Here is a 57671-nt window from a genome sequence, read left to right as displayed (position 1 = left end):
AAGCAGCGATTGTTGAGCAGGTAACAGATGCGCGCCTGCTCGGCGATCTGGGCATCGTAGAAGTGAAGGTTGAGGATGATCTTGGAACGGGCGATGTAGGCATCGCGATCCTCGCTGTACATTCCGTGGAGCGTGCGTATCCGGCAGTGTCGCCCCAAGGCCTCGAGGATCTGATTGCGCCGCCGGTTGCGCGATCCGTAGAAGAGCACGTCGATGTCGGGCGTGGTTCGCTTCATCGTGCGAAGCTTGTCGTGGAAGCCGATCGGAAGATGTTCGACGTGGTCCAACCCACGGCGCTTGAGAAAGCGAACATTCTCTTCCGAATAGTCCCAGATCGCCTCGGCATTGCGAAGGATGGCCTCCCGGTGCGGGTTGAACCACCCTTCATTATCCGAAAGTTGTTCCAACTGGTAGATAACGCAGCGCCGCCCCAGTAGCGACTCGGGATCGGCAAGCAGGTGGTACCCGAGCAAGATGTTGACGGCGTTCTCTTCCAGGTGATTCACGCTCACCTTGCAGGGATTGCCGAGCGATTCGAAGGAGTGGTACAGCAACTTGGCGATGTCGAGGAACGCCATCGCGGTGCTCTGTCCAGCCGGCTTACACAGGCAGATGTTGTAGCTCTCCTCCGACAGCGCGAAGAGATCGCTCTCCGCGCCGAGCAGCATCCCGCTGTCGGGATAGTGGGGATGTTGCCACGCCAATGGAGCGATCGGTGTGCGATACCCGGCGGAGGTTCTCCTCGGGGCCAAGCCTTCCGGGATCGAGTAAGGCCTTATGGCTCCGACCGATTGGTTGACTACCGCCCCGTCGGGGTTGAGACGGAGATCGGGTTGCACTTTCCCCAGCCACTTCTCGTGCAGCCGCTTGATGTTGTCGCTGACCTTCCGAAATCGCTCGGGGCCGCTCTTGGAGGTATGGTGAATGACGACACTCGACGGTTCGTAGACGATCTTCCAACCCGCCGCTCTCAAGCTGAAGCAAAGATCGACGTCTTCGTAACCGTTCCAATATCCCTCGTCGAGCCCCCCGACCGCCTCGAATGCCGAACGTCGTAGCAGCATGCATGCGGCCGTGACCGCTTGATACTCGCGACGCTCGTCGGCTTCGGGAACATCCGCCGGGGAACCGTCGAAGACATTCGCGGCCAGCAGCGGATCGTTGCCTGTCGCCTCGGCGATCGCAACTCCGGCATGTTGAATCCGGCCATCGGGATAGAGCAGTTTGTTGCCGACGGCGGCGACCTTGGGGTCGGCATCGAGAATGGCCACTAGCGGCGCGAGCCAATCGCGACGCAGTTCGGTGTCGTTGTTGAGAAGCAAGACGTACTCACCACAGGCTCGTCCGACTCCCTGGTTACACGCCTTGGCGAAGCCGAGGTTCTCCTCGTTTCGAACGACATGCAGCATCGGAAGTCTCGTCGCCGCCTGCTCGAGCACTGCCGGCGTCTCGTCGGTCGAACCATTGTCGACGACGATGATCTCGAGCGCCACCCCTTCTGGATCGGCCTCGAGCGACGCCAAACAGGAACGGGTGAATTCGACTTGATTGAAGACGGGGATCACCACCGACGTCTTCCCAGAAGCGGTCCCAGGCGCTGTCGGCACGGGAAGATCGCGAATCTCGAGACCATGCGCGACGGCCAGCAGGTCAACGCGCTCGGCGGAAATTGGCGAGGTGCGCGAATACGCGAGCGTGTCCGGAGTCAGCAACACATCCGCCCCATCGAGCAACGCCGCGACCGCATTTTCGAAAGGGGTCGACTTGTGAGCGAAGACGCGAAGCAGTTGCCGCCGATGGAACAACATCGCGCTGGCACGCTCCTCGTAGGCCAAGTGACGAGCTGTCTTCCATTTCGTGAACGACTTCCCGTCGAGGAGCCCTTCGGCTCGCTTCCCAAAGGATACTTCGGCGGGATCGTCGGCAGCCTGCCCCTGTTCGTCGATGACTCGATGTCCACACTTGACGAAGGCAACCCGAGGATAGCGTTCGCAAAGCGGAACGAGTCGCTCGAGGTGGCGCATGTCGAGCACGTCACCGCTTCGGAGAAGCTTGATGAAGGTCCCACTCGTTTCGTTAAGCAGCGATCCCCAACTCACCGATGCCTCGGCGGCCACCAACCGGATCCGCGCATCCTCCCGCCCGTGGTGTTCGACCACTGCCCGAGCATGAGAGTCGGTTCGAACGCAAGCGACCAGCACTTCGAGGTTCGGATAGGTCTGCGTCAAGACACTCGTCAACGTCTGATCCAGGTGACGCGACGCGGTCGCGTCGAGAAGGACCGTCACCAGCGGCTCCCCCGCACGCTCGGCCAACGGTTCCGCGGGAGGCAGCGCTGGAAGCGGCACCCGCTCCTGGCTCTTCGACGTCGCCCCGCCCCGGCGCTCGTGCTCGTCGACGCCACGGGAACGTTCTTCGGCAACCTCGCTCGCCAACCGAGGAACGACCTTAGTCGCCAAGAGGTCGCGGTAGAGGGCCTCGAGTTCCATCGCTTCGCCATCGATGGTCTTGATCGGCGTGATCCCCTCGCGGAGAGACTCGATCAAGCCCGGTTCGCCGACAAGACGCTGGAGCTGTACCGCGAAGTCGTCGACGTCGTTTCCTCGAAAGAGAAGCCCGTTGCGACCGTGTTCGATGATCTCCGGAATTCCGGCGACGTCCGAGGCGAGCACCGGCACACCCGCGCCGAGGATCTCGCGAATCACGAAGGGATAGTTCTCGCCACGCGAAGGGACGACCGCGATGTCGATCGTCGAGAGGACCTCCGTCATCGCTTCCGGTTCGAATCCGCCATGGAAGGTGACGTCATCCTCCGGCCGGATCATCTCGCGAATCGAACGTTCGTAGCTTGGATCCGCGCCCGGTCCGTGGAGATGAAGTTCCGCCTTTCCCCGCTCGAGCCGCTGGAAGGCTCGAACCATCAAGTCCGTCCCCTTGCGATAGTCGAGATGCCCGAAGTATCCGAGCCGAACGGGTAGCGACAGCCGCTCCCGTCTTCGCGCGGGGGCGGGAAGATTGGCTCCTTGGGGCAGATGCACGATCCGTGGATTGATGTAGCCGTGCCGCTCGAAGAAGTCCTTGAGAAACTTCGAGGGGCAGATCATCAGGTCGACTTCGCGCAATGCGAGGCGCAGGGCGTGTGAGCGATGAGCGATGTACTGAACCAAGCTCGGGTAGCGCGATTCGTACTCCGAGCCGAGTCGCGAGGACAGACAACGAGCGCACTTGTCGACTGTCTCCGGGCCGGAACAGACCTTCCCGCTCGGGTCGACAAGATGGATCTGTTCACAGGCGAACCAGAAGTCGTTGGCGGTCAACGCCACCGGGATCCCCTGCCCGTGCAGGGCTTCGATCAGCGAAATGCCGAATCCCATCGGATGTTGAAAGTGAACGACATCGGGGGCGTAGCGTTCGACGATCGACTTGGTGATCGCGGAGAGGGCCTCGTTGCGCGTGGTCGCTCGCCCTTCGGCGCGAATGGCGACTTGAAAGAAGGGAACGCCCTCGAACTGGCTCTCGCGAACGACGCCTTGATTCGCCGAGGCGTTGACGGGCACCATGACGCGCACCTCGTGCCCACGCTCGATGAGCGATTGTGCCAAGCGGTGCGTGTAGCGCTCGGTGCCGCCACCCGACTCCGGAAGGAAGCGGTGGACGACAAGGAGGATTCTGAGCGGCTTCGCCGCCACTTCGATCTCCACCGTGGGTCTCGACGGTGGGTCACCCGAAGCCAACGACGCGACGAAGTCCGCCGTCCGCGCCGTCGCCCTGCCATCGTGGTGGGCGTTCAAGTCGCTGAGCGAAGCGTTCTGCTTGGCGACGACTCGATCGGCCGCGTCCGGTTCCCGCACCAACAACCGGAGCGACGCGGTCAGTTCCGCTTCATCGCTTGCCACGAGGATGCCGTCGTCGGTGGTGTAGAGGTCGGGATGACCATCAAGCCAGGGAAGCAGGACCACGGGGCGTTCGAGGATCATCGCCTCGGGAATGGCCGTCGAGGGAGCGGGAAAAAGTACGGCGTCGGCGGCGCGAATCGTCTCGACTTTGTCGTCGGTCGACCAACGAGCGAGCGAGACTCCCTGGTCACCCAGCCAACGCCGGTAGCCCTCCTCGAGTTCTCGCTGTTCATTCGCGGAGAGTTGGCTGCGGCTGGCTTCGTGCGGATGCGCACGAACGACGAGTTGCACCTCGTCGCCAAGTGGGCGAAGGGCTTCGATCACCATTCGTTGATTCTCGGCCAACCGCCTCGCCACGGCTGGAAAAAAGGCGGTCGTCGTTCCGGGGTAGGTCGCGAAGTAGACGATCATCGGACGCGTTGGATCGAGCCCAAGCCGGCGCCGAGCCTCTTCTCGACTAATCCTCGCCTCCTCGCGATAGAAGCTATCCCAGTGCGGCGCCCCGGTCACCACGATGCGGTCGGCACGATTGCCCTCACCGATCAAACTCCGCCGCGCTCGCTCTCCGAAGACCGCGACGTAGTCCGCGTAGAGGGTTGTCATTTCGCCGGCGATGTGCGCGACACTTTGCGGATTGATCCCATGCGCCAGTTGCAGCGTCGCGATCCCGCGCTGACGGGCGAGTTCCACGAGTACGCGTTGCCAAGGCGCGTTGTCGCAACCCATGACGATCAGTCGCAATGAGCTCGAGGCGAGAAGCGCCTCGAACGTCTCGGTTGTCGCGATTGCCCTCCCGTAGGCGTTGACCGCCTCTTGGAAGAAGGGATTGGCGACTTGACCGACCACGTCTCCTCGGGGCGACGCGAATCCAGCCATCGCTTGAGGATCCTGGGTCACAACCCGAAGCCGCTCGACCAGTCGACCAACGGCCTCGTTTGCGCAAGTCGTGAGATCAGCGGGCGCGAAGACATCCCACGTCCGAAACGGCAGTCCGGCCTTCGTCGCGGCCTCGATCATGACCGGCGTGTTGAGGATGATTCCATGACCACGCCGTGACACCTCGGCGACGAGGGGAAAGTGGTCGGGGTTGGCCACATCGAAAAAGAGGATCTCGCCGTTCATCTACTCTTCTCTCCCCTCGCCGTCGGCGGACGCGAGCGCTCTGGTGACGATGGGCACGAGAAAACGCTCCGCGGCACGCCCGACATTGACACCGCGATAGGTCATGAGATCGGCCATGCTCTCCGCGCGGTACCAAGTCTCGGTGATGCGTGAGGCCTCGTTGGTAAGCTCGACCATCTCGTCAAACGATGGGCAGGGAACGTGGCGTTCAAGGGCGTCGGCGAACAGGTCGGGGTTGATGAAGACACTAGCGCCGCACTTGGGGCAGCGATGCCTGCCCATCGCCATCCCCGCGACCGTCGGCTGATGGCTGGCATACTTCTGATCACATCCCTTGCACCGAAGGACGACCTCGGCTCCCTTGGCGGTGATCCGGACATCAACGACACTGTCGGCCTTGCCACACGCGAGAGTGCCCGAAGAGACCGGGCTCGCTGGCTCTTGATCCGACGTCGATCCGGCGACCTCCTCCAGACTCACCGGACCGTCGGGCGTGTAAGCCGGAGAGCGCCGACACTGAGCAATCAGGGAGGCGTGGGGACGCATCGCCGGATGGGCGTCACAGGCGTCGAGAAGACGACGCGCCTCGCGTTTCTCCCCGAGGTACGCGAAGGCGGCCACCATCTGCAGGGTGTAACGAACCGGCCCCAGGGTATCGCCCATCCGAAGTGACTGCTCCAAGCAGCGTTCGAAGAGGTTTTCGAACTGTGCCTTGCCCCACGACTCGGGGCGATCAGGAAACTCGCGTTCGATCTTCTCCTCGGCGAGAGGTGCCCGATACCGAAAGACGAAGGTTCCGTCGACGAAGGAGAGCAACTCGAAATGGTCGCGAAACGTCTCGCAAAAGGCCGGGATCCAGAAACAGGTGTACCAACCGTAGTCCTGGAACAGGACGTGGGAACCGAGACGCAACTTTCCGATAAACGCTCGCATCAGAAACTTGGTCGCATACCAGCTCTTGCAGCCGTCGACCATAAGAAGGCCGATCGGCCCCAGCGAGTCCATCGCGCGAACCAGGGAGTCGGGAACCGATGCCTCCGGTCGATCGGGAAGCGACGCTTTCACAATCTCGAGGAAGGAACCGTAGTCGCTGGCGGCGTGGGTCGCGTGGAAGAGCTCGTGAAAGGAGCCGCGGTCGAGACTCGGCAACAGATCCCGTCCCGCCCCGTAGCGGCGGACCAACGGTTCGGTCGTTCGCTTGAGCTCCGCCGTGTTGTAGTAGCCCTCGAAACGGTCGATCGTCAGCAGTCGCCGCTTGCTGGCGTGAGGGTTGAGTAGCATCCCAAGGCCGAGGGCTCGCGTTGTGCCGCCAAGAAACGGTCCCACCTCGACCACATCCCCCTCTCCGTCCCAGAGCCGAGCCAGCCACTGAAACATCAACGCCCGTTCGCCGGGAGTCGTCTCGCTCGGAATCTCCCGAAGCGACTCGGCGACGTCGGGAGGCAATGGCAGTCGCATCAGCGCTCGCCCAAGAAACGCGGGGTCGATCGCGGTCAGCGTCGTCAAGTCGAGTTCGGAGGCGATCTCCGGATCGCCACCAGGTACAGGATGCCTAACAGTGAACGTGTTCTCGCTCATACCAACTCACGCCTTGTGGTCGTGGTCTTCTGACCATGTCTTGTTCGAGGTTCCGCCCGAGTCGCCGCCCGGTTCTTTTCGACGGGCCACCACCCAAAGGTGCGACGACAGACGGTGTTGGGCGAGAAAGTCCTGGAAGGGCCGGCCCAACTCGTCCCAGCGATCGAGGAGGACCGTTTGAAGAAAGGGCTGCCGATCCAGCGAGTGATGTTCCGCCATCACCGCGCCGCGTACCAATTCCGCGTCGAGGCGCCCCGGCGTCTCGACCACCTCCGTCGTGAACCCTTCGCGCGCGAGCAGAAGGGGAAGCGACTCGGGATGAAAGTAGTTCAGATGCTCGTGATCGAACGTCGAGGACTGTTCTCGCAGGGCGGAGACGTCGAAGCCCCGAACGTTCGGGCAGCTCAGGACCAGCATCCCGCTCGGCTTGAGCATACGCCGGACGTGGCCAAGGAAGTCACTCGGGGAAAAGAGATGCTCGATCACCTCGAAGGCCGCGACGACGTCCGCGACTCGCGATCGCTCCGTCTTCTCGACGGGTTGCTCCCAGACCTCGAACCCCCGCTCGCGACAGGTCTGGGCGAGATCGGGAGTCGGTTCGAGGGCGATGATCCGCTCGAAGTGTCCCGTGTGCCGGACCTCCTCGCAGAAGGTCCCGAAGGCGGCCCCCACCTCCAAGAGCGTCCCCCCCGCGAAGCCGAATTGGCGGCAATAGTCGACAAGACGCTCGACGCGCGGCTTGAAAATGCGTTCGCGCCGCGCCGACTCGCTGGCGGGAAAGATGTGCTTATTCCAGTAGGCGTAGTTCTTCGATTGGGCATAGAAGCGTTCGAGCAGGGCTAGCGACGGGCGCGGGCTGGTGTAGACGGTGCCACAATCCTGACACTCGACGTACGCGAAGCCATCCTTCGACCCGTAGTCACCCGCCGCGTCTTCCCCGCAAGCGGGGCAGTCGACGTCGACCCATTCGTCGCGGCGTTCGAGAAGATACTCGCGGTCGGCGATCACGCAACTCCGCTTGGCCTCCATCATGGCCGCGGGGCGAATCTCCTCGACGCGAAGCGCTGATGCGCAAGTCTCACTCATGGCGCACAAACCTCTCCCGGAGGCTCGGGTCATCGAGGTGCACGGGGCCGTAGTCACTTGGCTCGCCCCAAATATTGTGCTTGAACCAGCGATCGTTCTCGATCCACCAGACGCGCGGATTGCGGAAGCGATCGGCGATGCGATCGAACTCCTCCTCGGTCATGCCGACGTAGTCGAGCCAGCGTTCCAAATCGTGCCGTGGTTTGATGTGATCGAGCCGTCCGACCAGTTCGACTCCCTGGTCGCGAGTCAGGTAGCCGTCGCGAATGTCCTTGGCGGCATGATCCGAGGCGCGACCGTAGCCGAACTTGATGAACTTCATGTAGTCGTGGATGCCGTTCTCGTGCATGTCGTCGAGATTCGACATTCTGCGGTAGGTCCGTTCGAAGGGCTGACGCGCGAACTCGAATCCGTACTTTTCCTGCATGAGCTTGGCGTGCTCATTCGGTTTCCAGGGAAAGAAGTTCCCGATGTAGATCCCGCGAACGCCGACGCGATCGAGATCCTCGTCGGAGGGATACTGGAGCCAGGAGAGGTCGCCGGGCGTCAGTCCCTCGTCGCCGGCGATCATGTCGGCGGGACTGTAGCCGCGCATGTCGTGCTCGAAGACGGTCCGCTTATTGTACTCGACGTAGTCATCGGGCGAGAACATCCCCGAGACCGACCACGTGATCTCGCCCCAAACGACCAAGGGCACGCCGAAGCGGACCGCCATCTGGACGGGGATGGTCTTGATGCCGGCATGGCCATGCCAGTTCATGTCGCCCATCTTCTTGAAGCAGAGGCGATTGAGCTTCTTGAGCGTCTCGATACTTGGGCCGAACGTCACGTGATCGACCCCGAATACCTCGCGCATCCGGTCGAGATTCGCCTGTCCCTCGGGCAGGTAGTTGTTGCCGTGGTAGGTGACGAGCAGAGGATTGAGGCCGTAGACGTTCTTGATCAGGTGCGTCTGCCAATAGCTGTCCTTGCCACCACTGACGGCGATGATGCAATCCCAGTTCGAACCGCTCTTGTTTCGGTACTGATCGATTAACTCCTCGAATCGCGAGCGTCGCCCCGCCCAGAATTCGGCGGTCATCAGAGGCTTCAACTCCTCCCACAGTCGGCAGGCGCTACAGATCCCCTCGTCGTCGAAAAGTACGTTCACGGCGCACTCCGGGTAGATGCAGCGTTGGCAGTAGCGCATCGGCTGGATCGCTCGACGTGAACTTCCCAAGTGGTCAATGACTTGCAAGGCTCGGCTCCCGAACGTTGAGTCCCGCCTCGAAAAGGCTTCGTTTCGCTTTGAGCACGCTGTTCTCGGAGTAGTTGAAGATGTTGGCGGCACTGACGGCGTCGGCTTCTCCCTCGATCAAGCCGTCGGCGAGATGTCCCCACTGTCCGACCCCACCGAGAGCGATCACCGGAACCTGAACCGCGCGAGCGATACTCCGTACCAGCGGCACGTCGTAGCCCTGGCCGGTCCCGTCGCGATCGATCGACTGGATGAGAATCTCGCCGGCCCCCCGCTCTTGGCACTCCTTGGCCCACTGATCGGGAGACCGTCCCGTGGGGCGTTTTCCACGCTCGGCGAAGACCTCCCACGTCTGATCGACTGTTTGCTTGGCATCAATACAAACGACGACGCACTGTGCTCCAAACTCCTTCGCGCAGCGATCGATGAACTCCGGCTCGTGCAAGGCTTGGGTGTTGATGACGACTTTATCGGCTCCGTTGGCGACGCGTTCGGCGCAGTCCTCCACGGTTCGCAGTCCGCCTCCAAAGGCCATCGGCATGAAACAGCGCCGGGAGATCTCCCGCAAGATCGACAACAGATCGGAAGTCCGCCCCTGAGCCAAGTCGTCGCGGCCGAGGTCGTAGTCACGACGGCCGCTGATATCGAGGTAGATCAGTTCATCCGAGGCCCAATCGCTAAGTCGTTCGACGATCGTCGCCGGATTCCCCAGGAGTTGGTAGCGACCGAAGCGTTTGCTTTGCACCACGACTCCCTCGCGCAAGAGCACCACGGGAATGAGTCGGTTCTTGAGCATCTCGATGAATCCCGCGACTGGCGCTCTGTCAAACTTCCCATTTCGAGTTGCCGGTTGTGTGCCTCGTTCTCACTGGCCGACAAGCAGCCAGTGGCACCCGAACATCAGGTCTCAACGGTACCCAAGGCTCTTTCTGAACGCGCCGATCCGGCTTCCGCCGCGAACGCCAACTCACGCTTCCATCTGGGCGTGCGCCTCGACCCGGCGGTAGAGGTACTCGCGATAGTCCCCCCCGTGACCGTGGAACTGATCGAAGTGCTTCGACACGAGCGACAAGAGACTCTCGTCGAGCGGGTACGCCGATGCCGGGATGCGTTCGTGCCCCCGGTTGACCACTCCCCAGCGGTCGACATTGTTGTGCCAAAAATAGACGTCGGTGATGTGCCCGATCCGGTCGCAGTACTCGGCGAGCGTTCCCCTGGGCATCTCCGACAGACTGAAACTATTGACGACCAACGCCGCGCTTCGTTCGGGAACGCTCGCCAGTGCGAAGTTGGGAAGCAACAGCGACGCCAACCCGGAGCGTTCGCCCCAGGGAATTTCCCCCTCACCGTAGAGGAAGTGTCGACGATCGGGCAAGCAGCACAGCAAGTAGTACGCCGCCAGCACGAGCGTCTCGGGGAGATCGAAGTCGACGTACGTGACATCCGCTCGATCGCGGAGCAGGTAGTACGCCATCCCGCCGTACCCCGCTCCAATCTCGAGGACCCAAGGCCGCTCGGCGTCACTCACGAGGCGCTGGGCCTGCGTCGACAGGGCGTGGAAACGAGTCGCTTTGGGAGCGACCATCACGCCGTCGATCACGTAGCCCCAAGGGTTGCCGACGTCGGGAATTCGCAGCGACTCTGGTGAAGCATCGACGAGATCATTCCAGATGAGGTAGTTGCGGACGACACCGGCCTGGAAGCGGCTCGTCGCCGGCTCCTCGCGAGCGACCAATTGCTCGAAGCGAGCGTATTCTTTCACCAATGGCCCGAGTTCATTGCGCCAAAAGCCGCGAAGCAAGGCGAGACTCGCGTCGATATCCCCTTGGCGAAGCGGCTCGTAGAGACGTTCACGCTCCTCGTAGAAGGATGCCCACTCGCCGCCGATTCGGTACGGGCCGGAAGCGTGCCGCTGCCCCTCCTTGGCATGTTGATACATCCGCGCCACCCGCTCGACGATCCCGCGATGAAGCGCGTCGGGCAACTGGTCCGTGCGATCGGCAAGCCCTTTCTCCAACGAGGACTCGGACAGATGCGGTTCAGGATCGAATGCGTTCTTGATCATCAACGGGACCTGATCACCAGCGAGCCATCCGCGACGCTCGGTCGCCCTTGCCGCGTCGGCTCGTCACCTCGGGTTACCTCGAAGGACGCAAAGTTCTCCAGTAGCTTCAATCCATCGCGTTGGCTCTTCTCGGGGTGGAACTGGACGCCGAAGATATTGCCGCGCCGCACCGCAGCCGCGAAGGGACCACCGTGCAAGCAAGTCGCGACTGTCGACGTCGGATCGCTGGGCTCGATCACGTAGCTGTGCACGAAGTAGAACGCCGGCGCCGACATCCCCTCGAACAGGGGACAACTCGGATCGTAATCGACCTCGTTCCAACCGATATGCGGAACCCGAAGCCCCACCTCCTCGGCTCGCAATCGCTTGACTTCACCAGCGACGTACCCCAGCCCCGGATAGGTTTCGAACTCGTGGCCAAGGTCGGCTAGCAACTGCATGCCGACACAGATCCCCAGAAAGGGCTTTTTCCGTTCGACCACGTGATCGCCGAGAGCGTCGACCAATGCCAGCCGTTCGAGTTTCCGCATCGCCGACGCGAACGCCCCGACTCCGGGCAGGATCAGTCGATCGGCGTTCTCCAAGTCCTCGGGCGTCCGCGCCAACGTCACATCGAGCCGCAGATGTTCGAGCGCGTTGAGAACCGAGGTCGTGTTCCCCGCGCCATAATCGATCAGCCCGATCCTCTCCATCACACCACCCTTTGCCGAGCGAGAAGCGGCTCGGCGCGAATCGTCTGAGTCCGTTGCCAATGGCATTCGAGGATCTCCTGGGCGATCCGCGCGGCGCCCCGACGATCCATCAAACCGTCGCAGGCGCGGTGCATCGCGACCAGTTCCTCACGGTGCTGCTCGAGGTGAAGAAGATTGGCAGTCGCGACATCGATCGCCGCGTTCAGGGGGAAACCGGCCGTCAAGCACGTTCCTCGCTCGACCAGTTCCCGCACCAGGAAGACGTGTTCGGGCTTCTCAAAGATGTTGATCGATGGCAGCCCCGCGAAGACGGCTTCGTAGGTCACCGTGCCGCCGGCCAGAATCGCCAGGGCGCAACTGCTCATCACGCGCCACATCGAATCGCTGGTCTTCGCGAGAATGATCTCATGCTGCGTGTCGCGTTTGACGCAATCGACGAGGGCCTCGTAGGAGTGTCCGTAGCCCTCTCCCAGGAGCACCCAAAAGAGCATCCGCCTCGGAAGCGACTTGATGGAGCGGAGTACTTCGAGCGTCTTGTTGCCCGCGTCCGATCCTCCCATCGAGATCGCCACCGCCATCGGCTGCTGATTGATGTTCTGCTCGTACTGCGCGGCGGAAATCTTGACGCACTGTTCGCGCACGACGGCGTACTCGAGCCCGCTGCGCACCTCGCCATCGAACCGCTCGAGATCCCAGTCGGATCCCTGGCATCGCGTTCGGTGGAAGAACAAATCGGTCGACGTCAGATGATCGAAAATCGGGGAGACCGACACCGTCATGCAACGTCGACTCACCCGCTGGTAGAGTTTCTTCGAAAGCTCGATGAGATCGAAAACGACAATGTCGGGATCGTACGCGTCGATGGCCGCGATGACGCCCGGCTCATCATCGACGATCTGGTAGGTCAACCCGCGACCGGCCAGGAGGGCGTCGACATACTCGTCCCCGATGACCACCACCCGCACCGAGGTCCGACGCGCCATCTCGAAGGCGATGGTTCGCGAACGAATCACGTGACCGAGACCGACATCGGTCGAGCCACGACAGATGAACAGAACCCGAGAGAGGGGTTGGTCGTGCATCATGGGAGTTACACTTTCGATTCAACGGGTGAATCGCGCGCTGCCGAATCGTCACCGGTCGCGTCCCTGCGGAACCATTTCACCCTAGCTGATCCAGCCGCATCACGCTCCCGAAGCTGTTTCGCTCCGCCCAAAGCACCAGAGAACAACTCTTAACGCAATTTCTGGACACCTAACGATAGCTCACGGAATGCAGACCATTCGTCACCCGTCCGGGAGAACCCAGAAAATTTCAACAAGAGCGTATTAACGTCGTGCGGCGAAGAGCGTCAACCGACGACTTGGGCGTGCCCCCGGATATCGACGCGACTGGCCGTGATTCACTTGTAACGTTGGAAGAACCTGTCACCCAGTAGGTCATAAGGCGCGCACGAACGCGAGAAAATGATTCTCGCGTGAAGAAGGGATGAAGTTTCGGCGATCGGCCTGTTCCTTGCCGGATCACCCGAGCGACCGCATCCGAATCGCTCCGCCGGGGTGCCGCATCGAGGCGGCAACGTCAAACTCGAGAGACGAGTCCCAACACCCGGTTGGCGTCACGTCGCTTCCGTCCAGTCGAGCGTGTCGTAGTCGAACGGGGCGAACCGAGCGATCGCGTGCGCCAGGGGACGACCGATCAACAGGCTCACATCGTTCGGCCGGAGCGTACCCTCCGGGCGAACGATCAGCACATCCTCTTCGCGAATCACCTCGCCCGGCTGCATGTCGCGGGCGGCATAGAGTCCCCGTCGAGCCCGCTGCTTGACATTCCGCTCCGACTCGCCGAGCTTGACGTTGGGTCGGCTCAGCGCATCCTCGGCGGCGCGCACATCGGCGACGAACCGCTCGAGCATTTCCGGCTCCATCGCGTAGGCGTGATCGAAGCCCTCCGCCCCGCGGTCGAGCGTGTAGTGCTTCTCGATCCACGTTGCTCCGAGACAGATTGCCATCGCCGCGGCCAGGCTGCTTTCGGTATGGTCCGAAAGGCCGACCGGGAAGCCAAAGGCAGTCTGAAGCGTCGTCAAGAAAGAGAGGTTCATCCGCTCGAGCGGACAGGGATAGACGGATACGCAGTGCAGCAGCACGATGTCGGTGTTCCCCGTCGCGACGATCTGATCGACCGCCTTGTCGATCTCGCCGAGTGTCGCCATTCCCGTCGAAACGATCATCTTGCGACCCGTTTCCCCCACGCGCCGCAAGAGCGGTCCGTTGTTGAGGTCACAAGATGCGAGCTTGATGTAAGGCGGATCCATCGACTCGAGCAACTCGAGCCCCCGCTTGTCGAAGATCGAGGCCGACAGCGACAGGTCTTTCTCTTGACAGTACTGGTGAACCTCCCGGAACCCCTCCTCGTCGAGCATGCCGTCGAGTCGCTTCTGAAAGACCTCGTTGGGTTGGTAACCCTGTTCGGTCAGAAACTCGGGCAGATAGAGCCCCTCCGGGAAGAGAAACTGAAACTTGACCGAGTCAGCGCCCGCTCGCAGGGCGACGTCGACGAGTTCCCGGGCCCGTTGGACGTCGCCTCCATGGTTCGTGCCCGCTTCGGCGATGACGTGAATTCCGCTATCGAGGGACAAGGCTACTCTCCGCGATCGTGACGTTTCTGGCGATCATCTCGCTCAGTCGTTGACTTGCGCCAGCTCTTCGACTTGAGCCCGAAATTGCTTGAGGACGTCGAGATTCAGTTTCTGCAGCGAATCCCAATGGGCGCGAACTCCCGCGCGGATCTCGGGGAGTTCTTCGAGTCGGCGGTAGCGATCCGCCACCTGGGCCACGACGTCATCGTCGCCCGTCATCTCGATGTTCCAATCCCCAAGCCCCACCGTCTCCATGAGACTCTGGCAACGCTCGTCGTAGCTGATGTTGATCGACGGCGTCCCGAACGACATGCATGGTAGCGTCGCGTGCAAGCGGTAGCTCACGCTCAGCGTACAGGTTCTCAAAAGCGAAAGATAGTAGTAGACGTCCCCCGTGTAGAGGTACTCGATGTCGCTGAAGGTGGTCGCGAACGGAATATCGCGATGATCGTGACAGAGCAACCGGATCGGCCCGAGCCCAAGGTCGCGAAGAAACGCGATCAAGCGCGTGATGTCATCGCGAACGCTCGCTTGCCGACGGAGGGGAATGTTCATCAGCTCGGGATTGCGCACCGAGAGCAAGACGCCCGACCGGTCCCCTTCGGTCAACCGCGGCAGCCGATCGGCCACTTGATCGATGAAGATCGTCGGACACGCGCCGAGTTGACACTTCTCGATGCCGAGCCCTTGGAGATGATCGTACGTCGCTTGGTCCCGGGCCAGCGAGAAACTCGCCTTGCGGTTGAGTGCCTCGATCGTGCGATCGGGCATCACGTCGGTCCGCGTCACCAGCTTCCAGTTGCGATCGTGGATCCGCCCGCGCGAGAGGCTAAAGAGGAGCATCGGCGGTTCGAGCATCGGCAACGCGTCGCCATCGACGGTGAGTTGGCCGTTCTCGTAGAGGTTGCCGCCGCCCACGATCACGCCGTGGCCGTATTGGTTAATCTCGTGGATCGTCTTGGAAGAGAGCCCCGCCTTGACGTGACTCTCGAACCGGGAAATCGCCGGCAGGGAAATGACGTTGACCACCCGGCCGAAGGCTTGGTGCAACAGGTGACGCAGCGCCAAGTGAATCACTTCGTTGCCGACGTTGAACCCCTTCGGATGGATGCAAAACAACGTGATCAACGAGTCTCTCCTGTTGGAGCCAACCAAGCGACAGCCTCTTTGTAGGTCAGCACGTCGAGTGAACGCGCCGTCCTCCGCAGCATCTTTTCGATACGAAGCCAATCCTCTTGCGTATCGATCGTCAACCGTGTTTCGTGCAGGTCGGGACGACACGGCTCGAGCGTCGCCGTTCGCAGCGTCTCCCCATGGCGATACAGATATCGCGTCACGTGCTCAAGATCCTCGCGATCGCTCATCAAGTCATAGCGGTCGGCAAAGGCGTCGCGGCGAATGACCTCGACACTCACGCCGTAGGGATAGGTTCGTGGAACGAGATTGGTGATGAAATCGTACTCTTCTCCCTTGGCCAGGCGACAGCCGATGGTCAACAGTTGCGGATCGACGAACGGACTATCGCCGTTGACACGGGCGAACCATTCGAGCTGAAACGCCTCGGCACAGCGCAACATCCGGCCAGCAACATCGTCCAGCGACCCTCGAAAACACGCGATCCGCTCCGAGGAGGCGTAGCTCGCGATGGGGTCGTCGACCGGGCGATCGGTCGTCGCCAAGATAACCCGCCCGTTGAATGGTTCGACGCGCATGCATCGAGAAACGATGTGACCGACCAGCGGTCGTCCGGCCATCGACCGCAGCGCCTTCTCGGGTAGCCGAGTCGAATCCATTCGGCAAGGAATGATCGCGCCAATGCGCACCGAACTCTCCTCCTTTGGGCGGGCGAACCGTTCGAGGTACAGACTCTCTCGAAATGGGAAAGGGTCACAACGATCGGTCCCCGCATCCCCCATTCCCGCCGACTGTCGTTCCATTCACCATCTTGGTGGCGGGCCGCGCCTTTCAGTATAGCGGCAATTCACCGCCGAGCGATTCGCCCAGTGGATTCGATTGCCCATCGGGCAGTTCTTGGGAGTGGAGATTGACTTGCATGGCCCTCGACGGGTACGAATAAGAGAAGGGCCTGGTCCCCTGCATCCGCGTCATCCTACCCAAAGGGAAACACGTCATGAATCACGACCCACGCCAAGCGCCGGTCGCCCACGATCACGTCTCACGCCGAACGTTTCTGCAGTGGTCCGCCGTGGCTTCCGCGAGTAGCCTTCTCCCTTCCCTTGCCGGCGCGGAGCCGTCGACCAATTCCTCCAACGTCACCGCCGAAGGTTGGGTCAAGGAGTTGCACGACTCCCTCTCCAGCGATCAACAGAAGGCGATTTGCTTTCCCTTCGATCACTCGCTCCGCAAGAAGGTGGCCAACAATTGGGCCATCGTCAAGACGGAGGTCGCCGACCTGAAGCCGGCCCAGCGGGAGATCGTCGATCACATCCTCCGCGGGATTTGTAGCGAGGAAGGCTACGAGAAGTTCCAAAAGCAGATGGAGGAGGATTCGGGTGGTCTCGACTACTACCACCCCGCCATCTTCGGCAAACCCGGCGCCAGCAAGTTCGAGTTCGTCCTGACCGGTCGCCACAACACGATGCGCGCCGATGGCAACTCGGTCGAGGGCGCCGCCTTCGGTGGGCCGATCTTCTACGGTCACGACGCCGACGGCTTCCACGAGAAGCCTCATCATCCCGGCAACGTCTTCTGGTACCAGGCCGAGCGTGCCAACGAGGTCTTCGGAGCGCTCGACCCCAAGCAACGCGACAAAGCCCTGCTCGGCCGTGCCCCGCGCGAGAACGATATCGCGTTTCGCAACGCGAACTATCCGGGCCTCGCGGTGAGCGAGATGTCGAGCGATCAGAAGGATTTGGTCAAGCAAGTGATGGCGGACCTGCTCAGTCCCTACCGCAAGCAGGACGCCGATGAGGTGATGGAGTTGATCACCGCCAATGGTGGCCTCGACAAGATCCATCTCGCCTACTACAGCCAAGACTCCCAGGGGAACAACGGCGACATCGGCGATGATGGTGTTTGGGACATCTGGCGGCTGGAGGGGCCGGGATTCGTGTGGCACTACCGCGGCAAGCCCCACGTTCACGTCTACGTCAACATCGCCGACGTCGACAAGATCGTCGCCGCCACTTAGGTCGGACCGAGTCCGCCCGCTGGACAAGCCTTTGTGCTCCCCCTTGTCCAAGGGTTAGACTCTCTGGTGCTCCCCCTTGTCCAAGGGGGAGATAGAGGGGGTCTCCCCAAAAGGGCTCTTGCCCCGCAGCCATCCTCCCCTTTGCCGACTTCCCTGGAGACTTCTACCCCGCGTAGGGTTCTTCGGTTCGCGGTTCGACCAGCGACAAGCGACCGCCCTCTCGAAGTTCACCCGCCTTATAGAGCGTGTGAGCCAGCATCTGCGGAGCCGCTTCGAGCGTCACCGCCGAACCGGCCTCCAACTGCCGCCGCAGGAGCGTCACCATCACCGCGACGCTCTGGGCATCCATCTCCTCCACGCCACTCATGTCGAGCCAGACGTCCCCGAGCGTCTCATCGAGGTAGTGGTCCCAAAAGTGCGCCAGACAGTCGCACCGTGAGGAGTCGATTTCCCCTTCCATGCGGACGATGAAGCGGTCGCCATCGAGCTCCGGACGAAGTTTCATCGGATTCACGCCGATTCCTTGGCGGCATCGGGCACGATCTCGAAGGATCCCGAGAGTTCCGGCGGGATGCGGCGCGGCATTCCCGACGCTAAATCGATGTACGCGTAGTTGGTTGACGCCTCGGCCAACAGTGTGCCGTCGTGCTCCCGAATGATCTCGTAGCGGCGCAGCGACGTCGCCCGGTTCATGTTCGCAACCCAAGTCCGGATCGTCACTCGGTCGTCGACCAGCGCCGAACGGCGATAGGTGATCTGATGCTCGCGCACGACCCAAACCTGCCCTCGTTCCAAGTAGCGTTCGGTCGTCCAACCCTGTGCCGCCGAATGGCGCACCGCGGCGGTGACGGCCCATCCCAGGTAGTGGACATTGCTGGCGTGACCGAGTTCGTCGATCTCCTCCGGAGTGACGATGTGGGTGTCTTCGAAGATTCGCGGCATGAGGAGGACTCCTTCCGTGGAGGATCGCCTAGTCGTGTTCGGGCGTCGCGGCGGGTTCACTACTCGCCGGTTCAAAGAGTGGCGAGCGCCATAGCCGGGCCCAGTGAGCCCCGTAGCGGGCGACCGCCCAAAGGGTCTCGATCGCGTAGACCGAGGAACGCCAAAAGTTGATGCTCGAGGCCTCGTTGAAGTAGCGCACCGGCACCGGAACATCGCCGAGGCGAAATCCGAGCGCCACGCTCTGAACGAGGAACTGACTATCGAACACAAAGTCGTCGGAATTGCGCGAAAAGGGGACTTTTTGGAGCACTTCGCGCCGATAGGCGCGGAAACCGGAGTGAAAATCGCCCAGATTCTGCCCAAGTGAGACATTTTCGATCGTCGTGAGGGCTCGGTTGGCCAGGTACTTGATCAGAGGCATGCCGCCGTCGAGCGCCTCGCGTCGCGTCCGGATCCGCGAGCCGAGCACGACATCGCAGATCCCCAACCGAATGAACCCGAGGGCCAAAGGAACCACGCGACTATCGTACTGGTAGTCCGGATGGATCATGACGACGAAGTCCGCCCCTTCGTCGAGCGCCTTGAGGTAGCAGGTCTTTTGATTGGCGCCATAACCTCGATTCTGTTCGTGGCGAACTACCTGAAGTCCCATCGACTCCGCGAGGTCCGCCGTCCCGTCCCGGCTGGCATCATCGACCAGGATCACATCGTCGACCACCCCCGGCGGGATGTCGGCGAGCGTCCGCTCGAGGGTCCTTGAGGCGTTGTACGCCGGCAATACCGCGACAACGCGCCCTCCGGCGTTGGCATCTTCTGGTGAACGGAGGATCGACGACACATGAAAGGACATGAAATGCGAGTCGCTTCGACGAAGATTGACTGGCTGACGACGTAACGCCGAGGCGGTTCGCCCCACCCGGCCTAGTTGAAACTTCGGGCGCCGACCGGAACGCGGGTCTTGAGCATCCGATCGGGACGGACCGGGCGCGGGGCCTCGAGGAGCAGCGTCTTCGGTTCGACCTCGTGCTCGAGGACGAAGGTTCCGGTATAGACCGCGTCCTCACCATTATGGATCTGACGGGCGTACCACGTGGGGGCTTCGAACGCGACGCTCCATAGCCCCATCTCCTTGGTCCCTTCGGGAAAGACGAGCTTCACCTTCGCGCTGTTTCGCGTTTTTCCCAGCACCGTGCGGGGCTTGAAGTCGCGAACCGTCACGCGGATGCCGTCGGGGATCTTGCCAACGAGGCCAGTTTCTCCCCACTGGAGCCGGTAGACGAGCGGCCGGTCGGTGTCGTCGGTCTCAGTCCAGCGAACCTCGATCTCGGCCTCTTCCACATCCTCGGGCCAATCTTCGATGCTCATCTCCCAAACAGGAATATGGTAGCCGGGCACGTTGGCCGGCAGGCCCTGAAACGCGAAGACCTCCTTCTTTCCCAATGGTCGCACGATAGCGGTGATGCCCTCGGGGGTCCAGCCCGGTTGACGCGGATGGAAGAGGGCGAAACGAACCGTCAACCCGCCATCACGTGGCCGAGACCGAATCACCGACAGGCTGATTCCACTCTCGGCGCTGTCGACGCGGGCGACCGCTTGATCGGTCCCGTTGTCGGCGTAGTCGATCGCGCCGGCCCGATAGATGAAGCGATGCGCCTGCCCCGCGAAGATCCGGATCTCCGGACGGGTCGCGACCGCTTGCCCCTCGGGATTGGCGACGTTGACGGCATAGAGAGCCGGCGGCACGGGGACCGGCTTGGAGACGACTTGCAGCGGAGCGGCCTCCGCGGGGTAGCGCTGGTCGCCACGACTGGCCCACCACCGCATGACCCCCACCAACCCCGTCACATTCTTAAGGAGTTCATCGGAGCGCTCCGCGCGGCTGACTTGGCCACCACCAGCCGAAGCGATCTCCTTGAGCTGGGTGAACTCGGCGTCCTTCACCTGAAAACCGATCGCGTTGATCCGGATCCCCTGCCCCTCGTAGGCTCGGGCGAGCTCCTTGACGCCGGGCGGTTGCCCCACCATCGCCCAGTTGTCGGCTCCGTCGGAGATGACAATGATCTCCTTGCGCCCGCCGCGCACCCGTTCGAAGTCTTTCCGGGCGTCGATCAACGCCCGAAAGAGAGGCGTCGAGCCGGTCGGCTTCAAATCGGTCAGGATATCGTCGAATTTCTTCTGATCGAAGGGACCGATCGGCAGCACGTTGCGGGTGTCGTTCTTCGCGGCTTGCTCCTGGGCGGCGTCGTCCGGATCGTTCCAGACAACGTCACTTCCGAAGAGCCGGACGCCGACTTCGATCGAGTTGTTGGGCGTTCGTTCGGCGAACTGGCGCAACACGTTCTTCATGATCCGCATGCGATTGCCCGCCTCCATGCTGCCGGAGCAATCGAGCACGAAGAGGACTTTCAGGTCGAGGCGCTCTCCCCGCGCCAGCCGGACGTCGACTTGTCCCGGCTTGCCGAGCGCGTCGTTGACATAGACGACCGTCGGACCTTCCTCGTCATTCGAAAGAAGCACCGGCACACCGAGTGCGTGGCGATGCCCACGGAAGAAGTACCGTGTCGACAACTCCGTCGAGTCGTTGCGGCCTCCCTTGCGGCGAAGGCGAAAGGCGTACGGGTAGGAACTCGATTCGACCGGCAGCGCTCGCAAGTCGATCAACTCCTTGTCGGTCGAGTAGCGTAGCGCCGCGACCCCGGTCGGGTAGGCCTCGGGTGTTTGGACCCGGAGACGGACCTGCTGCTCATCGGTCCCCCGAAACCGAACCTTCGCCGGATCCGACTCGATCGTCGCGCCATCGGCGACGGAAACAAGCTGCGCCAGCCGACGGCCGGTCGATTCGAACTCCCGCGACGGCGCGAAGAGCTGTGCCAGCTCGAGGTAGCCGGTCGCCGAACGTTCGAAGTAAGGCTCGTTGTCCCCCGGGAATCCCGCCCAGAAGTCCTCAGCGAAGCGATTCGCCTGCCACGCGAAGAACTGCGCGAGGTTGAGTCGTCTCAGTTCCCGCACGTAGGAGTAGCCACCCTTCCGGGAGAGAAATCCATCGAGGATGCGACGCGCGGTGCTCGCCTGAACCAAGGCCGCGTAGTCGTCGAGCGCGACCGGATTGGTGACGGCGACGTCATAGAGTTGCCGCCAAGCGGCGGCGATCTTCGAGCCGACCTGGCTCGCCGAGCCCTCCGCGACGCCCAACTCCTTCCCGCTGCCCATTGAATAGAGCAATTCCGCAAGTCCACCCAGGAGCGTCGCTCGGCGCCGCATCGCTTCCTCATCGACGTCGAGACTTCCCGTCTGACGCGTTCCGCGCCCACTGGAAGTCTCCTCGCGACCGAGCTGCATCACCGGCTGGCGAATACGGCGCACTAGGTTCGCGCGTAGCCGGGCCGACTCCCCCGGATCACTGGTGATCGCCGCGAAGGGAACGGTCAGGATGTCGTTGATGCGGCGCCACTCGACTTGGGTGCGGGGCGGGCCGGTGCTCTCGCCCAGATCGCGCGTCTCCGCCGCGAGAATCTCCAGGAGGCGACCGCGCCGTTGCGAAAGTTGCTTGGCTCCCGAACCGATCGCTCGAATTTTGCGCGTGATCTCGTCAAAGTCGCGATCGGTCGAGGTAGGCGTTTGCAGCAAGAGGTTGTCCAGCTCGATCGTCTCCCGGAGCGCCGGTTCGACCAAGTCGACCACCTCGCTGGTGAGGATTTGCTCGGCGCGGCGCCAAGGACGCATCGATCCAAACGCGACAACCGAGGGCAATTCGGCAAGGAGTCGCTCGCGCAGTGCATAGGCTTCGGAGAGACTTGCCGAATCCTCGAGACCGTCGGCGTAGAGTTGCTCGGCGGAACTCGGCGACGGGCGTCCCGCCATCGGACCGACGGGAACCGCCAGGGCGTCGCTCGCGAAAAAGTCGTCTTCCCGCCGACGCCGCTCGGTGTCGGCGAGCGTCACCTTGGCGCGAATCCACCGAAAGAGATCGGGCGCCCATTGGCCTTCCGGTACCGAAGCCTCCTCCGCGAGCAGCCGTAGCGCGACGAGCGAACGAGCGGTACGCGAAAGCGCCGGATCGTTGATGCGCGGGACTTGCGCCAGCATTCTGATGAAGAGCGCCTCGACGGGAGGCGTCCGTTCCACGAAGCGGCCGCCGGCAAGAACCTTCGCGGCACGATCAAGAGGCGTGCCGTCGACCACTCCTTCGATCACCTCGCGGAAACGTTCCCAGGTCGGGACACTCTCCTTCTCACCCTTCTTGAGCTTCGGCGTCTCACTCTTGGCTTTCGACTTCTCCTTGTCCTTCGCGTCGGCGGTCGCCTCGTCCACCTCGGGTTCGGTCTTGGGCTCCGCCGCCTTGTCCCGCAAGGAAGAGAGTGCCTCGCGACCGGTCCCCGTCGAAGGCGACGTGACCGCCGTTTGGGCGATGAACTGATCCATGCGGATCGAGTAGCCACGGCCCCGAATGGCGTAGTCCTCGCGAGCCCGCAAGAGATCCTCCCGACGGTACGTCGCGTTGCGCAACTCCTTCTCGGCGTTCTCGCGATCGTCGGCGCGCAGGAAGCTCTCGGCACGCATCATCGTCTCTTGGAGGTAACGCCAAAGTCGCGGAGCGTAGTGAGCGGGAGGTGGATTCTCCCGTCCCGCGGCGTAGACCTCCCGCCACTGCTGCTCAAGACGCTGGACCAACTCCGGAGAACCGGCGTCTTGGCGCCGAGGCGTGTAGCGCGGCGAACCGACGACCGCCGCGAGCGACACCTCGCCCGGACGGTTGCCAAAGACGATGAGGGTCGGCGTCTGCGTGTCGGCCCGATTGCGTCGTGCCCAATCCTCCACCTGGATCGAGACGTATTCGCCGAGTTCCGCGAGATCGACTCGCCCGTCGCCATTGCCGTACTCGTCGTCCGCGATCCCCGAAAGCCCTTGCGTGAAGTAGTACCCAAACGCGGAGTGACGCCGACTGGCGTCGACCCACGTCACCTCGCCGGAGGAACAAGAGACGAAGACGAAGAGCCCCTCCTTCTCTTTCGGTTTGAGGGACTCGAGTTCGACTTGGACGGCGTCGACGAAGTCGTTGACCAGAACGCCGAGGGGCCAACAGTGGTCCATCCGTTGGCAGTCCAAGACGACGACCTTCCAGTCGGCCTCGGACTTGGCCGCGTTGGTGATGATGTTTCGAAGTCGAATCGCCTTGAGATCGCGCACCGGTTGATTGTCGACCGGAACCTCGAACCCAGCGGGAAGGAGGTAGGGAACCGAGCGCCGCTCCGACTCATCCCACAAGCCGACCCCCATCGCGTTGACGTAGACGAGGGTGCACGTCTTCTCCCACGAGAACCACATGCGCGACGGCTTGAGGCTGGGCAGCGCCGCGATTCGCGCCTCCATTTCCTCGCGCGTCAGGGAGTCGATATCGGCTTGGGAGGAGTCGACAATCCCCGTCTGGGAAGCCAGGGCGGCGACATCCTCGCGCGCGAACGCGTTGGGAGGCAAGAGTGGCACATCATAGTTGGCCGAAAGGACCGCCAGCCGGATGCGGGGCACCGGCTGTAACCACCAAAGCAAGAGCAAGATGAGCAGGACCAAGACGGCGAACCCGAAAACGCCGATGATTCCCTTGATCGACGAGGCGCTCGGCCCCGCGACCGCCGGTGCCTCGGAGCCACGTTGGCGCCAATCGCCTCGGCCCGAAGGGGCTTGGGCGGGCCGTCGCGCCGCGGGTCGTTCGCTCGGACGATCCTTGCTCTGCTGCCAACGCCGATTGCCCACGATCGTTCTCCGCACAAACCCGAGGATGGCGATCAAGACGTCTCGTCAACCATCGCCCGCCAACGGTGCTCGATGGACAATGACCGAGATCGGAACCGCGCCGACCTCGAACTCGCTCCTTACCAGCCAAGCACCATCGAGAGGATGAGCAAGGCGCACAGGATCGTGAGCACCACGACGACGCCAATCACGGTCCTCGAGAGTCGAGTGTACCGCTGGTCACGCGCGATCGCGTCCTGATTCCAGCCGATGACATCATCACTTTCGCGATGAACCTTCGCGATGACGCCATCGATGAAGGGACGTGACACCGAACCAACGTCGCCCATGCCGGCGAAATAGACGCCGCCGAAATAGAAGGGATCGGCCACATCTTGGGGAAACGCGTTGGTCAAGATGCGAACGAAATTGGAACGGGACTTTCGGAGCGTCTCGAGCAACCGAAAGAGCTTGCCGTTGCTCGGGTGACCAAGTCCGTCGCGGAAGAGTTTGTAGACTTGGCGCTCGAAGTAGTCGAGAAGCCAATGATGGGCACTGTCGAAGTCGGCCCGCTCCGGTTCCACGAGCGGGGGAAAGCTGCAACCACAGCGGCGTTCGACCTCCTTCGCCGCCAGACGCTCGACGTAGGCCGTGAAGTCCTCCGACTCCTCGATCCCGGTGAAGACGGCGATCGAGAAGCACTTCACCCCGAGCCCCTGCTCGAGCACTTCCATGTCGAGCTTGGCGCTGTCGGCAAGTTGACTCAGTCCGGGACTACTGCTCCAGGAGAACGGCAGCGCGACCATCAGGCCATTGACCGGGCAGACGGGATAGCGCAGTTCCCGCAAACGTTCGACGAAGTACTCAACCCGCTGCCGATCGAGTTCGCGTTCATCGGCGCTGATTCGCTGAGCCGAACGATAGCCCTTGTCGGGTTCCGGGGCAACCGGGTCGCTGGCGCCCGGATCGGTCCCCTCGTCGGTGTCGATGGCGCCCAAGGTGGCGAAGCGACCTTCGCCCGCCATGGTGGCGAAACGACTGGATCCCTGGGTGGCGCCGACGTTGGTATCCTGCGCCGTCGGTGGAGGCGAAGTCGCCCGGCGTCCCCCGCGTCGGCTCGCGACCTTCACTTGATGAGAGAGCGCCGACACGCCTGGCAGCGAGACCCAAAGTGCGCGATCCCCTCCCATCCAATGAACCGGCAAATCGGAATCGACCACCCGCACGTCATTGCTCACGAGAGGGGATTCGAGCAGACCTCGCTCTTGGTCCGGCTGGAGACCGATCGCCAAGTAGACCGGCGAGTCGCGAAGATCGACGCGGGCATCGTGCAGTGCTTCGAGACCCGCATCGATCGCGTCGTCGATGTCGGGGAACTCCTGTGCTTTTCCGGGAAGCTGCTGAATGATGAAGATGAAGAGGCGAATCGCCAAATAGACCAGCAGCGCGAGAATCCCGAGCCAGACCTTCCGCAACACGAGCGGGCCGGAACCGGCGAGGTGCTTCTCCAGACCGAGTGCCCAGTTGAGAAGGGCGAAACCGATCACGACGACGACCACGAGCGTCAACTCCAGCGAGTAACGCGCCCACGGCGGAATCTTGATCTTCTTGACAAGCTTCCCGAAGAACTTGAAGGGAAGCAGGATGCTCCGCATCGCGTAGAGCATCCGACGGGCTAAGTCGACGAGGAACACTAGACCATCATCCTCACGACCAGAAGTATGACCGTCAGCAGACCGACCATGATCGCCAGTCCCGTGGCACCGAGAAATCCACCATATCCCCGCAGCGGTCGTGCGTCGCGCGGACTACCGCTGGGTGCCGAGGGAGCGAAGGGACGAAGCGTTCCGGGCGCGATTTGGGCGTGAACCGGCGCCGCCCACTCCCGGAGTGTCGGCGGCAATCCGCTCTGGTGACCCGCTTGCCGGGCGACCGGTGGCGGCGCGGGTGGTTCCGGCTTCGACGGCGCGGGCTTGTTGGGAGAAGGAAGCCCTCCCAACCCCCAAGTCTCCTCGGAACCCGACGGAACCGGATTGGCATCATTGAACCAGGAGACTTGATCGCTCCCCCCCTTGGCGGGCGCCGGCGGCGCCGCGGGCACGGGCTTGGGAGTCGGCATCGGCGCGGGGCCGCCACCATTGCGATAGGCGCCGACGAATCCAAGCGCCACGCAGAGAAAGAAGGTTTCGAGCGCATCGGTCCGGCTCAAGCGACCGGCGACCGAGGCTTTGTCGAAGAAGTCGCGAGCCCGGATCCGCCCGGTGAAGTACTCCCGCTCGAGCGTGTCGTTTTTCCACTCGCCGGCGTGGACCCAGTTCGCGTTGATCAGGACTTCGTCAATCCAGTAGACGAGCGCCGTGCGGGCGAGATCGAGCTCCGATTGATCCTCGCCCCGCGTCTCGAGTTGCCCGAGATACTGCTTGAGGCGGGGCTTCTCATCCGCGGGACGGACGTCGACCTTTCCCGACTCGATTCGCTCGAGCAAGTCGAGCACGTAGAGGATGGTCGGGTAGGTTTTGGCGGCAAAGGCGTCATTCATTTTCGACGACGAACAGTTCTAGGGTCAGATCGCGAGGATTTTGCTTCGGGTCGACGACGGTTAGGACGTTTTTCCCGACGAAGTCACCGCGAATGTGTTTCTCGTTCACCTTCAGGGACACGGTTCGCGAATCGGCCGCTTCATCCCAGAAGCGTCCCTTCTGCTCAATTTCGAAGTAAGTGACTCCCTTGAGAGCCGGCAAGGAGGAATGGACCCCGACCACGCGACGCAAACTCAGTCCATCGAGGGCGTTGCGGTAGATCTCCAAGATCGTTCGTGAACTCCCCAGCTTCCAGTCGAGCCAGCGGTCACTGAAGAGCAATTCGAGCCGTTCGGGCGTCAAATCGGAGCGAACACCGACATAAAACGCGATGTTCCCCCGCAACCAACGCGGATCGAGCGACACCTCCATCCACTCCTGTACCCCAACGAATGGGAATCGCTGCACTTTGGCGGACGGCCCTTCCGAACTTAGCGACGCTTCGATCTCCGCGCGGACGGCCCGGAAGATCCTTCCCAGGTCGTCGTGATCGTAGAGCGGGAGGTCGGGAGGCTGCCAATCATCGCGGAAGAGGCTGAGCTGGCCGACCAGTCGGCAGAGTTCCGTGTAGGCGACGAAAGGATGGATGCCGCTGGCTTCGATCAGTTGCGTCAAGTACGGGTAGGCGCCGTTGGCGACCGAGAGCTGCATGATCCCTTTGCGGATTTGCGGCTGGTTGGCTTCCGAAAATCCGCCATGGGTGAGCAAATACCCCGACTGGCTCTTGATAAAGGCACCGAGCTGTGCGTTGATAGCGACGAGGATATCTTCCTTGAGCGGTTTCCAGCAGTCGACGCGCATCAGCGGCGGGATGTAGTCCTCGTCGAGCGTCGGCGGGGCTTCCGCCTGGGCGGAGCGGGCGAGTCGACAAAGCGGTAGCGACTCGTAGCCCTTGGGCGACTCGAGGGTCGGAAGGGCCACCAGGCCGACGTTGAAACGATGGGTTTCGATCGGCCGCGAGTCTCCCCCATCGTTTCGCTCGTGCCATTCGTCGACTTGGACGAGGAAACGCTTGGAATCGGAACGTTGATCGCGGGTGGCGTTGGCCTGCCCCAGGATCGTCTCGGGCAGAACGAGATGGATGTAGACCTGGTCGTGCCGTTCGAGGGCCGGGCGAAGGTCGAGCAGATTTAGATGGGCGTTCTCGGGAACCGAGATGAGCGTCCCGTCGCGCATCCGAGCCTGTAGGACAGGAATGCGGACCTCGAAGTCCGCCAGGGCCTCGAGATTGAGCTCGAGGTGGCGCACCCCGTAGTTGTGGGGCGTGTGCCAATCCTGCGAACTTGTCATCCAGTCGACCAGATTCGCGGTCGACGCCTGGAAATGGTGGGGCAGGACGAGCATCCCTTCGGACCAGTGCAGTGGTCTCGTCCTCATGAGCAGCCTTTCATGTTCGAGGGACAGGCGCTCGAGGAATGGATTTCCCCCCGACGCTTGGCACGTTCGTAATGCGGGTTTTATAATCGGGAAGCGTCTTGGCATTGGCAAGCCGAAAGTCGCGAGGCGAGCGGCCGACGACGACGCCAGCCTACTCTTGAGGCGATGCCTAGCACGTTTTTGGCTCCCGTTGTCCTCCCGGGAGGTCCGAGGACGATTCCCACTATGCACGACCTCTTGAGGCGAACCGGAACCATGACCGGATCTGGTCTTGGCGCCTGGGACTAGCGCGACGAAGGACTTCGATTGACATGAGTACACCGGGATCGGAGAGCGAACGGAGGTCCTGGCGCAAGTCATCCGGCCGCAACGGTCCCAAGGAAACTCCCGCCACCGACGACCAAAACCGCGACGATTCCTCCAAAACCCCGAGCGCCAAGCGATTCCGCGGCGGCTCCACCACCGTGATCAATCGGGGAAAGCACACGCCCGCGTGGCTGCGCGTCTTTCTCCCCAGCGTCGCCCTCTTCGTCGTCGTCGGCACGCTCGGCGCCCTGCTCTTCTGGTTGGCGCCCGCACAATGGGTCAAACCGCTGCTCGTCGCCTGGTCGGTCACCGACTACCAGTCCTCACTTATCCCCACGAACGATTTCGGGCTCGAGGACGTCAAAACGATCCAGCGATCCGACCTCTTCACCACCGGCGATCGTGGGCTCTCCCAGAACACGGCCAACATGCAGACTCTGGCCGACTTTCGCACCTTCTTCGAGGAAAGTCTCCAGCGCGTCGAGAACGACACCGTCGTCGTCTACCTGAGTACCCACGGCATCAGCGGCCCCTCGGGAGCCTACTTGCTCACCTCCGAGGCCTCCCCGACAACCCAGGCCGGACGCTATCCCCTTCGCACCCTGCTCGAGTCGATGGCCACCTGCCCCGCGAAGAACAAGATGCTCGTGCTCGACGCCACCAAGGTCGACACCGATCTCGATATTGGCCTCCTGGGCAACGATTTCGTCGACTGGCTCAAGCACGATCTCGCGGAGATCGAAGAGAAAGCCAAGGCCTCCCCCGAATTGGTCGGCAACCTGTGCGTTTGCTGCTCCAGCGGCGAGGGAGAGCGGGCGTGGTCGTCCTATTCGCTCGGTCACTCGATCTTCGGACTGACGATGGCCTATTGCCTGCAAGGGGGACCCGAGGCGAACTTACCCGACGATCAAGGGGAGCGTGATCAGGTCCTGACCGCCAACGAAATCCTCGAGTTCGCCAACGGACGCGTCACTGCTTGGGCCGCGAAGTATCGCAAAGCCGACCAACAGCCCTTCGCCACCCTCATCGGCGACGACTTCGCCCTCGTCAGTGTCAATGAGTCGATCACCGCGACCTCGCTGCTCGAAGAACCGGCCGAGGAACCGGAAGAAGTGAAGGAGGAACCTCCCCACGCGCCGGGAGAGGAGAAGACCTCGACGAAGTCCGCGAAGGAGTCGCCACCGGAGGACGAAGCTCCGAAGAAGAAGGAGCCGCCACCTCCCACCAAACAGGAGATTCTCGAAGCGCTGCTCGCCGCTTGGCAGCGATCAACGGAGATCGGCCAAACCCACGCTGTCCTCGTTGAACCCCTCCTTTGGGCGACCCTTCAAAATCGCCTACTCCGGGCCGAGGAACTCTTCCGCGCCGGCCAAGCCGACGATGCCTACGCGATGCTTCAAGGTCCGATCGCCGAGACTGAACGAGCGCTGCTCGAGTCGGGCGATGAGAGTCCCGACCTCTGGTCCCTGGCGTTTCACGATGCCGACGACCGGGCAAGTCCCCTCGCCGCCCCATCGAAAGCGGCTCAAGCGGTCCTGGAGGATCCGTCCGAGAAGCGACTGGCGACCATCGCCGAAAGCGGACTGGTGGAAACCGACCTGCTCCGGTTCATGGCGCGAGTCTTCCGCAACCACGAGGGCACTGCCTGGACCGATACCGACTTGGCGAATTTCGCGCTCGAAACCCAATCGCTCGCGGCTTCCTCCAGCAAGCTCTCCGACCCGTTGCTGTTGACGATGGCTCGCAAGGAACTGGCGGAAGCCGACAGCGAGTTCCGCGAGGGACTGGTCGCATTGATGCTCGCCCGACTCGACGATTCCCAGGATCACTTCCGCCAGGCCAGGGAAGCCTACCAAACCTCCAAAAGCAAGCTCTCGGACCTGGAAGAGGAATACGCGATCGCGTTTCGCATCGCGGGCTCGATCCCCTACATCATCCGTTGGCTCGCCGACGATCCCGCGGACCGCGAGAGCAAAGCCGCCGACTTGATGCGGCTCGCAGAGTACCTCGATCGGCTGAGGCGGTTCGGGGCCGATCCCTCGACGATGCAGCTACGTTTGCTTGCGAAAGCGAGCCAAGACCTCCTTTCCCAAGCGGAAAACTACGCCGAGAACGCGCGGGAGTGGCGTCAGTACGATGCCGCCCTCCGGCTCCCGTTCCTCGATCCCCAACTGCGGCGATCGCTGCTAAGCCGGGTGCTTGAGGAGTCGGCCGAAAGCCCGATCACGCTTTCCCCGAGTCGGTACGGGACACCCGATCTGCGCGCCGCCGCCAATCCTTTTCCCTTGGATGGCTACCTGGAGCTGACCGACGACAACGAACGGCTCGTTCAAGCCTTCCAGCAACTCTCGCCAAGCGCGCCATCGCGTTTGACGCGGCAGTCGATGGTGGACGACCCGTCGACGCGAGGCCTGCGGGCCCAAGCGGGTCAACGTCTCGCCACGTTTCTCGGGCGGGTCCGCTCTCGACCGTCGGAGATGACCGAACCGGGAAATCTTTGGCAGCGGCTGACGCGCTCCTATTTGCTCGCTCCCTTCCGCGTTCAAGGCAAACGCAGCGCGAGTGGGAACGACACCTCCTTCGATCAACTCCTGACCGAGGGACAGTCGGACTATCTGCGCTGGCAGATCGAACGACTGCAAGCGAATGATCGCAGCTTGCCCTTCCCGGTTTACTCCACGACGATTCGCCATCTGACGGAGAGGACCAGGGATCTCGATCCCTCGTTCCGCGCCTCCCGATCGTGGCCCCTCTTCAGCCTCGAGTCGTCGCGTCAGTTGGTCCTGCCCGAGCAAGGAACCGCGTCGCTTCCCTTCGCCATCAAGGCGAACCAGTCGTTGGGCGCGAACGGCGCCACGTTGACCTTCGACTGGTTGCAGGGTCGGGAGAACTTAAAGGTCGGGATGGAAGGACGAACATCGGCCACCGGTCAGATGATCGTTCCGATGCCGGCGTTGAAGGCGGGCGATCTCTTCACCTCGAATCTCACCATCGAGCGAACCAGCCCCTCCGACAACACCCAACCGATCCCGCTCTATGCCAGTGTTCGGCTCGAGAACGGACGGCGGGAGTGGTTTCAACTCGCCCTCCAACCACCCGCCAAGGTCGTCAAACCCGCGCAGATTCTCGCCTCATGGGACGATCGGACAGGCCGCGACGATCGGATCGAACTCTACCCGAATCAGCAGATTCCGTTGAAGTTGGGCATTCGCAAGAACGTCGATCGCCCGATGTCGCTTCGTCTCGAGATCGGCAGCCAAGGACGAAGCCCCGCGGTCCTGCCGATCGAGGCGAAAGAGGGGAAGTCCGAACGGCTCCCCGTCCCCGCTCCCGAGAAGTGGAATGCGATGCTCGGCGGCAGCGAGTTCCAGCTCAAACTCTACGAGGGCGAAACCCTGCTGGACCAAGCGGACGTACGCGTCAACGTCATCGTGCCGTCGGAGTTCCTTGGTGCTTTGGTCCGCTACAACCCCGATCGCCGCGAGTTGAGCGTGCTGGCTCAAACCTCCGCCGCCAGTGACGCGAAGGGGGAAATCCCGCTCAAACTCGAGATTCCGACCATCGACGTCAAGCAGGGAACGCTCGCGACCGTCATCGCCGAGGGAGAACGGAGCGCCCAGCTCGGCGCCCTGCTTCCCCCCGAGGCGGACGACCGCGATCTCGTCATCGCCCTCTCGGTCAGTGGCGTCCCCAGGGCCCTTCGCTTTCGGGTCGGTGCCGATCGGCCGCAGGGGCAGCCCTTTCGGGAAATCTCCCTCGGCGTCGCGTCGCCGACCCCGGGAGCCAAGTACCTTCAGTCGGCGGATCTCAAGAGTATTCCCATCACGCTGCAAGCCGATGGGCCCGATATCGAACCGCTGCGCGTCTTCGTCGGCCTCGACCGCAACGCGAACGATCGCCTGGAGGACTCCGAACGAGGCAACGGAGGAGACTATCCCGCCGGTCGCGACGTCGGTCTCGAGTTGGTCGCGAACCCCGACGAGCCCGGATTCCTGCTCCGGTCGCGGGTCACCGACTTGATCCTTCCCCTCCGAGCGACCGGATTGCGCGGCCGGCAGGTCATCCTCGCCAACCTTCTTTCCGGCAACCAGTCCCTGTCGAAAGCGATCGAAGTCTACTTCTTGACCTCCGCCCCCCAGATCAACATCGTCCGCCCCCTCTCGGGAACCACGCTGCGGCAAGGCTCCGACCTTCCCGTTACCGTCCAGACGGAGGATCCCGGCGATGCCGGCGCCGTCGACGAAATGCACTTCGGGTTCGACCTCAACCGCAATGGCAACCTCGATGCCGACGAGGAGGTCCAACCGCTGGGCAATGAGGATGGCCGCCCCGTCACGTTCGGCGCCGATGGCCGCGTCTCGGTTCGACTCGGCGTCGATCATCTGATCCCGGGGTCCGCTCTCCTGATCGTGCAGGGCGAGTCGCTCGTCGCCGACCCCAAGTCCGAGGGTGGCGTCAAGTCGCTCAAGAGCAATGTGGTCCGCCGGGCGTTGGTGATCAGACCCCGACCGGAGATGAAAGCCGACGCCAAGGACAAGGCGGCGAAGAAAGCTCCTCCCAAGAACGGCGACATCAAGGGCAAGGTCATGGTCGGGCCGACCGGGAAGAAGGGAGCAACCGTCACGATTGAAGGCGTGGGAAGCACGAAGACCGGCTTCGGTGGCGCCTTCGAGTTCCGCGACGTGCCCCCAGGCAACTACGCCGTGAAAGCCTCCTCGCCGCTGAGACAGGGAAAAGCGGAAGTTCGCGTCGAATCTGATAAGACGTCCGAAGTGACGGTGAACATGACGCTTAAGTAGACGGCCAAGGGTGGCTTTCGCTCGTTGCCACGTCGGGGTCGACGTCATGGGATTGTCACCGCGGGCAAACTCTTGCTCGCCGTGGATACGAGGGGACAGCCCGCTCCGAGAGCGGTGTTCCTCCCCTCCCCGGTCTTCGCGAGTGGGTAGTCAGCGCGATTTCAGCGGCTCATGACGAGCGGACTCGATGAAAAATGTCCGCTCCCGAGTTGATTTTCCCCATGGACGGTAGCAGACTAGCGGCGATTGACGGCACGGTGTGTCGATTCGCGGCATGTCGCTTGGAACGATCGTTCGACCCCGGTCTCGAACACAACTCCCGCCGATTGCCCTACCTTCGGCGGTGTGGCTCGAACGAACGATCACAACGGGTGTTAGTTCGGGACAAGTTGGCGTGCCACTGGATCCAACAATCGAAGCGATGGTCGGGCAAGTCCTCTCCCCTCTCTCGGGTGACGTCGGCGAGGATCTCGCCCAATCCGGCTCGACTGAATTCATTCAGATTCGCAATCAGTTCACCGACTCGAGCAAGAACTTCTCGCAGCTCTTCGAGGTCGGTCGCGAGATCCTCTCGAATACGTCCAAGGACTTTTGGGCGTTGTGGGCTCTCGTCGGTGGACTGCTCTGGTCACAGCAGTTTCCCAAGGACCAGGGCTTCGCGGGAAGTTGCCGCATCGTTCGCGAATTCTGCGAACGCTATTGGAACAACGGCTATCCGGAAAAGATGGGCCTCCGCAACACCCTCTTGACGGGAATGGTCAAGTGGTGGACGACCTTCGTCGCTCGCGGCTCCGACGACGCTCAAGCAGACCTGCTCTCGATGGGTCTCGAGGACCTTCAGCAGCTCGAAGCGATCCTGAAGAGTTCCGCCAGCGAGGACCCTCAGGCGGCGCTCAAGGAACTTCCTGTCCTGAATAACTTGGGACATCTGATCAGTACGTTACAGACCGTCGTGAAGAAGCGGGTTCCCGCGCCGGTCGAGGCCGCCGAAAGCAGCGAGACCGTCGAGTCGGAAGCCCCCGCGTCGACCGAGAGCAGCCCGTCGGAAACGGAGACGACCGAGAGCGAGGCCGCTCCGCCGGTGGTCACCAAGACGCCGGTCGTCGTCTCCTCGCTCGAGACGGCCTTCGAGAAAGCCAAGCGGACACTGAACGAGGGAAACATTGAAGGAGCGCTGTCCAGTTTCCAACAGGTACTGGAGGCGCACGGCGACTTCGCCTCCCAGTTTCGCGGCCGGGTGATGCTCGGCGAGCTTTACCTGGATGCCAAGCTGCCAACGCACGCCAAGCGTGTCCTTCAGCATCTGCACGAGGAACTCGACGCGATTCGCTTGCCGCAGTGGGAGCCGAAGTTGTGTACCCGATTGTGGTCGGCACTTATCGTCGCCCAGCAGACGGTCGAGAAAGACGAGAAGCCGGACAAGAAGCTGTTGGCGGACCTCTTCGCTCGCGTCTGCCGTCTCGATCCGGGGTTGGCCGCGAAGCTCGAGCCGCAGCGAGACTAGAGGCGACCGAGGTGATGAGCCCACCCACCTTGGGCTGGGGTGCCCTTGGGTGCCAGAGGTTCACGCTTGCGAGGGCATACAGAGAGATCGCCAGCAAATGGACAATATTGGTGGGCCCCAGGCCCACCCGACGCGAAGAGTCGGACGACAGCGGTAGAGAGACACCAATCGCGATGGGACGCGTGAATCCCATCGCGACCACGAAACGAGTGAGAGGGCGTCACGTTGGGGCGGGCAGCCACCAAGGCAAAGGAGAAGGAAAGTGCCAATCGGCGATCAGGTCAATGAGCGAGCTCGAGTCAATCTCGAATACAAGTCGAAAATTGCCGGGGGCCGCAACGTCAAGCTCCCCTACCGCATGCTAGTGGTCGGTGACTTCAGCCCCACGCACGCCGAGAAGGAGAAGGAGATCGGCGATCGCCGCGCCTGGCAGGTCGACAAGTCGACCTTCAACCAGACGCTCGCGGAAATGGCTCCGAAGCTCGAAGGGGTCATCGACAACATGATCGAGGACTCCGAGGGAGGCGAACGCAAGAAGCTGGGGATCAACCTCGACTTCAAGCACCGCGACGATTTTCGCCCCGAACGCCTGCTCGAACAGATCCCCGAACTCAAGGAAATGGCACGGGTCCGCGACCTGGTCAAGGACCTCCGGGCCAAGATGGTGCGAAGCGACGATCTGCGAAAGGCGATCGAGGGAGCTCTCCGCGATCCGGAGGCCCGCAAGAAGTTGGAACAGGAACTGACCTCACGGCAATCATCCGCCGACGAGGGCGCGCCGAGCGAGGAGGGCTAACGCATGTCGGAACAGCAGGCAGCGGGTAAGAAGGAGATCGTCCAGGAAGAGGGCGGACTCCTCAGTCAGATTCTCGAGGCGACTCCCGAGCGGCAACGCGACGGCCTCGACCTCGCCCTCGAAGCCTTCGTTTCGGGCCTCGATACCGAGGACGTGATCGATCGGACCGCCGCGGATCGCGTCATCGCCCGTATCGAAAAGAAGCTCGAAGCCCAACTCAACGCGGTGCTTCACAATGACGAGTTCAAGAGACTCGAGGCGGCCTGGGGCAGCCTCGACCAGATGGTTCAGCGGGTCGACTTCCTCTCCGCCGATCGCGTCGTGGTCGAGATCCTCAACGTCAGCAAGGACGAGATGCTCACCGATTTCCAAGAGCATCCCGCCGACATGATCCGCACCGGTCTCTACGACAAGGTCTACACCCAAGCGTACGATCGCCCCGGTGCCAATCCCTACGGGATCATGATCAGCAACTTCGAGTTCGAGAACACCGCCGAGGACATTCAGCTCCTCTCGGACATCGGCAATGTGGCTCGCGCCTCGCACTGCCCGTTCATCGGTTCGATCTCCGCCGGGTTCTTCGGGTTCGACTCGCTCGAGGACTTCACCAAGAAGCACTTCGACGACTTGCGCAATCTCTTGGACGGCCCGGAGTTCATCGCGTTCAAGAACTTCCGCCAGACCGAAGCGGCTCGCTACGTCGGGTTGACGATCCCGCGGTTCCTATTGCGTCATCCCTACGGCGAGAACAACAAGGTCAAGGGATTCGCGAACTTCGAGGAGACGATCGACGCCGAGAACGAGCACGAGAAATTCGCCTGGGGCAACGCCGCGTTCGCCTTCGGGGCGGTTTCGGCGCGAAGCTTTACCAAGTTCGGCTGGATGGACGACGTCTGCGGCAAGCGCTCGGGCGGCAAGTTCGAAAGCCTGCCGATCCACACCTACGAAGTCGGCGGCCAAAGCCTCTACAAGGTGCCCACCGAGGCATGGATCACGGAAACCAACGAGAAGAACTGGTCCGATCTCGGGTTCATTCCGCTGGTCTCCTACGAGAACCAGGACTTCGCGGTCTTCTTCAGCTCGCAGTCGATGCGTCAGCCCGACACCGAACTGATCAACCCGCAAGACCGCGCCAACGAGCAGCTCGGGGCCAACTTGGCCAATATCATGCTCGTCTGCCGCTTCGCTCATTACCTCAAGGCCATTCTTCGCGACAACCTCGGCAGCAAGACGTCGCAAGGCAAGATGAAGAAGGAACTCGAGGAGTGGGTCCGTCAGTACTGGGTCGACATGGACGATCCCGACGAGATCACGATGAAGCGCAAGCCGATTCGCAAGTACAAGCTCGAGGTCAAGGAGAAGGAAGACGAACCGGGCTTCTTCTACATCGACTTCGAACTGACGCCGCACAGCAAGTTCGTTGGTGCTGACATCACCATGTCGCTCGTCGCCGACGTTCCCGAAGGCAAGGCCGAATAGATCCTGTCTCCACCGCGAGACGCTTCCTGTTCGACCTGATGACACCATCGAGGCCGGCCCCATCGCGGGTCGGCCTTCGCATTTCTTGAGGCTCTTGGCCCCCTCGACGGCCACCGCTCCGAGTCCACCGCTCTCGATCGTTTCCGTGTTGAGATTCGCTCGACAAGCTGTCCGGCGGAAGCGGGGATTTCCCATGCCAACGTAGCGTAACGCGTTGGGAGGCCGGGCGAGGAGACGCTCGGCCAACGGAAGCGGCTCCGGTTGATTCTCTCACGCGTCGGTCGAACGAAAGGGAACGTCGGAAGCGCCGACAGCAACAGTCCGAAGGAGTTAGAGATGCCGGAAGTCTCATTCATGTACATCGAGGGAATCGAGGGCGAGTCGAACCACAAGGATCACGAGGGCGCCATCGACGTCCTGCAATACGACCATCAGGTTTCCAAGGAGGTCGACCCACTCGACTGCTCCAAGGTCCGCAGCGATCGGCACCACGGCAGCGTTTCGGTGCTCAAGTACATGGACAAAGCGTCGCCCGATTTGGCCAAGTCGCTTGTCCAAGGAGCGACGATCCCCTCCATCGAAATCAAGTGGTATCGCCAACCCGCCGACGGCGACACCGAACCGGAACACTATTTCACGATCAAGTTCAGCGATGTGATCGTCACTTCCTATCGTCCGTCGATGTCCAACGCCCTCGACGGCGGCCGCTCAGGACATCTCGAGTGCATGGAGTTCGGCTATCGCGAGGTGACGTGGACCAGCGAGACCGGCGGCACGGAATTCACCGACGAGGTTCGTACGTAAGCCGTTTCCGGCGGACATGCACGGAACCGATCACTACAGAGCCGACCTGCTTTGGGTCGGCTTTGTCGTTTCTTGAGGGCGTCAAATCGTATGCTTAGGGCCGATGAAGTCCGGCTAGCCCCGGCTGCTCCGCTACCTCTGTCCGGCTAGCCCCGGCTGCTCCGCTACCTCTGTCCGGCTAGCCCCGGTTGCTCCGCTACCTCTGTCCGGCTAGCCCCGGTTGCTCCGCTACCTCTGTCCGGCTAGCCCCGGTTGCTCCGCTACCTCTGTCCGGCTAGCCCCGGTTGCTCCGCTACCGGGGCGGCGAAGCCGCAAGAGGTCTCGGATGACGTTGCCGTTGGCCAAGTGATCGGAAGTCTCCCCACCGCCACTCCCATCACCCTTTGCCCGCACTTGGTGGATCAACCGGGGCGGCGAAGCCGCAAGAGGTCTCGGATGACGTTGCCGTTGGCCAAGTGATCGGAAGTCTCCCCACCGCCACTCCCATCACCCTTTGCCCGCACTTGGTGGGTCAAGGCCCATCTGGCCAGCCATTGGCTGACAATGGCCTGACCTACGGGTTTGAGGCGACGAGGAAGCCCCTATCGACTCTCACCCGAGCAGGTTCTCGCCGGCGTTCTCCTTCTGGTGAAGCACGACCGGCCAACCGGGAAACTGGTTCGATGCCTTGCCGTCGGTTGGGTCGATCAGAAAACGGTACGACTCGATGGTGTACGTCTTCTCTTTCGGGTCGATGCGGACAAAGCCGAAACCGCTTCCCTTTTGATGAGCCCGTTCGTAGCGGTTCTTCTTCGTGCCGACTTCGGGATTGCCGACGGCGTAGACGTAGACCTTGTTCCCCAGACCATCGACGTACTCGCCCGTATTGTCGAGTCCGTGCTTCGGGCGGTTGGCGTGCTCCATGCCACACTCGTCGGGACGCCACCAACGCGGATAGCCAGCCGCGATCGCGGGTGTGCAGAAGGACCAACAACCGTCGCGTTGCTCGTCGACGCCGTACTGCGAGAGCGTTGTCAGGTGCTGGTCGCCGTTGACGTGCAGCGGCTTGCCCTTGGTGATGATGCGCACCGCGTTGTTGCGGGCGGTCTGCGGCCAACTTCCCGAGTCGAGGTCGGCCTTCAGGTACCCGTCGAATTTGCCGTGATGCGTCGCGACGCCTGAGAAGACAGTTTGACTGAGCAAGACCTTCATCGCGTGTCCACGCCAGTCGTCGGCCCAAGCCTTCAGGAATTCCTCCTGCCTCTCGCCCAGCAAGTCGAGCCCCGGTTTGTCCAACACGGCAGTGTCGAAGTCGGGGTCGAAGACGTGATCGGCCCGACCGCTGCCAGTCTCGACATGCTCGGGACCACTCTTGAACTGCCGATCCCCCAGAATCGCGAAGCCAACATCGCCGTAGACCATGTCGCCGTAGTAAACGCTCATGTCACGCTGGGCGGGAGTCGGATCGTAGTAGTCCGGATGGTGCCCCGCGCAGGTCTTGTGAACGACATTGACCATGCGAACCGGCTCGCGGTAGCCCCCACGCGAGGAGGTATCGCCGTCGACCATCGCGGCGCCCCCTTCCCCCCAGATGTTGCCTTGAAAGACGTCGTGGTCGTCGGGAATACAGACCGTCGGGCAACTGCGCATCGCTTCCCCAAAAGCCCAACCGAACTGGTAGAACTTGCGCAGGTAGTTGAGGATTGCCGGCTCCGCGGGCTCGCGAATCAGGCCATAACCGCCGTGGTTCTCGTAGAGCTGATCCCCGGAAAAGTAGAGGAGATCGGGGTCGAGCTTCATGACGTTGGTCGCGACCGGCTCGTAGGGAAACCCGTAGTCGTTCTGGCAGGTCAACGCCCCAAGACGGAGAGGGCGCCCCGAGGGATTGGCCCGAATCGTCCCCGCCCGCTCGGAAACGTGTTCGGTCCCGTCGCTGAGTTTCTCGCGGTAGACCAGCTTGAAGGGCGTCGCTTCCTTTTCGTCCCAGCGAGGAATGCGGAAGGTCGCGGTCCAGGCGTCGGTATCGAGGGGCGCGGTGCCGAGCGACGTCCACTGCCCGTCCTTCTCGATGAGCAGTTCGACATTCTTGTTGTCCTCCTTGCCGAGCGGGCCGGTCAACGCGCTCATCTTGAGGACAAAACCTTCTTCGCCTCGGGAATCACTCAGGGTGTACATCGACCAGAGGATCGGGCCGAAACGCTGATTCGGCGCGACCGATAACGCATCGCCGCCGATCCGCCAATCACGGAAGCGGTAGCGGGCGCCTTGGGCCTTGCCAAGCTTGGGGTCGAAGTTGTTGACGAGAGCGACATTGCCGAGCACTCGTTGCTTGGGAACTACCTGCGAGAGGCGACCGAGTTCCTTGCCCTTCTCATCGGTCGCGACGAGCGTGAGCCCGTAGGCATTGCCCTTGGGCTCGCCGGTGAGTCGAAGGGTCACATCGGTCGGCTTTCCGAGCCCATTCACACGCTGACGTCGTCCCGCGAGAAGCAATTCACCGTCGATCAGTCCCGCGTTGATGCCGCTCTTGGCGAAGCTATTGCTGCGGTACTCGTTGATGTCGCTTCGGATGCCGACGCGAAACCCGACCCCACCGTCAATCCTCTTGCGTTCGACTTGGCTGACGTTGACCGACATCTCGAGCTTGCCGTCGGGATTGGTGAGCTGATGGGTGAGGAGATTGATATTGCGATTGCCGCCGGCGGTTTGACACTCGGCCGCTCCGTCGACGATCCGCCAGTCCTCCATCGGGTTGGCCCAGAAGTCCTCGCCGAGGAAGACCCGATCGTGGGTCCGATCCCAGCGTCCCACGGGCGAGGCTTGCCCTTGGGCCGAGTCCGCCGCCCGGTCCGTGGGCGCGGCCACGCCAGGGCGTACATACGTTAAGAGGGCCGAACCCAGCCCCATGACCTTCAGTGCCAATCGCCTCGAAAGCATCTTCTGCGTCTCCGTTTCTCTTCAAAATTTGTCCGAGCATGGGTGGTCGATCCCCGCAAATGTCCCTCGACCCGGGTCGATCTCCCGGCGTTGCCGCGGAAACCACTCTCGACTTGCTATTGGTACGCCCTCATGCCGTGCTTGGATGGCGCGAAGTAACCACGGGCCGGTCGCGCCGACCGCCCCGCAAGGAGCTTCACGAAGTGGATGGAATGAATTCGTTTCCCCAAACTCTCCAAGGTTCCAGTCTAACCGGACGTCGATTGGACAGCAAACGGGGGCCCGGCACGATCGTGAACTTGGCGGGGAGTCTCGTTTTGGCGGCTAGCAACCGTTGATCTACTCGACGCCGGCCTAAATCAACAGACTGCTAGCATCCCGCGCGCGCGGATCATATGCTCCCTCCACGGATGTGGCAGATCTCCCATGTGGGAAACGGCTTTCAAAGCCATCCGGGTTTCATGTCCGACTTCCGAGCCCGTTTCCCATTCGATCGTAGGAAACAACGTGACGCACCGCGAAACGAAGCGGCGAGGGCGGTGCGAAAGAGGAAACTCGCCGCAACAAACCAAAGGGAGAGGGTAGAGACATGCCGGAAATCGCGTTTTGCACAATCGAGGGTGTCGAGGGCGAGTCGAACGTCAAGGATCAAGAGGGCAACATCGACGTCCTTCAGTTCGACCACGACGTCTCCAAGGATGTCGATCCGCTCGACTGCTCAAAGGTCCGCAGCGATCGTCGCCACAGCAGTGCGTCGTTCATCAAGTACATGGACAAGGCCACGCCGGTCCTGTTCCAGAAGCTCGTTCAAGGCGAAACGATTCCTTCGATCGAGATCAAGTGGTATCGGCAGCCAGCCGATGGTTCTGCCGAGCCCGAGCACTACTTCACGCACAAATTCGAGAGCTGCATCATCACCTCGGTGCGGCCTTCGATGTCCAACGCTCTCGAGGGCGGTCCTTCCGGACACCACGAGTGCGTCGAGTTCGGCTATCGCCAACTGACCTGGACCAGCGAGACCGGTGGCACCGAGTTCACCGACGAGATCCGCACGTAAGCCGATGGTGCCCATCACCAACCACTGAGCCGACCGGAAAACCCACCGGTCGGTTCGATCGTTTCTTGAGGTCGCCGGCGCGACCGGACAGTCCTCGCTAGCCTCAAACGCCGAAATCGTCTACACCACGAGAAGCGGACTTCGCTCTCGGAGCCGCGCGGCCCGGCCATGCGCGCGCCGACGAGCCACGCGGGACCAGTCGTGTTCGAGGTGGCAACTTTTGAAACATCAGCTCAGCTTTTGGCAGAAACTGACGGGCGATACGCGTCGTAGTCCCTTCGACAAGATCGAGGAGTCGGTGCGTCAGGACGTTGTCCGCAATCTGCACAATGTCCTCAACGCGCGCAAGGGACGCGCCGCCGGCTGTCGCGACTTCGGCCTCGACGATGTCGAGGACCTGGGCAAATCTCCCGTCCGAATCGCCGAATCGATCAAAAGGTTGATCCTCCGATTCGAGCCCCGCATTCAGCCGGACAACCTCCAGGTTCTCCCCTCGGACAATGCCCCGATCGACTTTGTCGACGGCTACTTCCGAGCCTCGTTCATCGTGAAGGGGCGACTGATCATCGACGACTCGAAACGGTTACCGATCCGAATTCGAACCACGGTCGTCTCCGAAGCCGCGGACTTTGACGCAATGATCCAAGAGGAAGCGAGCGACTCGACGCTGGGAGCCAAGGAACTGAGGCCGCGACGGATTCTGGTCGAGGGCGAGGGAGATTCGTGAGCAACGATCGTCTGTTTCAATTCTACGAGGACGAGCTCGCTTGGTTGGCAAGCGCCGGCCCTCGGTTCGCCGAGCGCCATCCCGAACGCGCCGCGCTGCTGAGCCTCGACAATCCCGGGGCTCGCGACGCCGATGTCGAGCGTCTGATTGAGGCGTTCGCCTTTCTCGCGGGTCAGGTGCGCGCCGAGCTGACCAACGAACTGCCGGAGCTGACCCATAGCCTGATCAGCCTGCTCTGGCCGCACTACCTTCGGATGATCCCGGCAACCGCGACGGTTCAGTTCCAACCCGACTTCGACCAACTCTCCGAGAAGATCTCGATCCCCGCTCACCACGCCGTGGTCGAGTCCGACCCGATCATCTCCCCGGAGTCGGGACGTGAAATCGTCTGTCCATTTCGCAATGCCTTTCCCCTTGAGCTCTATCCTCTGCGCATCGGTGGTGTCGAGATCGAGAAATCGCTGCGCGGTAGCAGCCTCGTCATCGGCATGGAGGTCGGCCCCAACGCCCAGCCCGACCTGAAATGGGGCGATCTTCGGCTCTTTCTCGGGGGCGACCCGGTATCGGCCATTCAGATCCGCCATTGGCTGTTGCGAAAGGTCGCCGACTCCGGCGCCACGGTCAAGCTGACCACTCCCGAGGGGCATACTCGCGAGGCGCTACTCCCCCCCCCCAAAGCGGTCGGTTTCATGCCGGAAGAAGGTGTCCTCCCCTACCCGCTTCGCAGCTTCATGGGCTATCGACTGATTCAGGAATACTTCACGCTCAAGCAGAAATTCCTCTACGTCGCTCTCTCGGGCCTCAAGAGACTTGGCTCCATCGAACCCGGTTCGCGGCTGGAATTTCGGATTCCCTTCGTCGACCATCCCCCCGAACGCCTTCGGTTCGATCCAGAGACGATCCTTCTGCATTGCAGCCCGGTCATCAACCTCTTCTCGGCGAACGCCGTCCCAATCCGCTACGACGGCCGCAAGACCGAGTACGAGATTCTCCCGGAACAAGATACGACCGCCTACGCGATCTACCGGGTAACCAATGTCCATGGTTACGCGCAAGGCGACACCGGCCATCACTCCTACCAAGACTTTCTCAGCTTCCGGGCCAACGTCGAATCGGGCGACCCGTACTATCACGCGACAGTGCGGCGCGGGGCCGATGGACAGCCGCGCTGGTATCTGTCGCTCATCTCTCAATCGCGGACGCTGCCCGAACAGGTCCTCTCGGTTGAGCTGGAGTGCAGCAATGGCGAACTCCCCTCGGCCCTTCGACCAAGCGACATCCGCCATCGGGGCAACGGCACGCCGGTGACGGTCCGCGTTCGTGGCGTCAGTCAGCCCGAGGGCATGCTCCAGCCCCCGATCGATTCCGCCTCGGAGTGGCGCTTCATCTCGCACCTCTCGCTCAACTACCTGACGCTCGAGGATACCGGGACGCTGGTCGGAGCCCTCAAGCTCTACGACTGGACGACGGGGCACGCCAACTGGCGCCGACTCCAAGGAATCACCGCGCTACGAACGACGCCAGGAAGCACTTTCGTGGAGGGGACGATCCTAAGAGGTCGCGACATCGCCCTCGATTTGGATCTCGGTGCGTTCGCCAATGATGGGGATGCCTACCTCTTCGCCGAGGTGCTAAGACACTTTTTGGCGCTGTACGCCAACATCAACAGCTACGTCCGGTTGAATTGCCGCTTCTCCAACGGCGAGGAGATTGGCTGGCCCGCGATGAATGGGAAGCAACGTCCCATTTGACGGCCATCAGGGATCGACAGTCGGGTATTGAAGAAGCGCTCATGTACGACGATGTGAAAGAAGCGACGGCGACCGAGCTGGGCTACGACCCCCAGGAGAAGCTGATTCGAAGCCTCCTTAGGCAGCCCAAGTCATTTCAGTTCTTCCAAGCCGTCACGCTCCTGATGCAGTACCACCCCGACCGTTCCGGGCCGGGAGAGAGCACCGCGTACAACCGTGAGCTGATCCACTTTCGCTCCTGGCCCAGCTTGGTTCGAAGCGCGACCGACATTCGTTCGCTTGAGGGACGTCTCGACAGCCTCGGCCGTCCATCGTACGAATTGGAAGTCTCCTTCATGGGGCTCTACGGCCTTTCGTCGCCGACACCGACCTACTTCTGGGAATACATCAACCAGCACTCCGACTCGGCACTGCGCGACTTCCTCGATGTCTTCAACAACCGAGCCATCGCGCTCTTCTATCGAGCGTGGAAGCGACACCGTTGGCAACTCGGCTACCGTGGGGGAATCGACGATGCCAACACCCGCCGGGTCTTTTGTCTCGCGGGCCTCGGCACGGAACGCCAGCCAACCAAACCCGACCTGACCAACGACAGTCTCGGTGACGAGAAAAGCTGCCTCGTCGAGCATCCGGCCTTGGGCGGCGTTGGCCGCTGGACACGACTACTGGCATATGCCGGCTTCCTGGGCCAGTACACTCGGCCGCCGGTCTGCCTGAAGACGATGCTTTGGGACTTCTTCGACGGCCCCGATCCGCTCAAGGAAGAGTTCGTCGACATCGAGGAGAATATCTTCCAGTGGGCCTATCTCGCCGATCGCGACCAAACCCGACTGGGAGCGGCCAACTCGCGAACCGGGGTGAATCAACACTTCGTCGCGGGGACTCGGGTGCCCGATCGGATGGGCGCCTTTCGGATCCATCTCGGTCCGCTCGATCTCAAGCGCTTCCGCGAGTTCCTGCCCCAGGGCAAACTCTTCGATCGTCTGGTAACACTCGCGCGGCAAGGCAGTCCATTCGGGACCGAGTTCGACGTCTCCCTCCAGCTCAAGCCCGAGGAAGTTCCCCCGTGGCGATTGGGGCAAGAGGGAGCCGCCCTCGGTTGGTGTACCTGGTCGGGCGATCAACCCCGCGACGAACCCGCCACCGTCCTCCTGCGACCGAAGTTCGTCGCCGAGCATCCCGGATCGTAGCGACTCGCGAGGATCGACGGCGACCCATCATGTCAGGGTGCGATCAACTCCTGACCGCTGACGTGCCGCAGCCACCAGTCGTCTGGACTCACCGGGCTGCCATCGCGACCGAGAATCGACAGCGAAGCTTGACTCCCTCCCTGACCGGAAATCGTGACCAGATCGCCATCAAAACTGGTGAATGACGTCTCGACCACTTCGCCGTACGTTGGTGCTTGCTCGAGCAGCATCCCCACGGCAACTCGCTCGCCCATGCGGAGAGAGTCGTAGTAGTCCGAGTAGTAGTGAACGCCCGCCATGTTTCGGCCGATGGAGATGTTGGCCGCGAGTTTGTCCAATTCACCTTGGACCGTCAGACGATCGGAACTGCCCGAGGATTTGAGACTGTCCCCCTTGTCGGTCGGCACCCAGGAGATCGGCTTTCCGTCTGGAGTCGTCAATTCACGCTCCACGCCTCCGCAGTCCTCGAACATCTCGAAGAACGCCTTGAGCATCGTGACACAGCCTCCCGCGACCGTGGCATGCCCCGCCCCATACGACGGATGCATCGGCGACCCTTCGGGAAACGCCATCGGCAGAAGGAGATTGGCTGCCTCGAACGCTTTCGGTTTCACTTCGCCTGGCAGGGGGCATTTCTCGGGGCATTGGAGATGGCGTTCGCCTCGCTTTTGGTTTTGCTGCTTGTTGTGTTCGATCACGGCTTCGAGCAACTCCGGGGGAATGGCGTCGCGTGTCGACACGAACGCGCTGCCGGAGCACTTCAAGAGGTCGGCTTTTTGCAGGTTGGCCAACGTCAACCGTCCGGCCAGCGCTTCGGGCCGGGCGCGGCGATGATAGTTGAACTTCTGCCTTCGGACCGCCTTGAGACAACGCGTGGCGACCTCCGTCACGAGCGTCAACACGTGCGGACCACCAAAGGTCGCAAAGGCGTCGCGCCGTCCCGTGGGACTCGGCTCGGGGAATCCCTTCGACGTCGGATAAGGCGGTGGCTCCATCCCCTGAGACGGTGGAACTCTAAGTGACAACAGAATCAGGCACGCGTTGAGATACGCTTCGTAGAGCGCGTCGAAGTGGACGTAGGTCGCCAGATCCCGAGGGGTCGTGATGAAGCGGCGCTTCGCCTCGAATTGGTCGGTATCCTTGAAGTTCGCTCCATTCTGGACGTCGAGCCAACTGCACCAGTCGGTCATGTAGTCGAGGCACGCTCTGTGCGTGAGCGTCCGCTGATCGATGATCAACGAGCCATAGCGAATGAACCCGTCCTGAAGATCAAAGGCGGCATCGGTTCCCGGGAAGCTCGATCGTCCCCCTCCCCTACATGCCAGGGAGAAATTGCCAATGAGCATGAACTGTGAGAGGTAGGGCCCGGCCGCCGCGCCAGGGGTCGACCCACGAAACACACTCCGCGTCGACAACGAGCCTCCCAACGACTGGGTCCGAGCGAAGCGTCGGTTGCGTTCGAAACGGTTCATCCCAGTCGAGTCGATGACGTGAGGCGTCGAGGAAACGACTTGTTTCCCCGAGTAGAACGCCATCTCGTTGAGCAATTCGACGATCCGCTGGGCGGAGAGAACCGCCGGGCCAGCCGCGTCTTCGTCACAGCAGAACCGCTTATCGCCCCCCTTTTGAATGGTGGTGAATGAAACGTCCCGCAGGAGAGCAAGGGCATAAACTTCCGCCATTTCCGCGGCAAGCTCGCTCGAACCGACCCGCGGCGCGGGAGCCATGCCCATCGCTCCCGCGTCCGGTCCCTCCAGATCAAACACGTGGCCGCTGCGCGGACTCTCCCAACCGCGCCACGTCACCTCTTGATCGCCCTCGCACGTCTTCTTCACCTTACAGTGAAACACGCTTGGATCGGGTGTCCGAACTTCCCGCTCGAAGAGATTGGGCTCCGGCGAGTTGATCGCCTCGACAAAGCTGCGATAGTCCTCGCCTTTCTCGACCAGGCCGTTGCAACTGTGAAAGAGGCCTTTCGTGAAGTTCGCGGGATACGGTGCGCCGTGATCGGTCTCCTCGCCGTTGGCCCGCGTGATCGAATGGGGACGGCGAAGCGATCCCAGGCTCGCTCGCTCTCGTTGTTCTTTCGCCGCGAGGGCTCGTTCGGCTCCCTGAGGCTCTGGTTCGGCAAATGGAAGTTTTTTCATTTCGGCTCCGAGTGAGAACGTGCGTCATCCCGCCTGACCGATCGCGCGGATCAATCGAGCACGATGCGGTCCCTAAGAGAGGCCTGCAAGCGAGCGTGGGAAGAGACACCGTGTTCCGCGAAAGCTTCACTTCATCGATGAAATCGACACGGAGAGGTGGTGGCCGAAGGCGCACTTTGGCGAGTTGGTCGAGTGCCCTGATGGGCAAGTTCGCTAGTTCAAATCTTGCCATTCAGTTCGTGCGGACGTTTGCCCCATCACAGGCGTAGTCCGAATGCCCACGGCGGGCGTGGTCGTGGCATCGCAAACGACCTTCTCGAATTGAATTGATCAATCAGGACACGAGCAGTCCGTTGGATTGAGCGGGCCATGGCGAGGACGCGCGACGTTGGCCACGATCAAGGAAAAGTAGCGAAGGCGAATCCGTAGATTCGTCGAGTTTTGTCGACGCGGAGATCGGTGAACCGGGCCGGACGTGGCCGACAGCGAGTCAATCGACGGGCCGCTAAGCTTCTCCCGATGCCATCACCGGTTGGACATAGTCGATCGCGGCGAGGATCACGCGACCGTCGTCAAGTTCGACGGGAGCGCATGCGGCGCGAAATGTCCGCCAAGGCTCGTTGGGCTGGAAGAGACGAAAAGCCGTCCACGTCAGGACCGTCCCAAGCATCCACCGAATCGCCTCGTCGGCGAGACGAACACGCACCCGTTGACCCGCAGTGATTGTTACCATGGATCCGTTCTCACATAGCCCGTCAATGTCCTGGCGGTGACGTTTCCGACGGGTTGGGAAGTTCACTCCCCTTTCTTCGCGGCTCACCGCCCACTATTGGTACGCGATCCGAGCGATTCCGGAACAGCTTCTCCGCCCAGACGTTTGCCACGCAACGAGAAACCACGAACAATGGCAGCGTCAACAACGTCCCCGTGAACACGCTGGCGGTCTGACACCACGGGACGATGTCCATACGATCGTCCCGGCCGCCTGGTTCGCGCGCTGGGTCGTTGAGAACCGAGTCCTGGAGAATCCCTTGATGGATGCGAGAACGTCCTACGACGAGTTGATCAACCTGAGTAAGCAGACAGCGCTCTTGGCGTCTTGCGAAGCCCTGCTCTCCTGGGAACAGCAGACCTACATGCCCCCTGGCGGCGTCGAACACCGCGGCAATCAACTCGCCCTGCTCGCCGGGATGATCCACGAGCAACGGACCGACCCGAAGATCGGCGACCTCCTGGGAGAACTCGAGGCCAGCGACCTCACCGGCAAGCCCGACGCGGTCGAAGCGGTCAACATCCGCGAGCTACGCCGTGTGTACGATCGCGCCACCAAGCTGCCGCGAGCCCTCGTCGAGGAATTTGCCAAGACGACGACCGTCGCGGAACGCTGCTGGGCCGAGGCGCGCGTCAAGGACAACTTCCCCGCCTTTGAACCACACTTGGCGAGGATCATCGACCTTTCCAGGCAAATGGCCGAGTGCTACGGATACGAGTCCTCCCCTTACGACGCGCTGATGGATAGCTACGAGCCGGGCGCGACCTGTGAACAAGTCACCGCGCTCTTCGGACGCATCAAGGAGGGACTCGTCCCCCTCGTGGCGTCGATCATCGCCTCTCCGAAGCAACCCGACGAGTCGATCGTCCGCCGCAACTATCCCGTCGATCGCCAGGAGATCCTTGGGGAAGCCGCGGCAGCCGCAATCGGTTTCGACTTTCAGAAAGGTCGCCTCGACCGGACCGCTCATCCTTTCTGTAGCACGATCGGTCCCGGTGACATCCGACTGACCACGCGCTATAACCCCGTCTATTTCAACGACTCCTTCTTCAGCATCCTGCACGAGGCCGGCCACGGACTCTACGAGCAGGGTCTTCTCGAGGAGCACTTCGGAACGCCGATGGGCGAGGCCGTCTCACTCGGCATTCACGAGTCGCAATCGCGGCTTTGGGAGAACGCGGTCGGCCGCAGCCATTCCTTTTGGCGTCACTTCTACCCGCGCACGCGGCAGGTCTTTCACGCGACCCTCCACGATGTCGCTCTCGAGGACTTCCACTTCGCCATTAACCGCGTCAAGCCTTCGCTGGTGCGAGTCGACGCCGACGAGGTCACGTACAACCTCCACGTCCTGATCCGGTTCGAAGTCGAGCAGGCGATGCTATCTGGCGATCTTCCGATCGCGGACGTTCCGGCGGCGTGGAATCAGAAGTACCAGGACTATCTCGGGGTCACGCCCCCCTCGTCGAAGGATGGCTGCCTCCAGGACGTCCACTGGAGCATCGGCGCCATCGGCTACTTCCCGACCTATACCCTCGGCAACGTCTACGCCGCTCAACTGATGAACCAGGCCGAGGAATCGCTCGGCTCGCTGGACGAACTCTACGCGGCGGGCGAGTTCCATCCCCTGCTGACATGGCTACGCGAACAGGTTCACGCCCACGGCCAGTGCTACCGCTCGGCGGAGCTGGTCGAACGCGTCACCAAGAAGGCACCCGACGAGACCGCCCTGCTCGAATCGCTTCGGAGCAAGTTCGGGCAACTCTACGACCTTTGACCTTTTTGGGGAATGGCTCGCCCACGAGCGAGACGGGCGGCGATGCCCGTCGTCGTTCAGCAAAGTGTTAGTTGGATCACGGAGCACCTCCCGTGATCGCCCTATCGTATCGACAGGTTCCGCCTCGACGTCCTTGCCAATGGTGATCGTCGCCTCATATACTGGCGCCGCCTGTCGTTGGGGCCGGACGACCAACGCGGAACAGTGGCGTGCTTGGAAAGTCATGGGAGGTTTACATGGATCGATCGAACTGGAATCGTCGCGACTTCGCCAAAGTGACGGCGGCGGCTTTCGGCGGCATCGTCGCGGGAACCGGTATGGTTCGCGAGGCGCGTGCGGACAACGCCGAGTACTTGCTCAAAGAGCCCCACGTCTGTCGAGGCTTGAATACCTGTAAGAACACCGGGGCGAGCAAGAAGAACGCCTGCGCCGGCCAAGGAACCTGCGCCACCGCCAAGCACATCACCTGTGCCGGGCAGAACGACTGCAAGGGCCAAGGCGGCTGCCACGGCAAAGCGGGCGTCAACGAGTGCAAGGGCAAGGGTGGCTGCGCCGTTCCGCTCATGAGCGGCGAATGGAAGAAGACCCGCGCCAAGTTCGAGAAGATCATGAAGGAGAAGGGCAAAGAGGTCGGTCCCGCTCCGGCCAAGTAACGGCCAAGTAAGGATCATCCCACCAACGGGATAGCAAGCTCCAACTCATGCGGCGGGACGGTGAGCGATCGTTCTCGCCGCGTGAGCCTTCTTTTCTCCGCCTCGAATTCGGAGGCTCCGCGATGAACTTGCCTCGACTGGGACACCCCAACCTCGGACTCGGTGTCGGACTGCGCTCGGTCCACTTCAGCCATATTCTCGAACACCATCCGAGCGTCGACTGGTTCGAGATCATCTCCGAGAACTACATGGACTCGGGCGGACGGGCCCGCTACGTCCTGGAGAAGATCGCCGAACGCTATCCGATCGTGATGCACGGCGTCTCACTCTCCGTCGGCAGCACCGATCCGCTCAATCGCGACTACCTCGATCGCCTCAAACGGCTCGCGGGCCACGTTGACGCCAAGTGGATCTCCGACCACCTCTGCTGGACCGGAGTCGCCGGACGCAACTCGCACGACCTGCTGCCGATTCCGCTCAACGAAGAGACGCTCGCCCACGTTTGCGAGCGAATCCGCATCGTGCAGGACATCCTCGAACGGCCGATCGTCTTGGAGAACCCGAGCAGCTACGTCACCTTCGCCGACTCGACGATGAATGAGTGGGACTTCCTGGCCGCCATGACCGACGAAACCGATTGCGGTCTCTTGCTCGACGTCAACAACGTCTACGTTTCGAGCGTGAACCACGACTTCGATCCCAACGAGTACCTCGACGGGATTCCCTTCGACCGGGTCGTCCAGTGCCACCTCGCCGGCCACACCAACTGCCAAACACACTTGATCGACACCCACGACAACCACGTCGTTCATCCGGTCTGGGAGCTCTATCGTCGGGCTCATGCGTCAACCGGAGGCATCTCGACGCTACTGGAGTGGGACGCCAACATCCCCGAATTTCCCGTCGTCCATGCGGAAGTGCTCAAGGCTCGTCGCTACATGCGCGACGGCCTCGACGAGATCGAACTCGCCAGCGAAGACGACACCCCGATCGAGACGGCGCCGAGTTCCACAACCAGCGCCGTTCCCCATCCGGCGACCTTCGTCGCCGTCGACGCCGAGTGACGCGGAGAGCAATCGTCATGGCCAAGCAAACGCCCCGCTCCCTCTCGGCGATCCAACAGTGGATGCAAGCCGTCATCACCCATCCCGCGGGCGTTTCGATGGGAGCCGATTCCGACGAAGCGCGCCGACACGTCGATGTCGGAGCGGAGCATCTCGAGTCGGTCATCAGACGCTCCAAGGCTCTTACCAGCGCCGAACGTCTGGAAGTCTATGCCGACGCCTACTACCTCCGGTTGCTCGACTGCCTGCGCAGCGAGTTCCCCGCTCTGCTGTACGCGCTGGGGCAAGAGGCGTTCGACGAGCATGCCGTGGGCTACCTCCAGGCCTATCCCTCGCAAAGCTACACCCTTGGGTTTTTGGGAAAGAGCTTTCCCGACTATCTTCGCGAGACTCGCCCCGCCGACATTCCCGGCGGTCCCGAGGAGCCCAATTGGCCGGAGTTTCTGATCGACTTGGCGGCGCTTGAGCGGACCTATGCCGAAGTCTTTGACGGTCCGGGAATCGAAACGTCCCCCCAATTGACCGGCGACGATCTCGCCACCGTCATGCGGGACCATCTGGCGACTGCCCGGTTGGAAATGGCGCCCTGCTTCCGCCTGGTCCGCTTCTCCTTCCCCGTTCACGAGTACGCAAGCGCCGTGCGCCATGAGGAATCGCCCGAGCCGCCGGAGCCCCGCGAGACCCTCCTCGCCGTGACCCGATTGCACTTCGTCGTGAGACGGTTCGAGCTCACTCCCGTTCAGTTCTCGCTTCTCACCTCCCTGGAGCGAGAATCGACGGTCCAAGAGGCGGTGGAAGAGGTTGGCCAGAGTCTCTCGGATGAGGAATTCGGCCAATTCGCGGGCTCGATCGGCGACTGGTTCTCCGCATGGACCGCCAACGGCTTCTTCGCCCAGGTTCGCTAGTATTCGTCTCAAAAGTTGATCGTCGGCCCGAGGCACAGCGAGTTGGTGGGAGACGAGGAGGTCGAAACAGGCGAATCCGTTGGATTCGTCGATGCAGACCGACAAAGTCCCGCGGCAACGTAGCCGGCCGAAGCCAGAGCCGATTTTTGAGACGGAGCACTCGTATTCTGTGACTGGTCAACTCGTTTCCCAGAAGCGTCCTGGGTGCCCAGGAGTCTCTCGGGTGCCATGCCCACGCTTGTCGTGGGCATGCGGGAGACGCCTCTCATTCGGTAAACGTTCGCCCAGATTTCACGGAATGAACTTGCCCATCAGGACGTTGGCGGACCGTTGAACTCGTCGATCCCGGTTGTGAACGGGCCAAAGGGACCAACAACGACCGCCTCCCAGCCTTCCCTTGCGACGTAGACTTCCAGATAGCCGTTGAAACGTTTTCCTCCACCGATTAGGGGAGCGTCGGCGAAGATCCGATCCGCGCCCTGAGTCGGACCAAGTCCGGTCCGACAACAACGGATCGACTCGCACCGAGGCAAGGAAGGAAGTCGACGATGTGCGGCATCTTCGGATTCGTGACCGAACACAAAGAGTCGGCGACGCTCGTCGTCGAGGGACTCCGGCGACTCGAGTACCGCGGCTACGACAGTTGGGGAATCGCCGCCCTCGGTGACCAGTCGCCCCTGCGTCTGGTTCGCCAGACAGGCAAGATCGGGCGAACAACCGCGAAGGACCTTGAGGAACTCGTCGATCCCGCCGACGTCGCGATCGGCCACACGCGTTGGGCCACCCACGGCCAAGCCACCGTCGCCAACGCCCATCCGCACCGCTCGCAGCACGGCCGAATCGTCGTGGTCCACAACGGCATCATCGAGAACCATCGGGACCTAAAAGCTCGCCTTGAAGCCGAAGGATATACCTTTCAAACCGAGACCGACACCGAGGTCATCGCCCATCTGCTCGAATGGGAACTCGGTCGCACCAAGACATTCCACGACGCGCTCACCCGCACACTCACCACGTTGCGAGGCACCTTCGCGTTGGCGCTGGTCGATGTGGAGCACCCCGATCGAGTCTACGCCGCCCGCCTGGGTAGTCCCCTCGTCATCGGCGTTGGCGACGGGACGCAACTGATCTCGTCCGATGCGAACACACTCGCCCCCTACACCAAGCGAATCATTTTTCTTGACGATGGCGAGTGGGCGGAGGTCACGCCGCAAGGAGCGACGACCTACGATTTCGACATGGCCGCGACCGAAAAAATTGCCGAGGTGGTCGATCTCGAACTCGCGGCGAGCGACCTGGGCGACTACCCGCACTACATGCTCAAGGAGATCTACGACCAACCGCAAGCCGTCCGCAACGCACTCGGTGGACGTCTTCTTCCCAGTGAGGCGACGGTGCGGCTGGCTGGGCTCACGGAATTGGGAGGCTTTCACCCCAGTCGCATCAAGATCCTCGCGTGTGGAACGAGCTGGCATGCCGGTCTGGTCGGAAAAACCTACTTCGAGGAACTCGCCCGCATCCCGACCGAAGTCGAATACGCTTCCGAATTTCGCTACCGCAACGCGGTCATCGAACCTGACACGCTGGTCATCGCGATGAGCCAGTCGGGGGAGACGGCCGACACGCTGGCAGGCCTAAGAGAGTCGAAGCGCCGCGGCGCCACCCCGCTCGGCTTGGTCAACGTCGTCGGATCCACGATCGCACGCGAATGCGGGCGAGGGATCTACCTGCGGGCGGGCGTGGAGTTCGGCGTCGCCGCGACCAAGTCCTTCACCAATCAGCTCGTGACGCTGCTGATGCTGTCGATCCACTTCGGACGCCAGCGGGGGATGTCGATTCGCCAAGGGCTCGAACTGCTCAACGCCCTCGAAGAACTCCCGACGCTGATGGAGCGAACGCTGGAGCTCGACTCCAAGATCCACGCGATCAGCGAGGAGTTCGCCGACGCCGACAACTTCCTCTACATCGGCCGGGCCTTGGAGTATCCAATCGCTCTCGAGGGAGCCCTCAAGCTCAAGGAAGTCTCCTACATTCACGCGGAGGGATTGCCGGCGGCGGAACTCAAGCACGGCCCCATCGCCCTGATCACCCCGGAGATGCCGATTGTCGTCACCGCGACTCAGTCCTTCATCCGCGAAAAAGTGGCGAGCAACGTCCAGGAGATTCGCGCTCGGGGCGGACGAATCATCGTGATCGTCAGTGAGGAGAACCACGAGTTCGATCGACTCGCCGATCACGTGATCGCTATTCCGACCGCCGACGACTTGATCTCACCGATCCTCGCGACGGTGCCGACACAATTTCTCGCTTACCACTTGGCGGTGCTGCGAGGCTGCGACGTCGATCAGCCGCGAAATCTGGCGAAGAGTGTGACGGTCGAATAGCGACCTCCGTCACAATGGGCAATCTGCGCAGTACTATCGGGGTCACGTGCCGCGTCCGGATCGGACACCGAACCCCGCGCGGCCGTGGCATCGCTGGAGCCAGTCGAAGTGATCAGACTGGAAGGCGCTCGCCAACACGCAGCCCGAACTTCCGACGACCGGGTGCAGATGCCCCCAAAACCAGAAGCATGGAAAACTCGTTGGCTTGCAATACAAACGCGACAGGCGAGCCGACGATGGCATCTTCATGGTATTCTCGCACCACGACCATGACATCTTCTTCCTTCCCGGTCTTGCACCAGTCGCGTTTGCCGGAACATCACCCCCACTAGAACTATTCGACCAAGACTTCCTATCTTCACTGATCGGAGAATATTGAAGGGTGGCGAGGCGACCGCGATGATCCCGAGCTTTCGCCCGGAACGCCCCATTCTTGCCACAGTGGATTGGAAGCAATCGAGCCCACCCCGCGAACCTCAGACCATCTCTCCACCCTCCTTCATCATGAGCGTTGCTCTCACTTGAGTTAGGGTGTTGAGCCGGCGACCAGGGCAGGTTGCGCGGGCTTTGCGGCGGTTACGGCGTCAGTGCTGACAAGTTGCCGAAAATGGGTGTCATCTACTTGACGCTCCCGAGCGGTCGCGTTAAAGTTGAGGGGATTTAAAGCTTACTGGTGGCAATGGTTTAGGACTTTCCGCCGACGGTAGGATGGCGGCAAGGAACGAGTCGGCAAGGATTCGGAAGTCCAGATCAGTCGAGCGATATCCTCCGCCACGGACAGGATCACTCCGTGCCGCTGAGTGAGTCAACCGGTCTAGCGATCTAAGAAGGATGCTCCTATGCTGGTTCTCTCACGCAAGAGCAACGAAAGCATCGTCATCAACAACAACATCACCGTGACGGTGGTGGAAATCCGCGGCGATAAAGTTCGTCTCGGAATCGTTGCGCCGAAAGAAATTCCCGTCCATCGCCAAGAAGTGTTCGACCTGATTCATCGCGAAGAAGGATCGGAATCGACCAATTCAAACGCGGTGGCTTCCGGTCAGAAATCGTAGGCCTCTCCCTGCTGGCCCTTCATCGTTCGTGCCTATTTGTCACAGAACGGACCGACAAGTCAACACCCTCCCGGCAAATTTATCTCCCCCCATCCGGCACACGATCGGCCACTCGCCGTAATCCACGAAAACCCAGCACGTTGCGACCTCCTTCGAGGGTGAGATTCTTTCTTCCCTGATCCATCTCTCCACCGACGACAGCCCCCATTTGCCTGCTGTGATCCGCCCCCGTTCCCCCACTCGCATCATCCCCAATGTGAAGACGACTCGAGTCAAGGTGACTCCGAGCAAGCCAAGCCAAATCTGCCATCCCGATCAAGCCCTTCCGGATGAAGACACACGAGTGAGATCACCTGCCACCGCGATCGCTCCTGGGCCCCGTTCCCGCTCCGAATCGGGTCGTTGGAGAGGGAGGCAAAGCGAATCGATTTGAAATAGTACCTAATCACTACTATTATTCACGCGGAGAAGAGATTCGCGAACGTAACCCACACTAGATCCCTGGGTAAGGCGATGATTGTCATCACCCGAAAGGTCGATTACGCCATCCTCGTGCTTGTCGATTTGATGAGCCGGAGTGAGGGCGGCGCCAGCACGAGAGAGTTGGCCGATCGCCACAAGATCTCTCGAGGTTTCGTTTCCAACATCATGAAAGAGCTTGGACACGAAAACATCGTGGAGAGTCAGCGAGGCATGCACGGCGGGTATCGTCTCGCCCGGGCGCCGCGTGAGATTACTCTCTCGGAGATCATCTACGCCCTAGAGGGAACGTTCCGGCTGATGGCGTGTGCCAACGGGCAAGAGACCTCCTGTGATCTCTTCTGCGTCTGCCCGGTAAAGAGCCCGCTACAGGCTGTTCACGATCGGATCAACCAAGTCCTCGACGATGTGACCCTTGAAGAACTGGGAGGCAAGGCGACGCCTTTGGTCTCCCTCACGACGGAGTGATGTCCCCTATGGTTATGCTGCCCATTTACATGGATAACAGCGCGACGACGCGCACCGATCCTCGGGTGGTGGAGAAGATGCTGCCGTACTTCACCGAGGAATACGGCAACTCCGCGAGCCGCAACCATCGGTTTGGTTGGCGCGCCGAGGAAGCCGTCGACAAGAGCCGCACCCAGATCGGCTCGCTGATCGGCGCCAGCCCCAAGGAGATCATCTTCACCTCGGGCTCGACCGAGAGCAACAACCTCGCCATCAAGGGCGTCGCTCATATGTACCGCCGCAAGGGTGATCACATCATCACTTGCTTGACCGAACACAAAGCGGTCCTCGATCCGTGCAAGCGGTTGGAAAAGGAAGGCTTCAACGTCACCTACCTCCCCGTCGATCGGTTCGGGTGCATCTCGATCGAACAACTCGAAGAGGCGATCACCGACAAGACGATCCTCGTGACCCTCATGTTCGCCAACAACGAGATCGGAACGATCCACCAGATCCCCGACATCGGGAAGCTTTGCCACGACAAGGGAATCGTCTTCCACACCGACGC

The 57671-nt window shown here is 61.8% G+C and carries 40 protein-coding genes (2 of these 40 running past the window's edge); 18 read left to right on the top strand and 22 right to left on the bottom strand.

The window, feature by feature from the left end; all coding sequences use genetic code 11:
• The 11 genes from Pan216_RS11435 to Pan216_RS11385 all read right to left on the bottom strand — a co-directional run.
• Window positions 1-5018, bottom strand: partial view of a glycosyltransferase gene (locus Pan216_RS11435; protein ID WP_145258123.1) — the 5' portion only. 226 nt of this gene lie to the left of the window's left edge; the window shows 5018 of its 5244 coding nt (coding positions 1-5018); the start codon lies at window positions 5016-5018; its stop codon lies off the left edge, out of view.
• Complete coding sequence (locus Pan216_RS11430) at window positions 5019-6596, bottom strand: hypothetical protein (protein ID WP_145258122.1); 1578 nt, start codon at window positions 6594-6596, stop codon at window positions 5019-5021. It lies immediately after the preceding gene.
• 6 nt (window positions 6597-6602) lie between these two features.
• A complete protein-coding gene (locus tag Pan216_RS11425) occupies window positions 6603-7682 on the bottom strand; it encodes a class I SAM-dependent methyltransferase (protein ID WP_419193536.1) in 1080 nt (359 codons plus the stop codon).
• Complete coding sequence (locus Pan216_RS11420; protein ID WP_419193535.1) at window positions 7675-8919, bottom strand: N-acetyl sugar amidotransferase; 1245 nt, start codon at window positions 8917-8919, stop codon at window positions 7675-7677. Before Pan216_RS11420 ends, Pan216_RS11425 begins: the two co-directional genes overlap by 8 nt.
• Window positions 8906-9715 carry an imidazole glycerol phosphate synthase subunit HisF gene (gene hisF / locus Pan216_RS11415; RefSeq protein ID WP_145258120.1) on the bottom strand — a complete coding sequence of 270 codons (810 nt, stop codon included), beginning with the start codon at window positions 9713-9715 and terminating at the stop codon, window positions 8906-8908. The genes Pan216_RS11420 and hisF overlap by 14 nt, the downstream gene beginning before the upstream one ends.
• Before the next feature lie 171 nt (window positions 9716-9886).
• Window positions 9887-10984: a putative sugar O-methyltransferase gene (locus Pan216_RS11410; RefSeq protein WP_145258119.1), complete on the bottom strand. Its 1098-nt coding sequence runs from the start codon at window positions 10982-10984 to the stop codon at window positions 9887-9889.
• Window positions 10984-11676 carry an imidazole glycerol phosphate synthase subunit HisH gene (gene hisH, locus Pan216_RS11405; RefSeq protein ID WP_145258118.1) on the bottom strand — a complete coding sequence of 231 codons (693 nt, stop codon included), beginning with the start codon at window positions 11674-11676 and terminating at the stop codon, window positions 10984-10986. Before hisH ends, Pan216_RS11410 begins: the two co-directional genes overlap by 1 nt.
• On the bottom strand, window positions 11676-12761 hold the full coding sequence (locus tag Pan216_RS11400; protein ID WP_145258117.1) for a hypothetical protein: 1086 nt from the start codon (window positions 12759-12761) through the stop codon (window positions 11676-11678). The genes hisH and Pan216_RS11400 overlap by 1 nt, the downstream gene beginning before the upstream one ends.
• A 533-nt stretch (window positions 12762-13294) precedes the next feature.
• Window positions 13295-14314: an N-acetylneuraminate synthase family protein gene (locus Pan216_RS11395; RefSeq protein ID WP_145258116.1), complete on the bottom strand. Its 1020-nt coding sequence runs from the start codon at window positions 14312-14314 to the stop codon at window positions 13295-13297.
• 42 nt (window positions 14315-14356) lie between these two features.
• Window positions 14357-15442, bottom strand: coding sequence for a polysaccharide pyruvyl transferase family protein (locus tag Pan216_RS11390; RefSeq protein ID WP_419193534.1), 1086 nt, complete (start codon window positions 15440-15442; stop codon window positions 14357-14359).
• Window positions 15439-16137: a cytidylyltransferase domain-containing protein gene (locus Pan216_RS11385; RefSeq protein WP_419193533.1), complete on the bottom strand. Its 699-nt coding sequence runs from the start codon at window positions 16135-16137 to the stop codon at window positions 15439-15441. The genes Pan216_RS11390 and Pan216_RS11385 overlap by 4 nt, the downstream gene beginning before the upstream one ends.
• A 308-nt stretch (window positions 16138-16445) precedes the next feature.
• Between Pan216_RS11385 and Pan216_RS11380 the strand changes: the two genes are divergently transcribed.
• Window positions 16446-17465, top strand: coding sequence for a DUF3500 domain-containing protein (locus Pan216_RS11380; RefSeq protein ID WP_145258113.1), 1020 nt, complete (start codon window positions 16446-16448; stop codon window positions 17463-17465).
• Window positions 17466-17628: 163 nt separating this feature from the next.
• On the opposite strand, the gene Pan216_RS11375 is transcribed toward Pan216_RS11380, so the two are convergent.
• The 7 genes from Pan216_RS11375 to tssK all read right to left on the bottom strand — a co-directional run bounded on the left by Pan216_RS11375 (window position 17629) and on the right by tssK (window position 28093).
• Window positions 17629-17970: an STAS domain-containing protein gene (locus Pan216_RS11375; protein ID WP_145258112.1), complete on the bottom strand. Its 342-nt coding sequence runs from the start codon at window positions 17968-17970 to the stop codon at window positions 17629-17631.
• A gap of 5 nt (window positions 17971-17975) precedes the next feature.
• Window positions 17976-18407 (bottom strand): acyl-CoA thioesterase, encoded by a 432-nt coding sequence (locus Pan216_RS11370; RefSeq protein ID WP_145258111.1) that lies wholly within the window; start codon window positions 18405-18407, stop codon window positions 17976-17978.
• Between the two features lie 28 nt (window positions 18408-18435).
• Window positions 18436-19257 carry a glycosyltransferase family 2 protein gene (locus tag Pan216_RS11365; RefSeq protein ID WP_145258110.1) on the bottom strand — a complete coding sequence of 274 codons (822 nt, stop codon included), beginning with the start codon at window positions 19255-19257 and terminating at the stop codon, window positions 18436-18438.
• Between the two features lie 71 nt (window positions 19258-19328).
• A complete protein-coding gene (locus Pan216_RS11360; protein ID WP_419193532.1) occupies window positions 19329-24158 on the bottom strand; it encodes a vWA domain-containing protein in 4830 nt (1609 codons plus the stop codon).
• 119 nt (window positions 24159-24277) lie between these two features.
• Complete coding sequence (locus tag Pan216_RS11355; RefSeq protein ID WP_145258108.1) at window positions 24278-25831, bottom strand: type VI secretion protein IcmF/TssM N-terminal domain-containing protein; 1554 nt, start codon at window positions 25829-25831, stop codon at window positions 24278-24280.
• A complete protein-coding gene (locus Pan216_RS11350; protein ID WP_145258107.1) occupies window positions 25831-26676 on the bottom strand; it encodes a DotU family type IV/VI secretion system protein in 846 nt (281 codons plus the stop codon). Before Pan216_RS11350 ends, Pan216_RS11355 begins: the two co-directional genes overlap by 1 nt.
• On the bottom strand, window positions 26669-28093 hold the full coding sequence (tssK, locus tag Pan216_RS11345) for a type VI secretion system baseplate subunit TssK (protein WP_419193531.1): 1425 nt from the start codon (window positions 28091-28093) through the stop codon (window positions 26669-26671). Before tssK ends, Pan216_RS11350 begins: the two co-directional genes overlap by 8 nt.
• A 311-nt stretch (window positions 28094-28404) precedes the next feature.
• On the opposite strand from tssK, the gene Pan216_RS11340 reads away from it, so the two are divergent.
• From Pan216_RS11340 to Pan216_RS11320, 5 genes are all read left to right on the top strand, one after another.
• Entirely contained in the window at window positions 28405-33198 is a 4794-nt protein-coding gene (locus tag Pan216_RS11340; RefSeq protein WP_145258105.1) for a carboxypeptidase-like regulatory domain-containing protein, read from the top strand.
• Between the two features lie 394 nt (window positions 33199-33592).
• Window positions 33593-34702 (top strand): TssA family type VI secretion system protein, encoded by a 1110-nt coding sequence (locus tag Pan216_RS11335; protein WP_419193530.1) that lies wholly within the window; start codon window positions 33593-33595, stop codon window positions 34700-34702.
• A gap of 262 nt (window positions 34703-34964) precedes the next feature.
• Window positions 34965-35498 carry a type VI secretion system contractile sheath small subunit gene (gene tssB / locus Pan216_RS11330; RefSeq protein WP_145258103.1) on the top strand — a complete coding sequence of 178 codons (534 nt, stop codon included), beginning with the start codon at window positions 34965-34967 and terminating at the stop codon, window positions 35496-35498.
• 3 nt (window positions 35499-35501) lie between these two features.
• Complete coding sequence (gene tssC, locus Pan216_RS11325) at window positions 35502-36977, top strand: type VI secretion system contractile sheath large subunit (protein ID WP_145258102.1); 1476 nt, start codon at window positions 35502-35504, stop codon at window positions 36975-36977.
• A 336-nt stretch (window positions 36978-37313) separates the two neighbouring features.
• Window positions 37314-37781, top strand: coding sequence for an Hcp family type VI secretion system effector (locus Pan216_RS11320; protein ID WP_145258101.1), 468 nt, complete (start codon window positions 37314-37316; stop codon window positions 37779-37781).
• A gap of 591 nt (window positions 37782-38372) precedes the next feature.
• On the opposite strand, the gene Pan216_RS11315 is transcribed toward Pan216_RS11320, so the two are convergent.
• The gene (locus Pan216_RS11315; protein ID WP_145258100.1) at window positions 38373-40697 is read right to left on the bottom strand and encodes an alkaline phosphatase D family protein; all 2325 of its coding nucleotides are present in this window, start codon (window positions 40695-40697) and stop codon (window positions 38373-38375) included.
• A 589-nt stretch (window positions 40698-41286) separates the two neighbouring features.
• On the opposite strand from Pan216_RS11315, the gene Pan216_RS11310 reads away from it, so the two are divergent.
• The 4 genes from Pan216_RS11310 (at window position 41287) to tssG (ending at window position 45422) form a co-directional block, all read left to right on the top strand.
• Window positions 41287-41754, top strand: coding sequence for an Hcp family type VI secretion system effector (locus Pan216_RS11310; protein WP_145258099.1), 468 nt, complete (start codon window positions 41287-41289; stop codon window positions 41752-41754).
• A 220-nt stretch (window positions 41755-41974) separates the two neighbouring features.
• Complete coding sequence (locus Pan216_RS11305) at window positions 41975-42481, top strand: GPW/gp25 family protein (RefSeq protein ID WP_419193529.1); 507 nt, start codon at window positions 41975-41977, stop codon at window positions 42479-42481.
• Window positions 42478-44232 carry a type VI secretion system baseplate subunit TssF gene (gene tssF, locus Pan216_RS11300; protein WP_145258097.1) on the top strand — a complete coding sequence of 585 codons (1755 nt, stop codon included), beginning with the start codon at window positions 42478-42480 and terminating at the stop codon, window positions 44230-44232. Before Pan216_RS11305 ends, tssF begins: the two co-directional genes overlap by 4 nt.
• A 41-nt stretch (window positions 44233-44273) precedes the next feature.
• Entirely contained in the window at window positions 44274-45422 is a 1149-nt protein-coding gene (gene tssG, locus Pan216_RS11295) for a type VI secretion system baseplate subunit TssG (RefSeq protein WP_145258096.1), read from the top strand.
• A gap of 32 nt (window positions 45423-45454) precedes the next feature.
• Here the strand turns inward: tssG and Pan216_RS11290 are convergent, their stop codons facing one another.
• Both Pan216_RS11290 and Pan216_RS11285 read right to left on the bottom strand, forming a co-directional pair.
• Window positions 45455-47569: a phosphatase PAP2 family protein gene (locus Pan216_RS11290; protein ID WP_145258095.1), complete on the bottom strand. Its 2115-nt coding sequence runs from the start codon at window positions 47567-47569 to the stop codon at window positions 45455-45457.
• 505 nt (window positions 47570-48074) lie between these two features.
• Window positions 48075-48302 carry a hypothetical protein gene (locus Pan216_RS11285; protein ID WP_145258094.1) on the bottom strand — a complete coding sequence of 76 codons (228 nt, stop codon included), beginning with the start codon at window positions 48300-48302 and terminating at the stop codon, window positions 48075-48077.
• 301 nt (window positions 48303-48603) lie between these two features.
• Between Pan216_RS11285 and Pan216_RS11280 the strand changes: the two genes are divergently transcribed.
• The 5 genes from Pan216_RS11280 (at window position 48604) to glmS (ending at window position 55121) form a co-directional block, all read left to right on the top strand.
• Complete coding sequence (locus tag Pan216_RS11280) at window positions 48604-50115, top strand: carboxypeptidase M32 (RefSeq protein ID WP_145258093.1); 1512 nt, start codon at window positions 48604-48606, stop codon at window positions 50113-50115.
• A gap of 236 nt (window positions 50116-50351) precedes the next feature.
• Window positions 50352-50768: a hypothetical protein gene (locus Pan216_RS11275; RefSeq protein WP_145258092.1), complete on the top strand. Its 417-nt coding sequence runs from the start codon at window positions 50352-50354 to the stop codon at window positions 50766-50768.
• 122 nt (window positions 50769-50890) lie between these two features.
• The gene (gene bufB, locus Pan216_RS11270; RefSeq protein WP_145258091.1) at window positions 50891-51832 is read left to right on the top strand and encodes an MNIO family bufferin maturase; all 942 of its coding nucleotides are present in this window, start codon (window positions 50891-50893) and stop codon (window positions 51830-51832) included.
• A gap of 17 nt (window positions 51833-51849) precedes the next feature.
• On the top strand, window positions 51850-52737 hold the full coding sequence (locus Pan216_RS11265) for an HvfC/BufC N-terminal domain-containing protein (protein ID WP_145258090.1): 888 nt from the start codon (window positions 51850-51852) through the stop codon (window positions 52735-52737).
• Window positions 52738-53285: 548 nt separating this feature from the next.
• Complete coding sequence (gene glmS, locus Pan216_RS11260) at window positions 53286-55121, top strand: glutamine--fructose-6-phosphate transaminase (isomerizing) (RefSeq protein ID WP_145258089.1); 1836 nt, start codon at window positions 53286-53288, stop codon at window positions 55119-55121.
• 112 nt (window positions 55122-55233) lie between these two features.
• Here glmS and Pan216_RS28255 read toward each other — a convergent pair whose 3' ends face one another.
• A complete protein-coding gene (locus Pan216_RS28255) occupies window positions 55234-55392 on the bottom strand; it encodes a hypothetical protein (protein WP_419193528.1) in 159 nt (52 codons plus the stop codon).
• Between the two features lie 568 nt (window positions 55393-55960).
• On the opposite strand from Pan216_RS28255, the gene csrA reads away from it, so the two are divergent.
• The 3 genes from csrA to Pan216_RS11245 form a co-directional block, all read left to right on the top strand.
• Window positions 55961-56176 carry a carbon storage regulator CsrA gene (gene csrA, locus Pan216_RS11255; protein WP_145258088.1) on the top strand — a complete coding sequence of 72 codons (216 nt, stop codon included), beginning with the start codon at window positions 55961-55963 and terminating at the stop codon, window positions 56174-56176.
• Between the two features lie 513 nt (window positions 56177-56689).
• Window positions 56690-57124: an RrF2 family transcriptional regulator gene (locus tag Pan216_RS11250; protein WP_145258087.1), complete on the top strand. Its 435-nt coding sequence runs from the start codon at window positions 56690-56692 to the stop codon at window positions 57122-57124.
• An 8-nt stretch (window positions 57125-57132) separates the two neighbouring features.
• Window positions 57133-57671, top strand: the beginning of a protein-coding gene (locus Pan216_RS11245; protein WP_145258086.1) for an IscS subfamily cysteine desulfurase. 679 nt of this gene lie beyond the right edge of the window; the window shows 539 of its 1218 coding nt (coding positions 1-539); it begins with the start codon at window positions 57133-57135; its stop codon lies off the right edge, out of view.

It is taken from the genome of Kolteria novifilia (assembly GCA_007748055.1).
Classification (GTDB): Bacteria; Planctomycetota; Planctomycetia; order Kolteriales; family Kolteriaceae; genus Kolteria; species Kolteria novifilia.
The sequence above is the reverse complement of the archived record's forward strand: the minus strand, read 5'-3'. Positions and strand labels throughout refer to the sequence as shown.

Coding starts and splice junctions, on each gene's coding strand:
- Pan216_RS11285 (WP_145258094.1), bottom strand. CDS start 48,302: ATGGTAACAATCACTGCGGGTCAACGGGTGCGTGTTCGTCTCGCCGAC.
- Pan216_RS11425 (WP_419193536.1), bottom strand. CDS start 7,682: ATGAGTGAGACTTGCGCATCAGCGCTTCGCGTCGAGGAGATTCGCCCC.
- Pan216_RS11365 (WP_145258110.1), bottom strand. CDS start 19,257: ATGTCCTTTCATGTGTCGTCGATCCTCCGTTCACCAGAAGATGCCAAC.
- Pan216_RS11320 (WP_145258101.1), top strand. CDS start 37,314: ATGCCGGAAGTCTCATTCATGTACATCGAGGGAATCGAGGGCGAGTCG.
- hisF (WP_145258120.1), bottom strand. CDS start 9,715: ATGCTCAAGAACCGACTCATTCCCGTGGTGCTCTTGCGCGAGGGAGTC.
- Pan216_RS11265 (WP_145258090.1), top strand. CDS start 51,850: ATGGCCAAGCAAACGCCCCGCTCCCTCTCGGCGATCCAACAGTGGATG.
- Pan216_RS11275 (WP_145258092.1), top strand. CDS start 50,352: ATGGATCGATCGAACTGGAATCGTCGCGACTTCGCCAAAGTGACGGCG.
- Pan216_RS11250 (WP_145258087.1), top strand. CDS start 56,690: ATGATTGTCATCACCCGAAAGGTCGATTACGCCATCCTCGTGCTTGTC.
- tssG (WP_145258096.1), top strand. CDS start 44,274: ATGTACGACGATGTGAAAGAAGCGACGGCGACCGAGCTGGGCTACGAC.
- csrA (WP_145258088.1), top strand. CDS start 55,961: ATGCTGGTTCTCTCACGCAAGAGCAACGAAAGCATCGTCATCAACAAC.
- glmS (WP_145258089.1), top strand. CDS start 53,286: ATGTGCGGCATCTTCGGATTCGTGACCGAACACAAAGAGTCGGCGACG.
- Pan216_RS11430 (WP_145258122.1), bottom strand. CDS start 6,596: ATGAGCGAGAACACGTTCACTGTTAGGCATCCTGTACCTGGTGGCGAT.
- Pan216_RS11350 (WP_145258107.1), bottom strand. CDS start 26,676: ATGAATGACGCCTTTGCCGCCAAAACCTACCCGACCATCCTCTACGTG.
- Pan216_RS11280 (WP_145258093.1), top strand. CDS start 48,604: ATGGATGCGAGAACGTCCTACGACGAGTTGATCAACCTGAGTAAGCAG.
- Pan216_RS11375 (WP_145258112.1), bottom strand. CDS start 17,970: ATGAAACTTCGTCCGGAGCTCGATGGCGACCGCTTCATCGTCCGCATG.
- tssC (WP_145258102.1), top strand. CDS start 35,502: ATGTCGGAACAGCAGGCAGCGGGTAAGAAGGAGATCGTCCAGGAAGAG.
- Pan216_RS11380 (WP_145258113.1), top strand. CDS start 16,446: ATGAATCACGACCCACGCCAAGCGCCGGTCGCCCACGATCACGTCTCA.
- Pan216_RS11310 (WP_145258099.1), top strand. CDS start 41,287: ATGCCGGAAATCGCGTTTTGCACAATCGAGGGTGTCGAGGGCGAGTCG.
- Pan216_RS11400 (WP_145258117.1), bottom strand. CDS start 12,761: ATGATGCACGACCAACCCCTCTCTCGGGTTCTGTTCATCTGTCGTGGC.
- Pan216_RS11290 (WP_145258095.1), bottom strand. CDS start 47,569: ATGAAAAAACTTCCATTTGCCGAACCAGAGCCTCAGGGAGCCGAACGA.
- Pan216_RS11410 (WP_145258119.1), bottom strand. CDS start 10,984: ATGATCAAGAACGCATTCGATCCTGAACCGCATCTGTCCGAGTCCTCG.
- bufB (WP_145258091.1), top strand. CDS start 50,891: ATGAACTTGCCTCGACTGGGACACCCCAACCTCGGACTCGGTGTCGGA.
- Pan216_RS11315 (WP_145258100.1), bottom strand. CDS start 40,697: ATGCTTTCGAGGCGATTGGCACTGAAGGTCATGGGGCTGGGTTCGGCC.
- hisH (WP_145258118.1), bottom strand. CDS start 11,676: ATGGAGAGGATCGGGCTGATCGATTATGGCGCGGGGAACACGACCTCG.
- Pan216_RS28255 (WP_419193528.1), bottom strand. CDS start 55,392: ATGGTCGTGGTGCGAGAATACCATGAAGATGCCATCGTCGGCTCGCCT.
- tssK (WP_419193531.1), bottom strand. CDS start 28,093: ATGAGGACGAGACCACTGCACTGGTCCGAAGGGATGCTCGTCCTGCCC.
- Pan216_RS11370 (WP_145258111.1), bottom strand. CDS start 18,407: ATGCCGCGAATCTTCGAAGACACCCACATCGTCACTCCGGAGGAGATC.
- Pan216_RS11340 (WP_145258105.1), top strand. CDS start 28,405: ATGAGTACACCGGGATCGGAGAGCGAACGGAGGTCCTGGCGCAAGTCA.